This is a genomic window from Leifsonia sp. Y878, from assembly GCF_057669685.1.
On sequence record NZ_JBYHFS010000004.1, the window covers coordinates 57672 to 115342 of the forward strand.

At 62.6% G+C, this 57671-nt stretch carries 52 protein-coding genes and 3 tRNA genes (2 of these 55 cut by a window edge); 25 read left to right on the top strand and 30 right to left on the bottom strand.

Annotated features, from left to right (window positions below):
• Together AC25Y4_RS13565 and araB are read right to left on the bottom strand one after the other, a co-directional pair.
• Positions 1 to 301, bottom strand: partial view of an L-ribulose-5-phosphate 4-epimerase gene (locus tag AC25Y4_RS13565; protein ID WP_488120958.1) — the beginning only. 428 nt of this gene lie to the left of the window's left edge; 301 of the gene's 729 nt are visible here — the first part of the coding sequence; the start codon lies at positions 299 to 301; the stop codon falls past the left edge of the window.
• Positions 298 to 2055 (bottom strand): ribulokinase, encoded by a 1758-nt coding sequence (araB, locus tag AC25Y4_RS13570; protein ID WP_488120959.1) that lies wholly within the window; start codon positions 2053 to 2055, stop codon positions 298 to 300. Before araB ends, AC25Y4_RS13565 begins: the two co-directional genes overlap by 4 nt.
• Before the next feature lie 311 nt (positions 2056 to 2366).
• Here araB and AC25Y4_RS13575 point away from each other — a divergent pair, with 311 nt between their 5' ends.
• Complete coding sequence (locus AC25Y4_RS13575) at positions 2367 to 3494, top strand: LacI family DNA-binding transcriptional regulator (RefSeq protein ID WP_488120960.1); 1128 nt, start codon at positions 2367 to 2369, stop codon at positions 3492 to 3494.
• Here the strand turns inward: AC25Y4_RS13575 and AC25Y4_RS13580 are convergent.
• The gene (locus AC25Y4_RS13580; protein ID WP_488120961.1) at positions 3484 to 3894 is read right to left on the bottom strand and encodes an NUDIX hydrolase; all 411 of its coding nucleotides are present in this window, start codon (positions 3892 to 3894) and stop codon (positions 3484 to 3486) included. The two genes, AC25Y4_RS13575 and AC25Y4_RS13580, sit on opposite strands and share 11 nt — an antisense overlap.
• A 327-nt stretch (positions 3895 to 4221) precedes the next feature.
• Between AC25Y4_RS13580 and AC25Y4_RS13585 the strand changes: the two genes are divergently transcribed.
• Positions 4222 to 4866 carry a ScbR family autoregulator-binding transcription factor gene (locus AC25Y4_RS13585; RefSeq protein WP_488120962.1) on the top strand — a complete coding sequence of 215 codons (645 nt, stop codon included), beginning with the start codon at positions 4222 to 4224 and terminating at the stop codon, positions 4864 to 4866.
• 70 nt (positions 4867 to 4936) lie between these two features.
• Positions 4937 to 6466 carry a SulP family inorganic anion transporter gene (locus AC25Y4_RS13590; RefSeq protein ID WP_488120963.1) on the top strand — a complete coding sequence of 510 codons (1530 nt, stop codon included), beginning with the start codon at positions 4937 to 4939 and terminating at the stop codon, positions 6464 to 6466.
• A gap of 333 nt (positions 6467 to 6799) precedes the next feature.
• Here AC25Y4_RS13590 and AC25Y4_RS13595 read toward each other — a convergent pair whose 3' ends face one another.
• From AC25Y4_RS13595 to AC25Y4_RS13615, 5 genes are all read right to left on the bottom strand, one after another.
• The gene (locus tag AC25Y4_RS13595; protein ID WP_488120964.1) at positions 6800 to 7645 is read right to left on the bottom strand and encodes a hypothetical protein; all 846 of its coding nucleotides are present in this window, start codon (positions 7643 to 7645) and stop codon (positions 6800 to 6802) included.
• 364 nt (positions 7646 to 8009) lie between these two features.
• Positions 8010 to 9425, bottom strand: coding sequence for an NAD(P)(+) transhydrogenase (Re/Si-specific) subunit beta (locus AC25Y4_RS13600; RefSeq protein ID WP_488120965.1), 1416 nt, complete (start codon positions 9423 to 9425; stop codon positions 8010 to 8012).
• Positions 9426 to 9427: 2 nt separating this feature from the next.
• Positions 9428 to 9763, bottom strand: coding sequence for an NAD(P) transhydrogenase subunit alpha part 2 (locus AC25Y4_RS13605; protein ID WP_488120966.1), 336 nt, complete (start codon positions 9761 to 9763; stop codon positions 9428 to 9430).
• 2 nt (positions 9764 to 9765) lie between these two features.
• Positions 9766 to 10836, bottom strand: coding sequence for a Re/Si-specific NAD(P)(+) transhydrogenase subunit alpha (locus AC25Y4_RS13610; RefSeq protein ID WP_488120967.1), 1071 nt, complete (start codon positions 10834 to 10836; stop codon positions 9766 to 9768).
• 282 nt (positions 10837 to 11118) lie between these two features.
• A complete protein-coding gene (locus AC25Y4_RS13615; RefSeq protein ID WP_488120968.1) occupies positions 11119 to 13386 on the bottom strand; it encodes an ABC transporter permease in 2268 nt (755 codons plus the stop codon).
• Between the two features lie 282 nt (positions 13387 to 13668).
• Here AC25Y4_RS13615 and AC25Y4_RS13620 point away from each other — a divergent pair, with 282 nt between their 5' ends.
• Positions 13669 to 14301: a TetR/AcrR family transcriptional regulator gene (locus AC25Y4_RS13620; protein WP_488120969.1), complete on the top strand. Its 633-nt coding sequence runs from the start codon at positions 13669 to 13671 to the stop codon at positions 14299 to 14301.
• Between the two features lie 116 nt (positions 14302 to 14417).
• On the opposite strand, the gene AC25Y4_RS13625 is transcribed toward AC25Y4_RS13620, so the two are convergent.
• Positions 14418 to 14501: transfer RNA gene (locus AC25Y4_RS13625), tRNA-Leu, on the bottom strand.
• Between the two features lie 285 nt (positions 14502 to 14786).
• On the opposite strand from AC25Y4_RS13625, the gene AC25Y4_RS13630 reads away from it, so the two are divergent.
• From AC25Y4_RS13630 to pknB, 7 genes are all read left to right on the top strand, one after another.
• On the top strand, positions 14787 to 15536 hold the full coding sequence (locus AC25Y4_RS13630; protein WP_488120970.1) for an FHA domain-containing protein: 750 nt from the start codon (positions 14787 to 14789) through the stop codon (positions 15534 to 15536).
• A 2-nt stretch (positions 15537 to 15538) separates the two neighbouring features.
• Positions 15539 to 16135 (top strand): FHA domain-containing protein FhaB/FipA, encoded by a 597-nt coding sequence (locus AC25Y4_RS13635; RefSeq protein ID WP_488120971.1) that lies wholly within the window; start codon positions 15539 to 15541, stop codon positions 16133 to 16135.
• Positions 16136 to 16139: 4 nt separating this feature from the next.
• Positions 16140 to 17369 (top strand): PP2C family protein-serine/threonine phosphatase, encoded by a 1230-nt coding sequence (locus tag AC25Y4_RS13640; RefSeq protein ID WP_488120972.1) that lies wholly within the window; start codon positions 16140 to 16142, stop codon positions 17367 to 17369.
• The gene (locus AC25Y4_RS13645) at positions 17353 to 18762 is read left to right on the top strand and encodes an FtsW/RodA/SpoVE family cell cycle protein (protein ID WP_488120973.1); all 1410 of its coding nucleotides are present in this window, start codon (positions 17353 to 17355) and stop codon (positions 18760 to 18762) included. The genes AC25Y4_RS13640 and AC25Y4_RS13645 overlap by 17 nt, the downstream gene beginning before the upstream one ends.
• The gene (locus tag AC25Y4_RS13650) at positions 18762 to 20213 is read left to right on the top strand and encodes a peptidoglycan D,D-transpeptidase FtsI family protein (RefSeq protein WP_488121253.1); all 1452 of its coding nucleotides are present in this window, start codon (positions 18762 to 18764) and stop codon (positions 20211 to 20213) included. The genes AC25Y4_RS13645 and AC25Y4_RS13650 overlap by 1 nt, the downstream gene beginning before the upstream one ends.
• A complete protein-coding gene (locus AC25Y4_RS13655; protein ID WP_488120974.1) occupies positions 20210 to 21925 on the top strand; it encodes a protein kinase domain-containing protein in 1716 nt (571 codons plus the stop codon). The genes AC25Y4_RS13650 and AC25Y4_RS13655 overlap by 4 nt, the downstream gene beginning before the upstream one ends.
• A gap of 89 nt (positions 21926 to 22014) precedes the next feature.
• Entirely contained in the window at positions 22015 to 23712 is a 1698-nt protein-coding gene (gene pknB / locus AC25Y4_RS13660; protein WP_488120975.1) for a Stk1 family PASTA domain-containing Ser/Thr kinase, read from the top strand.
• Between the two features lie 114 nt (positions 23713 to 23826).
• Here pknB and AC25Y4_RS13665 read toward each other — a convergent pair whose 3' ends face one another.
• From AC25Y4_RS13665 to AC25Y4_RS13675, 3 genes are read right to left on the bottom strand one after another with little or no spacing between them, the layout of a single operon-like run.
• Positions 23827 to 24465, bottom strand: coding sequence for an anthranilate synthase component II (locus AC25Y4_RS13665; RefSeq protein ID WP_488120976.1), 639 nt, complete (start codon positions 24463 to 24465; stop codon positions 23827 to 23829).
• A complete protein-coding gene (locus AC25Y4_RS13670) occupies positions 24462 to 24623 on the bottom strand; it encodes a hypothetical protein (protein ID WP_488120977.1) in 162 nt (53 codons plus the stop codon). Before AC25Y4_RS13670 ends, AC25Y4_RS13665 begins: the two co-directional genes overlap by 4 nt.
• 10 nt (positions 24624 to 24633) lie before the next feature.
• Positions 24634 to 25440, bottom strand: coding sequence for a class E sortase (locus AC25Y4_RS13675; RefSeq protein WP_488120978.1), 807 nt, complete (start codon positions 25438 to 25440; stop codon positions 24634 to 24636).
• A 122-nt stretch (positions 25441 to 25562) separates the two neighbouring features.
• On the opposite strand from AC25Y4_RS13675, the gene AC25Y4_RS13680 reads away from it, so the two are divergent.
• Complete coding sequence (locus tag AC25Y4_RS13680) at positions 25563 to 25808, top strand: cell division protein CrgA (protein ID WP_488120979.1); 246 nt, start codon at positions 25563 to 25565, stop codon at positions 25806 to 25808.
• Positions 25809 to 25938: 130 nt separating this feature from the next.
• On the opposite strand, the gene AC25Y4_RS13685 is transcribed toward AC25Y4_RS13680, so the two are convergent.
• Together AC25Y4_RS13685 and AC25Y4_RS13690 are read right to left on the bottom strand one after the other, a co-directional pair.
• Positions 25939 to 26643, bottom strand: a complete 705-nt coding sequence (locus AC25Y4_RS13685) for a rhomboid family intramembrane serine protease (protein WP_488120980.1) — start codon at positions 26641 to 26643, stop codon at positions 25939 to 25941.
• Between the two features lie 155 nt (positions 26644 to 26798).
• Positions 26799 to 27338 carry a peptidylprolyl isomerase gene (locus AC25Y4_RS13690; protein WP_488120981.1) on the bottom strand — a complete coding sequence of 180 codons (540 nt, stop codon included), beginning with the start codon at positions 27336 to 27338 and terminating at the stop codon, positions 26799 to 26801.
• A 153-nt stretch (positions 27339 to 27491) separates the two neighbouring features.
• On the opposite strand from AC25Y4_RS13690, the gene AC25Y4_RS13695 reads away from it, so the two are divergent.
• Positions 27492 to 28034: a hypothetical protein gene (locus AC25Y4_RS13695; RefSeq protein WP_488120982.1), complete on the top strand. Its 543-nt coding sequence runs from the start codon at positions 27492 to 27494 to the stop codon at positions 28032 to 28034.
• A gap of 304 nt (positions 28035 to 28338) precedes the next feature.
• Here AC25Y4_RS13695 and AC25Y4_RS13700 read toward each other — a convergent pair.
• From AC25Y4_RS13700 to dnaA, 10 genes are all read right to left on the bottom strand, one after another.
• A tRNA-Ala gene (locus AC25Y4_RS13700) sits at positions 28339 to 28411 on the bottom strand.
• Positions 28412 to 28449: 38 nt separating this feature from the next.
• Positions 28450 to 28523: transfer RNA gene (locus AC25Y4_RS13705), tRNA-Ile, on the bottom strand.
• A gap of 66 nt (positions 28524 to 28589) precedes the next feature.
• Complete coding sequence (locus AC25Y4_RS13710) at positions 28590 to 28994, bottom strand: DUF3566 domain-containing protein (RefSeq protein ID WP_488120983.1); 405 nt, start codon at positions 28992 to 28994, stop codon at positions 28590 to 28592.
• A complete protein-coding gene (gene gyrA, locus AC25Y4_RS13715) occupies positions 28987 to 31479 on the bottom strand; it encodes a DNA gyrase subunit A (RefSeq protein ID WP_488121254.1) in 2493 nt (830 codons plus the stop codon). The genes AC25Y4_RS13710 and gyrA overlap by 8 nt, the downstream gene beginning before the upstream one ends.
• A 124-nt stretch (positions 31480 to 31603) precedes the next feature.
• Complete coding sequence (gene gyrB / locus AC25Y4_RS13720) at positions 31604 to 33583, bottom strand: DNA topoisomerase (ATP-hydrolyzing) subunit B (protein ID WP_488120984.1); 1980 nt, start codon at positions 33581 to 33583, stop codon at positions 31604 to 31606.
• A gap of 122 nt (positions 33584 to 33705) precedes the next feature.
• Positions 33706 to 34161 (bottom strand): DciA family protein, encoded by a 456-nt coding sequence (locus tag AC25Y4_RS13725; protein ID WP_488121255.1) that lies wholly within the window; start codon positions 34159 to 34161, stop codon positions 33706 to 33708.
• Positions 34162 to 34378: 217 nt separating this feature from the next.
• On the bottom strand, positions 34379 to 35539 hold the full coding sequence (recF, locus tag AC25Y4_RS13730) for a DNA replication/repair protein RecF (protein ID WP_488120985.1): 1161 nt from the start codon (positions 35537 to 35539) through the stop codon (positions 34379 to 34381).
• A gap of 22 nt (positions 35540 to 35561) precedes the next feature.
• Positions 35562 to 36449: a phosphogluconate dehydrogenase (NAD(+)-dependent, decarboxylating) gene (gnd, locus tag AC25Y4_RS13735; RefSeq protein WP_488120986.1), complete on the bottom strand. Its 888-nt coding sequence runs from the start codon at positions 36447 to 36449 to the stop codon at positions 35562 to 35564.
• 30 nt (positions 36450 to 36479) lie between these two features.
• Positions 36480 to 37628, bottom strand: coding sequence for a DNA polymerase III subunit beta (gene dnaN / locus AC25Y4_RS13740; protein WP_488120987.1), 1149 nt, complete (start codon positions 37626 to 37628; stop codon positions 36480 to 36482).
• 364 nt (positions 37629 to 37992) lie between these two features.
• Positions 37993 to 39411, bottom strand: coding sequence for a chromosomal replication initiator protein DnaA (gene dnaA, locus AC25Y4_RS13745; RefSeq protein WP_488120988.1), 1419 nt, complete (start codon positions 39409 to 39411; stop codon positions 37993 to 37995).
• Between the two features lie 332 nt (positions 39412 to 39743).
• On the opposite strand from dnaA, the gene rpmH reads away from it, so the two are divergent.
• The 10 genes from rpmH to AC25Y4_RS13795 all read left to right on the top strand — a co-directional run bounded on the left by rpmH (position 39744) and on the right by AC25Y4_RS13795 (position 47044).
• Entirely contained in the window at positions 39744 to 39881 is a 138-nt protein-coding gene (gene rpmH, locus AC25Y4_RS13750) for a 50S ribosomal protein L34 (protein ID WP_010204566.1), read from the top strand.
• An 8-nt stretch (positions 39882 to 39889) separates the two neighbouring features.
• Positions 39890 to 40246: a ribonuclease P protein component gene (gene rnpA / locus AC25Y4_RS13755; protein ID WP_488120989.1), complete on the top strand. Its 357-nt coding sequence runs from the start codon at positions 39890 to 39892 to the stop codon at positions 40244 to 40246.
• On the top strand, positions 40243 to 40554 hold the full coding sequence (gene yidD / locus AC25Y4_RS13760) for a membrane protein insertion efficiency factor YidD (protein ID WP_488120990.1): 312 nt from the start codon (positions 40243 to 40245) through the stop codon (positions 40552 to 40554). The genes rnpA and yidD overlap by 4 nt, the downstream gene beginning before the upstream one ends.
• A gap of 8 nt (positions 40555 to 40562) precedes the next feature.
• Positions 40563 to 41534 (top strand): membrane protein insertase YidC, encoded by a 972-nt coding sequence (gene yidC, locus AC25Y4_RS13765; protein WP_488120991.1) that lies wholly within the window; start codon positions 40563 to 40565, stop codon positions 41532 to 41534.
• A 117-nt stretch (positions 41535 to 41651) separates the two neighbouring features.
• Positions 41652 to 42137 carry a Jag family protein gene (locus AC25Y4_RS13770; protein WP_488121256.1) on the top strand — a complete coding sequence of 162 codons (486 nt, stop codon included), beginning with the start codon at positions 41652 to 41654 and terminating at the stop codon, positions 42135 to 42137.
• 14 nt (positions 42138 to 42151) lie between these two features.
• Positions 42152 to 42781: a 16S rRNA (guanine(527)-N(7))-methyltransferase RsmG gene (gene rsmG / locus AC25Y4_RS13775; RefSeq protein ID WP_488120992.1), complete on the top strand. Its 630-nt coding sequence runs from the start codon at positions 42152 to 42154 to the stop codon at positions 42779 to 42781.
• A 158-nt stretch (positions 42782 to 42939) separates the two neighbouring features.
• Positions 42940 to 43875 carry a ParA family protein gene (locus AC25Y4_RS13780; protein ID WP_488120993.1) on the top strand — a complete coding sequence of 312 codons (936 nt, stop codon included), beginning with the start codon at positions 42940 to 42942 and terminating at the stop codon, positions 43873 to 43875.
• Positions 43875 to 44927: a ParB/RepB/Spo0J family partition protein gene (locus AC25Y4_RS13785; protein ID WP_488120994.1), complete on the top strand. Its 1053-nt coding sequence runs from the start codon at positions 43875 to 43877 to the stop codon at positions 44925 to 44927. The genes AC25Y4_RS13780 and AC25Y4_RS13785 overlap by 1 nt, the downstream gene beginning before the upstream one ends.
• Positions 44928 to 45317: 390 nt before the next feature.
• The gene (locus AC25Y4_RS13790; RefSeq protein WP_488120995.1) at positions 45318 to 46793 is read left to right on the top strand and encodes a glycosyltransferase family 2 protein; all 1476 of its coding nucleotides are present in this window, start codon (positions 45318 to 45320) and stop codon (positions 46791 to 46793) included.
• Positions 46793 to 47044, top strand: a complete 252-nt coding sequence (locus tag AC25Y4_RS13795; RefSeq protein ID WP_488120996.1) for a hypothetical protein — start codon at positions 46793 to 46795, stop codon at positions 47042 to 47044. Before AC25Y4_RS13790 ends, AC25Y4_RS13795 begins: the two co-directional genes overlap by 1 nt.
• A gap of 334 nt (positions 47045 to 47378) precedes the next feature.
• Here the strand turns inward: AC25Y4_RS13795 and AC25Y4_RS13800 are convergent, their stop codons facing one another.
• The 6 genes from AC25Y4_RS13800 to AC25Y4_RS13825 form a co-directional block, all read right to left on the bottom strand.
• Complete coding sequence (locus AC25Y4_RS13800; protein WP_488120997.1) at positions 47379 to 48341, bottom strand: D-alanine--D-alanine ligase family protein; 963 nt, start codon at positions 48339 to 48341, stop codon at positions 47379 to 47381.
• 40 nt (positions 48342 to 48381) lie between these two features.
• Positions 48382 to 49701 carry an aminotransferase-like domain-containing protein gene (locus AC25Y4_RS13805; RefSeq protein ID WP_488120998.1) on the bottom strand — a complete coding sequence of 440 codons (1320 nt, stop codon included), beginning with the start codon at positions 49699 to 49701 and terminating at the stop codon, positions 48382 to 48384.
• Between the two features lie 134 nt (positions 49702 to 49835).
• Positions 49836 to 50159, bottom strand: a complete 324-nt coding sequence (trxA, locus tag AC25Y4_RS13810; RefSeq protein ID WP_488120999.1) for a thioredoxin — start codon at positions 50157 to 50159, stop codon at positions 49836 to 49838.
• 10 nt (positions 50160 to 50169) lie between these two features.
• Positions 50170 to 51144, bottom strand: coding sequence for a thioredoxin-disulfide reductase (trxB, locus tag AC25Y4_RS13815; protein WP_488121000.1), 975 nt, complete (start codon positions 51142 to 51144; stop codon positions 50170 to 50172).
• A 148-nt stretch (positions 51145 to 51292) separates the two neighbouring features.
• Positions 51293 to 52915 carry a murein biosynthesis integral membrane protein MurJ gene (gene murJ, locus AC25Y4_RS13820; RefSeq protein ID WP_488121001.1) on the bottom strand — a complete coding sequence of 541 codons (1623 nt, stop codon included), beginning with the start codon at positions 52913 to 52915 and terminating at the stop codon, positions 51293 to 51295.
• On the bottom strand, positions 52908 to 55331 hold the full coding sequence (locus tag AC25Y4_RS13825) for a DUF6049 family protein (RefSeq protein ID WP_488121002.1): 2424 nt from the start codon (positions 55329 to 55331) through the stop codon (positions 52908 to 52910). The genes murJ and AC25Y4_RS13825 overlap by 8 nt, the downstream gene beginning before the upstream one ends.
• A gap of 82 nt (positions 55332 to 55413) precedes the next feature.
• Between AC25Y4_RS13825 and AC25Y4_RS13830 the strand changes: the two genes are divergently transcribed.
• Entirely contained in the window at positions 55414 to 56868 is a 1455-nt protein-coding gene (locus AC25Y4_RS13830) for a CCA tRNA nucleotidyltransferase (RefSeq protein ID WP_488121003.1), read from the top strand.
• Between the two features lie 310 nt (positions 56869 to 57178).
• Positions 57179 to 57671: the 5' end (the start) of a hypothetical protein gene (locus tag AC25Y4_RS13835; protein ID WP_488121004.1), read on the top strand. The gene runs 509 nt beyond the window's last position; 493 of the gene's 1002 nt are visible here — the first part of the coding sequence; the start codon lies at positions 57179 to 57181; the stop codon falls past the right edge of the window.

Consider the following 57671-nt stretch of genomic DNA (forward strand, 5'->3'; position numbering starts at 1 on the left):
ACGCGTGCGCCGCTGTGTCGCTCGACGGCGACCGGTCAGCCCCGGGCGTACCGGCAATAACAGCACCGTCGAGGTCGCACAGGATCATGTTCTCCGGGGCGAGATCGTCGTAGCTCACGCCAGACGGCTTGATCACGAACAGATCGGCGCCCGGCACCCGGCCGGAGACATTGCCGCCGGTCCAGACGACGAGGCCGTTGCGGGTCAGCTCAGCATGCAGGGCTGCGACGTCGACGCGCACCGAGGCGATGGCGGCTGCCGTCTGCTGGTCGAATTCGCGGTGCTGGTTGACGTCGCTCATACGGTGACGGTCTCACCCTCGTGGGCAACCGAGCCTGCGATGGCGTCGCGCTTGAGGGCCTTGAGGCGGTGCATGACCTCATTGGCCCCGCGGCCGAAGTAGTCGTGCAGCAGCTGGTATTCGGCGTAGAGCTTGTCATAGGCATCCGCTGAATCTGGATTGGGCGTGTAGACGTTGCGGTTGACCTTGCCCATGACGACGCCGGCTTCTCGCACGTCGGCATACGCACCGGCAGCAACGGCCGCGTGAATAGCAGAGCCGAGCGCCGGGCCCTGCTCGCTGGCGATCGTGGAGATCGGCATCCGCAGCACGTCGGAGTAGGTCTGCATGAGCTGGGGGTTCTTGAGCAGGCCGCCGGCCACGATGAACTCGGTGACGGGAACGCCAGACTCGTTGAAGGTCTCCACAATCGTGCGGGTGCCGAAGGCTGTCGCCTCGAGCAGCGCCCGGTAGATCTCTTCAGCCCTGGTGGTGAGGGTGGTGCCGAGCACGACGCCGGAGAGTTCGTGGTCGACGAGCACGGAGCGGTTGCCGCTCTGCCAGTCGAGGGCGACCAGGCCGTGCGCGCCGACCGGCTGCTCGAAGGCCAGGTTGGTCAGGTACTGGTGGATGCTGAGCCCGGCGGCGTTCGCGGCGTCGACGTAGCGCGCCGGAACCTGGTTCTTGACGTACCAGGCGAAGATGTCGCCGACACCAGACTGGCCGGCCTCGTAGCCGTACAGTCCTGAGACGATGCCGCCGTCGACGACACCGCACATGCCGGGCACTTCAGCGAGGTGGTCTGAGTTCATCACGTGGCAGGTGCTGGTTCCCATGATCGCGACCATCTGGCCGGGCTCGACGGCCTGGGCGGCCGGCGCGGTCACGTGGGCGTCGACGTTGCCGACAGCCACGGCGATGCCTACTGGGAGGCCGGTCCACTCCGCAGCTTCGGCGCTGAGCGTCCCAGCCGCTGCACCGAGCTGGCCGATCTCGTGTTCAACCTTGTCGCTGACGAAGCCGGCGAAGTCGGGGTTCAGCGCCGCGAGGAAGTCGCTCGTCGGGTACTCCCCGTCCTGCCAGATGCCCTTGTAGCCGGCGGTGCAGGCGTTCCGAACGTAGCGGCCGGTCAGCTGCCAGATGATCCAGTCAGCGGCCTCGACCCAGTGGTCCATGGTGTTGTACAGCTCTGGGTCTTCCTCCAGCAGCTGCAGCCCCTTGGCGAACTCCCACTCGCTGGAGATGAGCCCGCCGTAGCGCGGCAGCCAGCTCTCCCCGCGTTCGAACGCGAGGTCGTTGATGCGGTCGGCGTGCGACTGGGCAGCGTGGTGCTTCCACAGCTTTACGTAGGCGTGCGGTCGGTCGGCGAATGCGGGCACCTCGCTGAGCGGAGTGCCGTCGGCGAGGGTTGGCACCATGGTGCAGGCCGTGAAGTCGGTTCCAATACCGATCACCTGGGCGGCGTCGATCCCGGCGTTCGCGATGGCAGCCGGCACGGCGTGCTTCAGCACGGCGACGTAGTCACCTGGAACCTGGAGCGCCCAGTCAGGGGCGAGGGAGACGGGGGCACCGGATGCCGCAGCAGGGCCGGCCGTCAACGTGGTGTCCATGACGGCGTGCGGGTATGCCAGCTCAGCGGAGCCGAGTTCGGCGCCGTCTGACACGCGGACCACAACGGCGCGCCCCGAGAGGGTTCCGTAGTCGACACCGATCACGTAGCTGTCTGCGGGTGCCGGGGATGCGGCATCCGCGAGTGAAGAGTTACCGAGGCTCACGGTGTGGACTCCTTTGTCTGGTTTGTCTGGTTTGTCTGGTTTGTCTGGTCTTCTGGCCAGTTCGGCCGCTCGGCCGTCTGGAACGAAATGTATGCTTCTACAACGTTGTAGAAATCTACCAGCCCCTCCCCCTGATTCCAAACATCTCGATACCAAACATCCCGATTCCAGCCATCGGGTTCAGGAGCGCGCAGCGAAGCGGATGCCGCCAGCTAGAGTCACTGAGTGGCTCGGAGCACCCAGCACGCAGCACGAGCACCATGCAGAGACACGCACCGAGCGAGATAGCACCGAGCAGGAGAAGAGGACCGATGGCCGCCACCCTGTCCGACGTCGCCGCACGCGCGGGGGTCTCGATCAAGACCGTCTCGAACGTGATCCACAGCTATCCGCACATTCGGCCAGAGACCAAACAGCGGGTGCTCGATGCCATCGCGCAGCTCGACTATCGCCCGAATCTCAATGCGCGCAACCTGCGTTCAGGGCGCACCGGCGTTATCGGACTCGTCGTTCCCTCGCTCCGCAACCCGTACTTCTCCGAGCTCGCAGCGGCCGTGATCGATGCCGCAGACCACACCGGCATTTCCGTTCTTATCGAGCAATCAAAGAGCACAGAGCCGTCAAAGAGCACAGAGCAGTCAAAGAACACAGAGCAGTCGAAGAACGCTGAACAGTCGAAGAACGCTGAACAGTCGAAGAACGCTGAACAGCCCGAGGGCGCCGCACAGTCCGCCCCCAGCGACCCTGGACACGCGACGAAGACCCAGCTCGTCGACGGCGTGCTGTTCAGTGTGCGCACGCCTGGCCATGATGACACCGGGCTCTACGCCCAGGTCACATCGGCCGCAACCGGCCACCGCGACGAGAACGCCCCAGTCGACCACGTGACCATGCGCAACACCGAAGCAATCAAAGCCGCGACAGAGCACCTGCTGGCGCTCGGCCGCACCCGGATCGCCGTGGTGGGTGCGCACCCTGGCGCAGAAGCCGGCACGGCAAATCTGCGGCTGCTCGGCTACCAGCAGGCGCTGGCATCCGCTGGAATCGAGGTCGACCCCTCGCTCGTACGCCGGGCCGATCACTGGACGCGCTTCGACGGCGCGCTGGCGACTCAGGCGCTCATCGACGATGGCGTCGCATTCGACGGGATCGTCGGCTTCAACGACTCACTGGCCCTCGGTGCCCTCAGAGTGCTGGGTGAGAACGGTATCCGCATTCCGGAGGACGTCTCGGTCATCGGCTTCGACGACCTCGATGAATCGCGCTACTCCTTGCCCGCGCTCACGACGATCAGTCCGGGGCGCGAGCAGATTGCCGCGTTGGCCGTCGAGATGCTCATGGAACGTCTTTCGGCACGCGATTCCGTGATCGAGCCCCGCGAAATCACCGTTCCATTCACGCTGGTCGAACGGGAATCGACGGCTCCGGTCAGTTCCTGACGGCGGTGAGCGCCGCAAAGACGTGCGTGCGCAGCAGCGGTGCAAAGAGTTCGTAGCCGGCCGGGTCGTCCAGATCCACCCAGTGCAGCTCCTCGATTTCGGCGGCAGCGACGGGAGCGGCGGGCACGCTGCTCAGGAAGACCGTCGCGTTGATGTCTGTGTTCGGCTCATTGGCCGCCGGAGCGCTCCAGGTTCCGAGCAGGGTGAGGTCCTCCGGCCGCAGCTCGACGAGAATCTCTTCCGCCACTTCGCGGAGGGCCGCAGCCAACGGAGTCTCTCCGGGGTCCAGCTTCCCGCCCGGCAACTGGAACATTGCCATTCCGCGCTTCCGCACCGTCAACAAGCGCGATGTCGCATCAAGAAAACACACGCCGGCAATGGTCAGAGTCTCGTTGGGCATGACTTCACGCTACCGGGGTGTGCTGGGTGATGCCTCATCACGGCGCACCGCCCCCGTGACCACCACCACGCTAACCGGGCGGCGTCGGAACAAAACGCTTCGTCATGTAGTGTTTACGTGAGGGTTGCAAGATGTTCAGGGCATTGCCAGTGTCGGGAAAAATACCTTCTGGTATGTTCTTAACCACGGGGACAAATTGGGGTGGACACCGCCGTATCCCGGGGGCGCGATCGGGGGATCACGCCCCCGATACGGCCACTTTCGGGTCGCGACCCGCCACCGTCGTTCTGCTTGACGAGTGTTCGACCCTCCAATCGGAGGAGGGGCATGCCAATCCAGGCCAGAGCCATTGAGACGCGCGCAGCCATTATGGGAGCCGCGGCGGCGATCTTCCAGGTGCGCGGCTACGGCGGCACATCCATGAATGACATCGCAGCCGCCGCCGGCGTGACCAAGGGCGCCCTGTACTTCCACTTCGAGTCCAAGGAAGCCCTGGCGCTGGCCCTCATTGCCGCCCAGCACGATGCGGGTATCGCGTTGGTCAGCGACCTGCAGCGACTGGAACTTGCCGGAGTCCCTGCCATCATCTGGCTGACGTTCCAGTTCTCCCGCCAACTCACCAGAGATCCCGTCGTTCGCGCCGGCATCCGGCTGACCCTTGAATCGTCCAACCTCGCGACACCCATCGTCTATCCCTATCAGGACTGGATCACGGCCGTCGAAGCGCAACTGCTGATCGATGACGCACGTGGCGAATTGCGTGCGGGCGTCGAGCCAGAGTCAATTGCCCACCTCATCGTCCCCGCCTTCACCGGCGTGCAGATGGTCTCGGAGATTCTGACCGGCCGCGCGGACCTCTACCAACGCATGGAGGAGATGTGGGCCATCTTCCTGCCCTCGATCGTGCCGCCTGGGCGCGCTGCCACGCTCGTCGAGCAGTCCCGCAGCATCCGCCAGTCACTCGAGCACTGACCACTCCGGCCGCTCTTCCACCCATGCGGTCATGCGCCAGAACGGCTGACGCGGTCTTAGAGTTGTGCGAGTGACTCTCGCTCCTTCCTCCCCCACCGTCTGGGCAACCCTCCGTAACCCCCGACTGCTCAGCGTCGAAGTGCTGGCCGGTGTCGTCACCACGCTGGCGCTCATCCCTGAGGTCATCTCGTTCTCCGTGATTGCCGGGGTCGATCCACGGGTCAGCCTGATGGCATCCGTTGTCCTGGCCATCACCATGTCGATTCTGGGCGGTAGGCCCGCCATGATCACGGCTGCCGCTGGCGCCGTCGCGCTCGTGATCGGGCCCCTGGTCAAGGAACACGGTGTCGAATACCTGCTCCCAACAGTGGTGCTGGCCGGAATCATCCAGATCGCGTTCGGCCTGGGCGGTTTCGCCAGGCTCATGCGCTTCATCCCGCGCTCGGTGATGATCGGCTTCGTCAATTCGCTCGGCATCCTTATCTTCGTCGCCCAGGTTCCGCACCTGCTCGGCGTGCCGTGGCTGGTGTATCCGCTGTTCGCGCTGACCGTGCTCATCGTCGTGCTGCTCCCCCGTTTGACGACGGCTGTGCCTGCTCCCCTCGTCGCCATCATCGTGGTGACCCTCATCTCGGTCATCGCGCACCTCCAGATTCCGAACGTCGGCGACCAGGGCGTGATCTCCGGCGGGCTGCCCGGCATCACTGAACTCCTCGTTCCACTCAACCTCGAGACGCTGGGGCTCATCTGGCCGACGGCACTCAGCGTGGCGTTCGTCGGCCTCATGGAGACGCTCCTCACCGCGAAGCTCGTCGACGACATCACAGAGACCCGCTCGTCGAAGGGGCGCGAGTCCTGGGCACTCGGCATCGCCAACATCGCCGCCGGCTTCTACGGCGGCATTGCCGGCTGCGCGATGATCGGCCAGACGGTCGTCAACGTGAAGCTCGGCCGGGCACGCACCCGCATCTCCACCTTCGTCGCCGGGATATTCCTGCTCATCCTGGTCACGGCTCTTAGCAGCGTGATGGAACTCATTCCCATGGTCGCCCTGGCCGCCGTCATGATGATCGTCGCCCTCAAGACCGTCAACTGGCACAGCGTGAGGCCGTCGACCCTCAAGCGGATGCCACTCTCAGAGACCTTCGTCATGGTCACCACTGTCGTGCTGGTTGTCGTCACCCACAACCTGGCCATCGGCGTTGTCGCCGGAACCGTGCTCGCGATGATCCTCTTCGCCAGGCGAGTCGCCCATGTGGCCAGCGTCGACCGCATCGTGACCGGCGAGGACATGGGTAACGCCCCCTCCGCCACCGCAGCCGCCGCAGCCGCAGCCGCAGCCGCCGTGACATACAGGGTGAACGGCCCGCTGTTCTTCGGCAGCAGCAACGACCTCGTCGAGCAGTTCTCGTATGGCGAGGATCCCGACGCCGTGACGATCGATTTCAGCCACGCGCAGATCTGGGATGCGTCAACGGTTGCAACGCTCGACTCCATTGCAGACAAGTACGCCGCCCACGGGGTTTCGGTGTCATTCGTCGGCCTCGATGAGCGCAGCGCGAACCTGCACGGCCGCCTCAGCGGCACGCTCGACCAGTAGTGTCCCGCGCCGTAACCGTCAAAGTCGGCGACTCGTAACCGTCAAAGTTGGCGACTCGTAACCGTCAAAGTCCCCCGGTTGTAACCACCAAAGTCCGTCGGTTGTAACCGGCACAGTCGGCGAAAAACAGCCGATCCGCGGCTAATTCTGTGAATAAGCGTGTGCACAAGCTGTGGTTATACCTGTGGATAAACCTGTTAATAGAAGCGTTTTCCCTGTTGAAACCCAGATTCTTATCCACACAGGCAAAAACAGAGTTATCCACAGCCTGTGCACAAATTGTGGATAACTACAGCAGTGTTATTCGAGGTTCCGCTCGGCGCCTCAGAATCGTTAATCGAACGTGTGTACCTGCGCCAGAGCGTCGGCGATCTCGTCATAGACAGACGGTTCGTCGATGTAGTTCGCATGCACAGCTGGGAGGTCACGCGGGGTCAGCACGACGGCGTCGGTCGGAGGCCTGTCTGCCCAGCTGAAGACCTCTGCCGCCCGGAATCCCAGCGGATCCCGCGGGTTGAAGATGTTCAGCCACGGACTGAACGGCTGCACCTCGAATCCGGGCCGGAGGGTGGTGAGCGCGTCCATGAGGTAGAGCAGCGGCGCCTGGCTGCCGATGGTGACCGCCAGGTCAACCCGCCTCTCGGTCCAGTCAGGGTCACTCAGCAGGTCGATGGCGATGACACCGCCGAGGCTGTGGCCGGCCACAACAACCGGGGCAGACTGGTCCACTCCCCCGATGACCTGCTGGGCAAGCCGACGGATGCCGCCCCCTCGCTTCAGATAGAAGATCACGTTCGCCACAAAGTCGGTGGCGGCCGTCGTGAGGGGTGCACGGTACTTTTCGATGGCATCCGTGAGAATGCGAAGCGAGGTCTCGCGAACGAGACCCTGGGGTGCAGCGGCCTGCGCATCCTGCGCCTCTGTATAGAGGTCGCGCGCGAAGCGGGAGATAGCCTCTTCTCCGCTCAGCGCCTCTGCTCCGTCGGCCAGGGCGCCATAGTGCGCGGGGAGGGCCGGAATGACATCAATGGGCCCGGCCGCAATGTCGGCCCATTCGACTCCCACGTAGTCAAAGTCGGCGAGCTCGGGAATCCGAGCCAGCTGCGCCCGCACCGACTTTTGGTTCGTCTGGTGGTCCTGACGCCCCGTGCCGTGGATGAAGACGAATGTTCCTGTCAATGGATGCCTCCCCGAACCCTGCTGACGACCGTGGCCGGAACCAGATCCGCGCGTTAGCGGAATCCGGGCCCTGCGCCCGAGCCTTGGCTTGCCTCATCGTAGATTGCGACCATGCGATCACGGAAGACCGCTGTCGTCGATATCCGAGCACGTGAACACCAGTTCCATACTGTCGCTTCTCAAATTTCTTGTCATTCGAATTACACTTTTGTAGTTTTCGAATTACAGCTGTGTAGTTATTAACAGGAGTTTCCACATGTGGATACTTTCTGCAGGCGCCCCTGAATGCCGAAAACCCCCGCTGCCTGTGGGCTCATGCTCACCGGCGGCGGAGGTCTTCGTAGGTATGAACCGCTGAATCGCTCTACAGCGACTTGAGCTCCTCCGTGATCGCAGCGACCGATTTCTTCGCGTCGCCAAAGAGCATCGACGTGGTGGGGGCATAGAAGAGTGGGTTCTCGATGCCCGCGAATCCTGAACCCATCGAGCGCTTGAGCACGATCACCGACTTCGATTGGTCGACGTTCAGGATCGGCATCCCGTGAATCGGCGAATTCGGGTCGTTGCGGGCAGCCGGGTTGGTGACGTCGTTGGCGCCGATGACGATGGAGACGTCCGTGCGAGCGAACTCATCGTTGATGTCGTCCATCTCTTTCATGGCGTCGTAGGAGACATCCGCTTCGGCCAGGAGAACGTTCATGTGCCCGGGCATGCGACCGGCCACCGGGTGAATGGCGTACTTGACCTCGACGCCCTTGGCTTCGAGCAACTTGGCCATGTCTTTCACGGCGTGCTGTGCCTGCGCGACCGCGAGACCATAGCCGGGCACGACGATGACCTGGTTGGCGTATGCCAGCTGAATGGCGGCGTCGGCTGCTGTCGTCGACTTCACCGTGTGTTCGCCGGTGGCAGCTGCCGCGCCTCCGCGGGTGCCACCGAACCCTCCAGCGACAATGGCCGGGATCGAACGATTCATCGCCTTGGCCATGAGGTTGGTCAGGATCGACCCCGACGCACCAACGATCATGCCTGCGACGATCATGGCCACGTTGTTCAGTGCCAGGCCCGCGGCCGCGGCTGAGAGCCCGGTCAATGCGTTCAGCATTGAGATCACGACAGGCATGTCTGCCCCACCAATGGGCAGAACCACCATCAAACCGAGTGCCGCAGCAATCACCAGAGTCACGACGAACCACCAGCCGGCTGCCCCAGTGCCTGCCGCACCAATACCCACCATGACGGCAGCTCCGATGGCAGCGACCAGAATGACAAGGTTCAGCGGTTGCTGCAGCCGCCCGAGCGTGATGGGTCGGCCAGGGAGCACTTCCTGCAGTTTCAAAAACGCGACAATCGAGCCCCAGAACGAGAGTGAGCCAATGATCGCAGCGAAGAGGGATGCGACGACGATCGGGATCACCGGTCCTGTGCCATCGTCAAAGTGGATGAAGCCGTCACTCTCCATGAACTCGGCCCACGCGATCAACGCGACTGTTCCACCGCCAACACCGTTGAACAGGGCAACCAGCTGCGGCATCGCCGTCATCTTGACCCTGCGCGCCGGCGGTATGCCGAATGCGATTCCCACCACGAGGCCGGCGATGATGAGCACCCAGTTGCCGGTGTCACGGATGTGGATGAGGGTGGCGATGACGGCGATGGCCATGCCAGCCGCTGCGACGCGGTTACCGCGCACGGCGGTTTGGGGGCCGGTGAGGCCCATCAGACCGTAGATGAACATCGCGAAGGCGATGATGTAGAGCCCGTAGACGAGATTGTCCATCGTTACTTGTCTCCTTCGGGACGCACGGCTTCGGTGCGCACGGCCCGCTTGGGCTTGAACATGGCGAGCATCCGATCGGTCACGACGAATCCACCGACCACATTGACGGTTCCGAACACCAGGGCGATGAAGCAGATGACCTGCATCAGGATGCTTGGCTCTTCCACCGTGCCGAGCACCGTGAGCGCGCCGAGCACGACGATTCCGTGGATGGCGTTGGTCCCCGACATCAGCGGGGTGTGCAGGGTGTTGGGCACCTTGGAGATGACGGCGAAGCCGACAAATCCAGACAGCACGAGAATGGCGATATTCGCCAGGAATCCGGTGTAGTCGTCCATGGTCAGCTTTCCTCTCGGGGTTCGATGCGGGTGACGCACGACTTGGCGATGACCTCGTCGGTGAAGTCGGGTGCCAGTTGCCCGTCATGCACGAGAAGGGAGACGAGTGCCGTCAGGTTCTTCGAGTACAGCTCGCTCGCGTGTTCTGGCATGGTCGCCGGTAGGTTCAATGGCGACGCGATCGTGACGCCGTGCCGAACCACCGTCTCCCCCGGTTCGGTCAGCTCGCAGTTGCCGCCGGTCTCGCCGGCCAGGTCGATCACGACGCTGCCCGGCTTCATGCCCTCGACCGCAGCCGCCGTCACGAGGCGGGGCGCCGGCCGCCCGGGTACCAGCGCCGTGGTGATCACAACGTCGAAGCCTTTAATGGCTTCCTCGAGGGCCCGCTGCTGCTGTGCGCGTTCCTCTTCTGTCAGCTCCCTGGCATAGCCGCCTTCGCCTGCCGCCTCGATGGCCAAGTCGAGCCACTGCGCGCCCACTGACCGAACCTGGTCGGCCACCTCTGGCCGCACGTCGTACCCTGTCACGCGCCCGCCGAGCCGCTTCGCGGTTGCCAGGGCCTGCAGGCCGGCCACTCCGACACCGAGCACGAGCACGCTCGCCGGCTTCACCGTGCCGGCCGCGGTGGTCAGCATGGGGAAGAAGCGCGTCGACAGTGACGCCGCAAGGATCACCGACTTGTAGCCGGCCACATTGGCCTGGGACGACAACGCATCCATCACCTGGGCTCGCGAGATTCGAGGGATCGCCTCAACGGCGTATCCGTTGATCCTCGCGGCCCGCAGCGCGTCGATCTGGTTCTCGGTGTTCCGGGGGTTGAGGAAGCCGATGAGGGTCGCCCCAGGCACCAGCTTCGCAATCTCAGCCGATGTCGGAGGAGCGACTTTCAAGACCACCTCGGCTGACCATGCGTCGCCGATCTCGGCACCCGCCTCGACATAGAGGGCGTCTGGCATGAGTGCTGCCTGCCCGGCTCCGGACTCCACTATTACCCGAAGTCCCTGGGACACCAGGGTGGCGGCGGCCTTCGGAACCAGGGCCACCCGGCGTTCCCCAGCTTGGGTCTCGGTCACGACTCCTACTCGGAGTCCTTCTTTCTCGCTGACCATGCTTCATCCCTCTTCACTTCGATGTGACGCGCGGAGCTTCAGACAAGGCAGATGTCGGTCCCAACCCAGAACGGACACACGCTATCGACAAGCTATACGCAGATGACGCACGATTTGGTGGACAGTTCTGCATGTCGCAACTCCGATGTGCCTGAGCGGCCTCCACTGGACGGCGAGAAACGACGAACGGCCCCCGAGCAATCGGGGGCCGTTCGTGTGGAACTACGTGTCGCTACTTCACTGTCGCTACTTCACCAAGTTGAGCTCATCCAACTGTGTGAGTTCATCATCCAGCGTGACCGTCGGCTCACCGACAGCTCCACCGGCTGCGCCAGGCGCCGGGCCGCTGCCAATCGCGTGCTTCGACGTGCGGGCAGTCTTCGCGTTCTGGATCAGCGAGATGATGATGTTCACCACCAGTCCGGCAGCTCCCCAGATCGCGATCGTCAGCAGGAACGCGCCGAGTCCGAACCCATCGAAGTACGTGACCGAACGAACCGACATCAGCACTGCTGGCAGGGGCAGCACGTGCTGGAGCGTCTGGAACAGGCCCGGTTGCATATAGGTGGACAATCCACCACCGGATGCCGGTACGCCGACGAACATGAAGATCGTCACCACGGGGATGACCGCGAGGATTCCCATAAGGCGTGCAAACGCCGCCGTGACCAGCCCCAGGCTGAAGATCGTCAGGATTCCGATACCCAGGAACGCGAAGGCCGGCCCCTGGTAGGCCCCGACGAGGGGGCCGGCGATCGTCCACACGACCGTCGACATGACGACCGCCCACGCCGCGAGAATCGGCACCAGCTTGCGCAGGCGAAGCGCCCAGATTGCACCGCCGGCGAGCACGGTGACTCCGAGGAATCCTGCCATGACCAGGCCCATCGTCATGTACAGCATCGTCGAGCCACTCGTGTCAGTGTCGGCGACCGGCGCAACGTCGACCATCTCAACGTCGAAGCCGCCCTGCAGGGCAACCTGCTGGAAGACCCGCTGCACGACCTGCTGCTGTGCCGTTCCGGCGGCACCCGCCGTGTATAGCGTTGCACTGGGATTCGTGGCATCCGGCATGACAACGGCGCCGACCAGGTCACCCTCGAATACCTGGTCGCTGGCCTCCTCGGCCGACGAGAGAACCGAGATGTTGAGCATGTCGCCCATGTTCTCTTCAAGACCCTCCGCCATCTGGGCCGCCACGCCCTCGGTGGAGCTCACCACGGCAACGGGAACCCCGACAGGGCTGGGGCTGTGCATCGCGGCCAGCATGATGCCCACCATCAGGCTGACCATCAGGAACGGGAACAGGGCAAGTGTGAGGTATCGCACGGGAGTGGAGCGGGGCTTGCCGTTGGGCGTTGCGGGGATCCGAACCGGTCCGACGGCGGCAGGGACCACGACGGGCTCCACAGTAGGCGTTCCCGCTTCATCTGCAGCGTTCGCTGCCGCTAGGTCTTTTGCTGCCTTCTTCTTGCGGCGCATGAGATCGAATCCGGCCGTCGCCAGAATCGCGAGAACCGCAGCGATCACGAACCGGAGCAGGTATCCGCCGACCCCGTCACCGCCGAAGTAGACCACGGAGCGAAGTGCTTCGCCGGCGCCAGCCAACGGGAGGATGCCATGGAGGAATCCGAAGAATCCAGGCATGGTGTGCACAGACATCGCCATATTCGACGCTGGCATGCCCATCACAATGATCAGCAGCATTCCGATCAGGACAGCGGCGGGGCCGAGGAGCCTCGACAGGAACAGCTGCATGACTCCGACGCTGAAGATCGCGAGCCAGCCGATGCCAAGCAGCGCGGCGGTGTGGCCTTCAACGGCACCGATGAGTGGTTCGGCGATGAACCAGACGAGTGTGCTCATCAGCGCTGCCCAGCCGGCCCAGATCGGTACGAACTTGCGCAGGCGCAGCAACTCTGGGGCGCCGGTGAGCATCAGGCTGATCGGCATGTACCCGGCAAGCATGAAGCCCATGGCCATGAACATCACGGAGATACCCGCGCTGTCTCCGGCCGGCAGTGGCGTGAGTTCATTCACGTCGACGCTCAGCCCGGCCTCAAGGGCGATCGGGGTGAGCATCTGCTGCACAACGGATGCCTGCGAGGCTCCCGCCGCCGACGCGGTGTAGATCGTGGCAGCAGTTTCGCTCGAGCCATCGGCCGGCAGCTCAATCGCACCGGAAATCTCGCGGTCGTGCAGCAGCTGCTTGGCCTCGGCCACAGAATCGACGATCTGGATGGAGGCGGGGGAATCCTCCGCCTTTTCCAGCGCGAACACGACGTCTTCGGCCAGGGCGCCGCTGCCGACAACGGCGATGGGCATGTCGTGCGGTGACGGTGCGTGCATCGTGCCGATGTAGACGCTCATCATCATGCCGACCATGAGGAAGGCGAACACGAGCGCGCCGATCACGGTGGCAATTGCTGTTTTGCGGGCCTTCGCGGCGTCGGTGGCACCGGACTCTGGATCGGGTGGGGTGTCAATGGTGACGGGTGGGGATATGAGTGACATGTGACTTCCTTGCCGCCTTGCGGCAACAGCTGACACCGCGTACGTGAAACACGACGTACGCGCAGGGACGGGCCCGAGCGCCTGGAATCGACACAGACTCGGTCCCGCGCCAGTGCGTGTGCCGAAATCGGCTACAACTCTGGGAGGCCCGGTAGAGAGAATATACGCCACTTGACTTAGTATCCAAAATCGGCCCGTAGACTGGGCATGAGGCCATGCAGATGCTGGCGCCCACAGTGAAAATCGCACACCAGCGACGACGAATAAGAATCGGTGAAGAACGTGGCCAGACCGAGCGGCCCTGCCAGAGAGGCGCTGATGCGCGCGGCAGAACAACTCATCGCGCAGCATGGAGTAGCGCAGGTATCCAGTCGAAGGATCGCCGAGGCCGCAGGCAACTCAAATCACTCTGCCGTCGCCTACCATTTCGGCGGGCGCGACGAGCTGCTCCAGACCATGGTCCAGCGGCAGATTTCAGAGCTCGAACCGCGCCGCTCAGCCCTGATTGATGAAGTGGGAGAAGACGGCGACGTCCTTACCTACGTACGCTGCATCGTTCTCCCCATGACGGACCTGCTTGCTGGGCTTCCACAGCCGAGCTGGCGAGCCCGATTTCTGCGCCAGACGCTGACCGATCCCGCAGTGGCAGCGCAGTTTGAGAGTGACCCATTGCTCGGTCCGAGCATCCGTCGCGTGGCACGCCTCGTCGCTGACCGACTGTCGCACGTTCCCGCCGACGTGATCAATGGGCGTTTCCGGCTCATTGCGCACATGATCTCCGAGGTATGCGCAGAGGTCGAGGAACGCAACAGCGTAAACCCAGACCAGGCCGACTGGGTCACCACCGGCCGCTTCATAACGGATGCCGCCGCCGGCATGCTCGTCGCGCCAGACACCTCGCGCTCCCCTCTATAAGAGGGGTCGCAACTCGATCCGCCGGTCGACGGACGGGAACGCTTAAACACGAAAGGCCCCCGATTTCTCGGGGGCCTTTCGTGTTGAGCTGGTTGGCCCCAGCTCATTCATTCGCGTGCGCGAGGGGGGACTTGAACCCCCACGCCCTTTCGAGCACTGGCACCTGAAGCCAGCGCGTCTGCCAATTCCGCCACTCGCGCGAACTTGGAAATGCTAACACCTTCCGGATGCACTTCGCGAACTGAGCCAGACTCGAAAACGCCCGCGGCCACGCTCGATAGCCCTCCAGCGGCGTGAATGACAAGAAAGACCCTCGCTTTCACCGCCGAACCGGCAGAGTGACAAGCAGGCAGACAATGGGTGCCACAGCAAGCCACGACGATCACCCCATATGATGACAATTCACACTTTGAGGGACCCTCAGGCGAGTTAACACCAGAGGCAAGTAACATGCTCATAGCCAAACGGACCGGATCGGGAGACCTGTGGGCATACTGGATAACTTTGAAAAGGGCTTGGAGCGCGCCGTCAACGGCGCTTTCGCCAAGACCTTTAAGTCGGGCCTGCAGCCGGTGGAGATCACATCCGCGCTGCGTAGGGAGCTCGACACCAAAGCCGCGGTCGTTTCCCGCGACCGTATCCTCGCGCCCAATCGCTTTGCCGTGCGCATGGCACCGGCCGACTACAGGCGGATGACCGGTATCGGTCCGACCCTCGTCGACGAACTGACCCAGCTCGTGCAGCGGCATGCGGCGACGCAGCGCTATCAGTTCGCCGGCGCTGTATCCATTGCCATTGTCGAAGACCCAAGCCTCAGTGAGGGCATGGTCCAGATTGACTCCAGCAGTGTCTCAGGCACCATCGCCTGGACCCCCGTCGTCGATATCAACGGAACGCGGTATCCGCTGACCAAGTCACGCACCGTCATCGGTCGTGGCAGCGACGCCGACATCACCGTCAGCGACACCGGCACATCGCGCCGACACGTTGAGATCATCTGGGATGGTTCCCACGCCCAGGTACGCGACCTTGGTTCCACCAACGGCTCCCAGCTGAACGGATCTCCCGTGAAGCAGGCAGTCCTCGAACCGGAGTCCGTCATCAGCATTGGTCGAACCCAGATAACGTTCCGGGTGGTCGCGCAAGCGGCATCCGCCAACCCCACCCCGCCAGCCCGCAACAGCGGTTCGGCCGAGCGCCACGACATGGGTGGATTCTGGGGGCCTGCGTCGTGAACGTGAGTGAACTCACCCTCCTGGTTCTCCGCCTTGGCTTCCTCCTGGTGCTCTGGCTCTTCATCTTCGGCATTGTTTACGCCCTCCGCAGCGACCTCTTCGGGCAGCGGGTTCGCAAGCTGCAACCGGATGTCGCTGCCGCACCGGTTCCCTCCCCCGCAGCCGCGTTCCCCAGCAGCCCGCCGCCCGCTGCCGCACCGCCAGCCCCCGCTTTTGCGTACGCCCCGGCGGCAGACCTCCCCACTGAGGCCATCACCTCACCGGGATCTACCGGCTCACCGGCCGCGCCAGGCAGGGCCACCAGCCAGAACGCCACGCGCCTGGTCATCACCTCAGGCCCGAAGGCCGGAACCGAGTTCCCGCTCGGATCCGATCCCGTCACCATCGGCCGCTCCAGCGACTCGAGTCTTGTCATTCGCGACGACTACACGTCGACACACCACGCCAGGCTCATGCTCTGGAATGGCGAGTGGATGATCCAGGACCTCGACTCAACAAACGGCACATTCCTCGCCGGTGCCCGAGTAGCCGTTCCAACGCCGGTGCCCCTCAATACGCCCGTCAAGATCGGCGCAACGAGCTTCGAGCTGCGGCGGTAGGTGCATGGCGACAGTTAGTCAGAGCGCAGCCGTCTCCAACGTTGGCAGGATTCGATCCAACAACCAGGACTCCGGGTACGCGGGACATTCCCTGTTCGTAGTGGCCGACGGCATGGGCGGGCACGCGGGCGGCGACGTGGCCTCTGCGATCACGACGAAACGCATCATCGAAGCCGACCGCCCATACGAGTCGGCTGCAGAAGCCGAATTCGCCCTCCAGGCCGCTCTTATCGCCGCCAATTCCCAACTCGCCGACACCGTGTTCGAGCACTCAGAGCTCACCGGTATGGGCACAACCGTCAGTGCACTCGTCGTCCAGGGCGACCAGGTCGCCATCGCCCACATCGGCGACTCGCGCATTTACCTGTACCGCGACGGCGAACTGTCGCAGATCACCACAGACCACACCTTCGTCCAGCGCCTCGTCGACAGCGGGCGCATCACCGAACAAGAAGCCATGGTGCATCCCCGGCGATCGGTGCTCATGCGCGTCCTCGGCGACGTCGAGTCCTCCCCGGAGATCGACACGTCGATTCTCGCCACACACGACGGTGACCGCTGGCTGATCTGCTCCGACGGGTTGAGCGGTGTGGTGTCGAATGCAGCCATCGCGAACGCCCTGGGCAGTGGCGCGTCAGCCAAGCACGTGGCAGAACGCCTGGTCAAGGAGAGCCTGGATGCCGGCGCCCCTGACAACGTCACCATCGTCGTTGTGGACATCGGTCCGGCCTCAGGCCGTCAGGAGACACCGACAATTGTCGGATCGGCCGCCGCTCCGCTGGCATTCGGCGAAGAGCCCGTGCGCAAGAGCCCGCTCCGCCTCCCTGCCCTCCGACTGCACCCGGTGCGCGAGTCGCACTTCGAGCCGGACTCGCAGGATTACCTCTCAGAACTCATCGAAGAGGATGCCCGCCGCGTCAAGCGCCGCAAGGCCACCTGGCTGGTAGCGATCATCGTCCTCGTACTCGCCCTCGTCGGCGGCAGCATCCTCGGTTATCAGTGGACGCAGACCCGCTACTTCGTCGGCGTTGAGGGAAACTCGGTCGCGATCTTCCGCGGCGTGCAGCAGGACCTCGGTCCGATCAAGCTGTCCAGTGTCTACGAGACCACCGACGTGTCCGTAGACGACCTCCGGGTGTACGACCGCCAACAGGTCGAGAACACCATCAATGCGCCGTCTCTCGACGGTGCCAAAGTCATTGTCGAACGGCTTCGTGATGCCCAAACCGACTAACAACTCCGCACCGGACACCATGCCACGGGCTGCATCACCGGCCACGGGCAAGATCCGCCGCATCCGCCTGCCGCAGAAGCTGCGCAACCTCGAGCTCGTTCTGCTGATCGTGGCATGCCTCATCAACGCCAGCGCGGTCATCCTGGTGCAGCTCGGCGCACTGGGCCGCATCGACACCCAGCTCGTGCTGCTCGGGGCCGGCCTCTCGGTCCTGGTGATCGGGCTGCACATCGCCATGCGCTTCGTCGCCCCGAACGCCGATCCGTTCATCCTGCCGATTGCGACGGTGCTGAACGGCATCGGCATCGCCATGATCTATCGCATCGACATTGCCAACAACGAGTCCGGCTGGGCGAGCGCATCCGTTCGCCAGATCGTCTGGAGTTCGATCGCGATCATCTGCGCGATCGCCGTGATGGTGGTCATTCGCAATCACAGGGTGCTGTTCCGCTACACGTATATCTTCGGCCTGATCGCCGTGATCCTGCTTCTCCTTCCCCTCGTTCCTGGCCTCGGCCGCGAGGTCAGCGGGGCCCGCGTCTGGGTCGGTATCGGCGACTTCGCCACATTCCAGCCCGGTGAGATCGCGAAGATCGCGTTGGCGATCTTCTTCGCCGGCTACCTCGTGCGCAACCGCGACAGCCTGTCGATGGTGGGCAAGAAATTCCTCGGGATGCGCTTCCCCCGCTTGCGTGACCTCGGCCCCATCCTGGTGATCTGGGCGCTCTCCATGTCGGTCATCATCTTCCAGCGCGACCTCGGTACAGCGCTGCTCTACTTCGGCCTGTTCCTGGTCATGCTCTACCTCGCCACCGGCCGCGTCAGCTGGGTCGTGCTCGGCATGGCTCTGTTCATCGGCGGAGCTTTGATCGCCAGCCAGACCCTCGACTACGTCCATGGCCGCTTCGCGAACTGGCTCGACGCCTTCAATCCGGACGTCTATGGAGCGGATGGCGGCAGCTACCAGCTCGTGCAGGGCATCTTCGGCCTCGCCAAGGGCGGCCTTCTCGGCACGGGTCTCGGCCAGGGGCGCCCAGACATCACACCGGTGCCCCAGAGCGACTACATCATCGCGAGCCTCGGTGAAGAGCTTGGCCTGGCCGGAATCTTCGCGATCCTGGCGCTCTATATCTTGTTCGTCGCACGCGGATTCCGCATCGGCTTCGCCGGCCAGGACGACTTCGGCAAGCTACTCGGCGTCGGCCTCTCCTTCGTTGTCGCCCTCCAGTGCTTCATCGTCATCGGCGGTGTCACCAGGGTCATCCCGCTCACCGGCCTCACGACCCCGTTCCTGGCCGCCGGCGGATCGTCCCTCGTGGCGAACTGGATCATCGCGGCCCTCCTTCTGCGCCTGTCAGACACGGTGCGCAACCAACCAAGGCTGGTGGTGTGATGAATCGCGAACTCAAGCGGATCAGCATCTTTGTCCTGATCATGTTCCTGGCCCTGCTGTCGTCGACCACGATCATCCAGGTCTTCCAGGCCGACAACCTGTCAGCGGATGCCCGCAACCAGCGCACCCTGCTCGACAGCTACTCGGTTGAACGTGGACCCATCCTGGTCGCAGGCCAGCCGGTCGCCCAGTCCGTTCCCGTCGATGACGATTACAAGTTCCAGCGCGTCTACAGCAACGGGCCGCTCTACGCACCCGTCACGGGCTTCATCCCTGTCAATGGCGCGCCCACCGGGCTGGAGCAGGCGCTGAACAGCGAACTGAGCGGAACCTCGAACTCGCAGTTCTTCGACCAGCTGACCGCCATCGTCACCGGTGAAAAGCCGGCCGGTGCCGCGGTGGAGACCACCATCGATCCCGTCGCCCAGCAGGCAGCGTGGGACGCCCTCGGCGACAAGACCGGCGCTGTAATCGTGACCGAACCGAAGACCGGGCGCGTGCTGGCCATGGTGTCGAAGCCGAGCTACGACCCGAACCTGCTCGCCGTGCACAACACCGAAGAGGTCAACAACACCTACGAGGCCCTGGTTGACGATCCGACGAGCCCGCTCATCAACCGTGCGATCAACGAGCTGAACCCTCCCGGATCCGTCTTCAAGCTTGTTGTCGTGGCTGCTGCGCTCGATTCGGGCCAGTACACGCCGGAATCGACATTCCCGAACCCCCTCACCTTCCAGCTCCCCGGTACAGAGACCTTCGTCCGCAACACAGAGGGCGGAAATTGCGGTGGCGGCGATACAGTCACGATCGCCACGGCACTCAAGCTGTCGTGCAACATCCCAATGGCCGAGCTGGGACTCGCACTCGGCCAGGATGCGATTCGCGAGATGGCTGAGAAGTTCGGCTTCAACACCGACTACTCGATTCCCCTCGACGTCTCACAGAGCGTCTTCCCCAGCGGACTCAGCGAAGCTGAGACGGCCCTGTCCTCCTTCGGCCAGTTCGAGGTCACGGCGACTCCCATCCAGATGGCCATGGTGTCGGCCGCGATCGCCAATGGTGGGAAGCTCATGCAGCCGAATCTCGTCGATGCGATCACTGCTCCGAATCTGACCCCTCTCCAGACCTTCGAAGCGAAGGAATTCCAGCAGGTGATCAGCCCAGAAACCGCCGCAACCATGACCCAAATGATGATCAATGGAGTCAATAGCGGGGCTGCGACCAATGCAAGAATAGACGGGGTCGAGGTTGCTGGAAAAACGGGTACCGCGGAGAACGGATCTACGGATCCGTACACTCTGTGGTTCACAGGATTTGCCCCGGCAAATGATCCGCAATACGCGATCACAGTTCTCGTGGAAAATGGCGGGGGCCTTGGTCAAACGGGGTACGGCAACCTTCTTGCCGCACCAATCGCAAAGCAGGTACTAGAGGCGGTGCTGAATAAATGAGACCCACAACAGGGCTCACCTTCGGGGGACGATACGAGCTCAAGTCCCGAATAGCCATCGGCGGGATGGGCGAGGTGTGGCAAGCCACTGACCTCGTCATCGGTCGTACGGTCGCTATCAAGATCTTGAAGGACGAGTATCTCGGCGACCCCGGGTTCCTTGAGCGCTTCCGCGCCGAAGCACGCCACGCGGCACTCGTGAACCACGAGGGCATCGCGAACGTCTTCGACTACGGCGAAGAAGACGGCAGCGCCTTCCTCGTCATGGAACTCGTACCTGGCGAAGCCCTGTCGACGATCCTCGAGCGCGAACACGTGCTGCCGACCGACAAGGTCCTCGACATCGTCGCCCAGACGGCTGCGGCACTGCACGCCGCTCACGCTGCCGGGCTCGTTCACCGTGACATCAAGCCGGGCAACCTGCTCATCACTCCTGACGGCCGCGTCAAGATCACCGACTTCGGTATCGCGCGCATTGCCGACCAGGTTCCGCTGACGGCTACCGGCCAGGTGATGGGCACCGTCCAGTACCTGTCTCCTGAGCAGGCCAGCGGTCACCCGGCATCGCCGACCACCGACATTTACTCCCTCGGCATCGTGGCGTACGAAGCCCTCGCCGGTCGTCGCCCGTTCACGGGTGAGTCCCAGGTCGCCATCGCCATGGCCCAGATCAACGAGACGGCGCCCGACCTTCCGGTCACCGTCTCTGAACCGGTGCGCAACCTGGTCTTCGCGTGCATCGCGAAGAACCCGGCCGATCGTCCAGCTTCTGCAGCACACCTGGCACGCGCGGCCACCGCCCTGCGTCGCGGCGATGTCGCAGCAGCAGCTGCGGCCGTACCTGCCGTGCTCGCGGGTATCTCGGCGACGGCAGCGACAACCATGCTGATGCCGCGTGCCGGAGATGACCAGACCACCTCCCTCATGCCGACGAGCGCTCCAATGACCCGTGCAGAGGCTGCAGCGGCCGAAGACGCCAAGAAGAAGAAGCGCAGCCCGTGGACGTGGCCGTTGATCGGTCTGATCGCGCTGCTGGCCATCGTGCTGATCGGAACGCTGATCGCACTGTTCTCCCAGCAGTCAGACAACAAGGCGCCCATCGAAACGACGTCGAGCTCTGCTCCGCCAGAGCCGAGCAAGACCGCGACGCAGACGCCAAAGCCAACGCAGACCACGCCACCGGCAGCGGAACGCGTCACCGTGACGGAGAGTGACTTCATCGGACTCTCCAGCGGCGACGCCAGGGCAAAGCTCCAGGAGCTCGGCCTGGTCGCCAACGTCGTCACCGGCAACGCGGCAACCACTCCAGACGATGTTGACAAGGTCTACGCGGTCAACCCGACCGGCCCTGTCAAGATCGGCGAGACGATCACCGTGACTGTCTACGGCGATCTGGTTGCGCCGACTGCTCCATCGACTGCGCCGACGCTGGTCACCGCCGGCCCCATCGGCGCTGGCAACCCTGTCAGCATCAGCTGGCCTGCGCAGTCGTGTCCGAGCGGCCAGACCTTGTCTGGGTACGAGGTCTCCGCCGACAATGGCGCTGCTGTCCAGGCACCCAATCCCACGTCGGCCGACGTGACGACTGCAACCGTAACCGCCGGATCAAGCAACTTCACCGTGAAGTACCAGTACTTCTGTGGCCAGATCCCCTCTGGGTTCTCGCCGGCGCTTCCCGTGACAGTCGTCGTCACGTCAACAACAACGCCGTAACGCCGCAACGTGCACCGAAGCCTCCCGCGGCAGCGCTGGAGGCTTCGGGTTACGATTGGCCGGGTAGTTCGTAAGAGTGGAGTGTCGCATTGACTGAAGATGGCCGCCTGATCGCGGGTCGATACCGTGTAGGCGCGCTGATCGGTCGCGGGGGGATGTCCGACGTACACGTCGGCACTGACTCGCGCCTCGGCCGCACAGTCGCGATCAAGCTCCTCAAGTCCACGCTGGCGATGGACCCCGCATTCCGCACCCGGTTCCGCCAGGAGGCGCAGGCCGCCGCCCGGATGGCGCACCCCACCATCGTGCGCGTTTTCGATGCCGGCGAAGAGACCATCACCGACGCGAACGGGCACGAGTCCCAGTTGCCGTTCATCGTGATGGAGTTCGTCGACGGTCGCCTGCTGAAAGACATCATCAAGGAAGGCCCGCTCGAGTCGGCAGAGGCCGTGCGCATCATCGATGGCGTGCTGACCGCCCTGGAGTACTCGCACCGTGCAGGTGTCGTGCACCGCGACATCAAGCCGGGCAACATCATGATCACCAAGGCCGGCCAGGTCAAGGTGATGGACTTCGGCATCGCCCGCGCCATCTCAGACTCGTCGACCACCGTTGCCCAGACCACAGCCATCCTCGGCACAGCCTCGTACTTCTCTCCTGAGCAGGCCAAGGGCGAATCAGTGGATGCCCGCACCGACCTGTATTCGACCGGCGTCGTGCTGTTCGAGATGCTCGCCGGTCGACCGCCGTTCAGAGGCGACACCCCCATTGCCGTCGCGTACCAGCACGTGAGCGAGCAGCCGGTCAAGCCAAGCTCCATCAATCCGAAGGTGTCCCCTGCGCTCGACGCTGTCGTCGGTCACGCACTGGCGAAGGACAGGTTCCAGCGCTACCAGAGTGCTGCCGAGTTCCGTACGGATGTCGAGATCGCCGGCGCCGGCCAGATTCCGGTGCACCGCACGGCCGAGGACGGCGCAGGAGGACTGTTCGGCGCCCCTCCCACCGTCGTGTCGAGTTCTGAGCTCGCGCTGAAGCAGCTCTCAGAAGACCAGACGATGGTGCGCACCCAACGCCGCCCACCGGTCATTTGGATTTGGGCCGGAATCGTCAGCGTGATCGTCATCGTCATCGCCGTGATGTTCTGGGTCTTCAGCCTGACCCCATCGAGCGAGCTGCCAGACAACTCCCGCAAGATCCCCTCGCTGGCCGGCGAGACCTACGACGACGCGCAGAACACCCTGCTCGACCTCGACCTCGCCGCCACCAAAGCGGAGGAACCGAGTGAATCCGTGCCATCCGGCCAGGTCATTCGCACCGATCCGTCTGCCGGCACGATCGTGCAGCCCGCCGAGGTCATCAAGGTCTTCGTCTCAACGGGTGCTGTGCCCGTCGAGGTTCCCGATGTCACGAACCAGACCATCACGGATGCCCAGACAGCGATCACGGACGCCGGCCTGGTTCCCGGGTCCGTCACCAGGGAGAACTCGGCCACGGTGCCAGAGGATGTCGTGATCCGCACCGATCCTGAGGCCGCTGCGAAGGAGTTCGCCGGCGTCACGGTGAACTTCTTCACCTCCAGCGGGCTCGTCAAGCTCAGCGATCTGCGCGGGCAGTCGCTGAGTGCCGCGACCGACCTTCTCAACTCACCGTCGCTGAAGCTGACCGCCATTCCGAAGCCGGATTACAGCTGCGAGTCGACGGCGGGGTCGCCGGTCGTCAACCAGTCCCTCGCCCCCGGAGATGTGCCCCAGCGCTCAGAGGTCACCCTCACCTACTGCGCCGGCTAAAAGCCGCCCGACGCCCGACGCCCGACAAGAGTGTCTGGGTTGCTGAGGCGACTCAGGGTGAGGCTAGCTCAGGGTCAGTACTAGCTCAGGGTCAGTACTAGCTCAGGGTCAGTACTAGCTCAGTTTGAGCATGGGGCTCAGGCGCGCGGCCTTCTGCTGCGCATCCGCCAGTCCGGCAACGGCCAGCCAGTTGCCCAGCATCCGGTATCCGCCCTCTGTGAGCACGGACTCCGGGTGGAACTGCACCCCGAAGATCGGCGAGGTCTCGTGCCGCAGACCCATGATGATTCCGCCCTGGGTGCGCGACGTGATGATCAGTTCACTCGGAACAGTTCCGTCAACGACGGCCAGCGAGTGATACCTGGTTGCCGTGAACGGCTGCGGCACACCCTCGTAGAACGAGCTGTCGTCGTGGGTGATCACGGACGTCTTGCCGTGCATGAGCTCTTCGGCGTTGGTCACCGTGGCACCGAAGGCCTCAGCAATGGCCTGGTGGCCAAGGCAGACGCCGAACAATGGCACACCGTTGGCATGTGCCGCTTCAACCACGGCGATCGACACACCGGCCTCTGACGGCTTGCCAGGTCCAGGCGACACCAGAACGCCGTCGAACCCTGAGAGCCGTTCTGCTGCCTCCGCAGGGGCGAATGCGTCGTTGCGGAGCACCTCGGTCTCCGCGCCCAGCTCGAGCAGGTATCCGTTCAAGGTGTAGACAAAGCTGTCGTAGTTGTCGATGACAAGGATGCGAGTCATTGACCGCCCACCGTCGCTTCCTGATTGTTGATGAATGCATCGACCACCGGGAACACCCAGACGTCGAGTACAAAGAGAACTGCTGCCACCAGAATAAGCACGATAAGGATTCGAACCCATATCGGCCCCGGAAGCGCACGCCAGAGTGCTGCATACATGAGTGCGTTCCTATTCCTTGGCCTGGGCGGTGATGATCGGGGCCAGTCCGGCTGGCGGCCCAGCTGAGAGCGGCTGCCAGGAGTCGAATACCCCGTAGGCGATGATCCGCTCAGCAGTGGACAAGAGCGGATTGCAGCTCGTCAGCGTGATGATGCGGTCAATCGCCGACGCTGACGGCTGATTGGGTACCGCGGCAATGACCTCGATCTGGCTCGGCTGCACGTACTCGAGGTCCCTGAAGGTGTACGTGTAATAACCGTCGGCCGTCTGCACATAGATGGCGTCACCGATCTGCAATTCGTTGATCAAGTGGAGTCCGCCGCCGTACGCACTGCGGTGCGCGGCTACCGCGAAATTGCCCACCTCGCCCGGCATCTGTGACACCGGATAGTGACCGATTCCCAGCCGAGTGCTGTTCAGCACATTGGTTCCCGTTCCACCGGCGATGGTCCGGTGGTAGTCAGCGCCGAACCGCGGCACGTAGAGCACGGCGAACGCTTCGCCATCTTCTGGCGGGGCCGCAACGATGGGAGCACCATAGTCGACCGGTTCCGCCGGGTCTGTGGGCACGGGAGCCGGCGGGGCATCCGCTATCCACTGCTGGCTGATGTCTGTGGCCGCACTGGACTGCGCCTGGGCAGTGACCAGGTCGTTCCACCACAGCTGCCACACGAGGAACAGCATCACCAGCACACCTGCCGTGATCAGCAGCTCACCCACAACACCGATGACAGTGACCGGTCGTCGATTTATCGCTCGGTGACCATACCGGGTCGTTGGCTCGTGAGCCGGGGAATCCGGGAGGGTCGCGGTCATCCTCCGAGTCTAATCAGGGATTGTCTGCCGAAATCTGGCAATTGGTGCTGCGATTGGCCTCAACACGACGAGCGGATGCCGGCAACCCTGGTCCACAGGGTGATGACGGTAGAATCTCACGCATGGCACGTACGAAACCCCGCACCAAGCCCGCACGCGACGAGGCTGCCCGCTCGAACGAGGACGCCCCGAACCCTGTGTGGTTCAAGCCAGTGATGTTTGGCTTCATGCTGCTTGGCCTCATCTGGATCATCGTCTTCTACGTGAGCCAGGGCACCCTGCCGATTCCGGCACTGGGTTCGTGGAACATCCTCGTCGGTTTCGGAATCGCATTCGTGGGATTCCTCATGACAACGCGCTGGCGCTAATCGTCGCCTCTGATCAGGGGTTAAATCCCTATCGGGTGACAATTACACACGTGTAATTATCCCCAGTGTGGAAACACCTGTGGATAACTTTCGACCCTCGCCCTTAATGGAACGATGCTGTTTAGCGCGCTCAGATGAAGAGGCGCGCGCAGCTGAGGGCAACCAGCACGAGGGCGAACAGGCTGAGCAGGCCTATCTGCAGGTTCTTCTGCTCGCGTTTGCGGGTGCTGACGAAGATGAGTCCGATGATCGCGCCGCCGATGAGGCCGCCGACGTGCGCCTGCCAGGCCACGTTGAGCCCGGGGAGGAAGCCGATCACGAGGTTGATGGCGACCAGGACGATGAGTTGGGTGGCGCTGGCGCCGAGGTGACGCTGGATCACCAGGAACGCACCCATCAGCCCGAAGATGGCACCTGACGCGCCAACCACGGGCGTGAGCGGGCTCGACAGGAACATGACACCGAGGGAGCCGGCGAGTCCGCTGAGCACATAGAGCGTCAGGAACCGGCCGCGGCCGAGCATGCTCTCGAGTATTCGCCCGAAGATCCACAGCGTGTACATGTTGAGTCCCACGTGGAAGATGAAGCCCGTTGAATGCACCAGCATGGCGGTCAGCATCCGCCACGGCTCGAACTGGCCGGGGTATGAGTACACGCCGGCGTACCAGAGCGCCTGCGTGACGCCGAGGCCAGGGATCAGCTGCAGGACGAAGACGACGAGCGTGATGGCGATGATCGAATAGGTGACGACAGGAGAGCCGTCTTTTCCCATTCGGGTGATTCTGGTCAGTGCGGCCGGCGTGGTGCGCGGCGCTGACTGACGTTGTTCTTTCATGCACTCAGGGCAGATCACGCCGACGGCAGCCTGAGTTTGGCACTCTGGACAGATGGTGCGTCCGCAGCGCTGGCAGAGAATATAGCTCTGCCTACCCGGATGCCGGTAGCAATAGTTCGCCGCTTGGTCCGGCACCCGGGTCATAGAAGTGTTACCTAGACCTGCTCGACGGTGATGCTTTCGATGACAACGTCTTCGCGGGGACGGTCACGGCCATCGGTCGGCACAACTGCAAGCTGGTCGACGATCGCACGTGATGCCTCGTCTTCGACAGCACCGAAGATCGAGTGCTTGCCCTGGAGCCAGGTGGTCGGAACAACGGTGATGAAGAACTGTGAACCGTTGGTTCCGCGGCCGCCCTGGATGCCGGCGTTAGCCATGGCGAGGACATACGGCTGCGTGAAGTCGAGCTCAGGGTTGATCTCGTCGTCGAACTGGTAGCCGGGGCCGCCAATTCCCTGGCCCAGCGGGTCGCCGGCCTGGATCATGAAGTCCTTGATGATGCGGTGGAAGATCGTTCCGTCGTACAGCGGCGCGTGTGAAACCTCGCCGGTGCCGGGGTGCTTCCATTCAATTTCACCGGTAGCCAGACCGACGAAGTTCTTCACAGTCTTCGGGGCGTGGTTGCCGTAGAGGTTGACCTTGATCGGTCCGAGGCTCGTGTTGAGCGTTGCGACAGCGGTGTGCTTTGACATAGCAATAATTCTTGCACAGCCACTCAGGAGCATCCTGAATAGTCATGATTACCGGTGTATTCGCCGTGTTCATGCTCGACTCGCTTGGATTGATCAGGCGATTCAGTGGCAAGATGGACGTTATTCGCTACACGACATCGATGGAGGGTCCAGATGAGCCTGTCACGAAAGCGCCGTAAGGAACTCACTCGCCTGCGCAAGAGCGCCGACGAATTGTGGAGTAACCAGCAAGCGGTCCTGGATCACGCCAATGAGGTAGCCAGGGAGGCCGGCCGTCAGGCTGGAGTCCTGACTCGCGAGGAAGTGGTCCCCCGCGTGCGTGAAGGATACGAGCAGTATGTCCTTCCCGGCGTTCAGGCCACGCAGAGCTTTGCGGGAGACACCAAGCGCCGCATTGTCCACGATGTCATTCCGGGCATCGGCACCGGGCTTGGAACTGCTCTCGGAACCGTCTTATCGGTCGGCGACATCGCCAAGGACACCAGGGTGCGTGCCGCACTCCACCGCCTGCACCTGCAGCAGCCCGTCGTTCCGGCCAAGAAGAGCGCGGGAGCCGGCACCTACATTGCCGTCGGTCTTGGTGTTGTTGCAGCCGTTGGCGTCGCGTACGCCGTCTGGCAGACGTTTAAGGCCGACGACGAGTTGTGGGTCGCCGACGACGAGAACGACGCACTGACGGGCAACCCTGAGGCTTAGGGACTGTCGCGAGAGCGAGAACAAGAACGTCTGAAGAGCCCGTGTCCTCGACACGGGCTCTTTTGCGTTCCCAGGCGCGGCTGCTCCCAGACAGGACGAGAGCGGATGCGCGAGCGGCGCTGTGTGGCCAAGACAGGCCATTGCGGCACTCCGGTGGGCACACGCCTCGATCGTCGCTCCTGGAACGCTGAGCGAGGGCACAGCCCCGAGTCGGGCGCCCTCGCGGTTCATGCTCCCCGCACAAGACCCGGTTAACGAAAAAGATCCTCACCCATCTCTGGGTGAGGATCTTTTTGTTGTGCTGTGGAGCCTAGGAGAATCGAACTCCTGACCTCCTGCTTGCAAAGCAGGCGCTCTACCAATTGAGCTAAGGCCCCGAATGATCGAACACAACTGTGTTGTAAACAACCATACGTGGGGATACCAGGACTTGAACCTGGGACCTCTTCGTTATCAGCGAAGCGCTCTAACCGCCTGAGCTATATCCCCGATTCAGCAGATTACAGCGTATCTGAATCTGCCGAAATCTCCCAATCGAGCCGGGAGAAAGTTTATTCAGTTATTGGTGAAGCCGACGAGAAGCCCGCCGGTGACCTTCACGCTGAGGTTGTACAGCAGCGCAAAGACTGCGCCGAGCGCTGTGACAACCACAGTGTTCAGGATAGCGACAACGACAGCGAAGCCCATCACATTGCCCATCGACAGGATCGTATTGAGGTTCGAGGTCTCGCCCGCAATCGACGTGTACAGCTCGTTGACGCTGTTGAAGACACCGGTCTGGTTGAGAACGGTGAAAATGAGGAACGTAGCGACGATCGTGACGACCGCCAGGCAGATGGCTACCAGGAAGGACAACTTCACAGCCGACCAGAAGTCGATGTACACCAGTTTGAGGCGCACCTGCTTCGTGGTGGTCTTGCGGGTAGATTTCTTGGCGAGCTTTTCTGCAACGCTACTCATCTAATGACTCTTCTTTCCCCGATTCGCCCTCTGCGTGGTCTTCAGGCTCTTCGACCTCGAGATTGCGTTCGGTGTTCTTCGCGATGGCGATGATCCGGTCTTCGTCGGCAAACTTTGCGAAAACTACGCCCATGGTGTCCCTGCCCTTGGCTGGAACTTCGGCGACGTCAGAGCGTACCACCTTGCCGCTGGCAAGGACCACAAGTACTTCATCCTGCTCGTCGACGATGAGTGACCCCACCAGGTCGCCGCGATCATCGCTCAGCTTGGCCACCTTGATGCCCAGGCCACCGCGGTTCTGCAGGCGGTACTGGTCGGCCGCTGTGCGCTTGGCATAGCCGCCCTCCGTCACCACGAACACGAATCCGTCATCGGAGACCACTGACGCGTCCAGGAGCTTGTCCTCGCCACGGAAGTGCATGCCGATGACGCCTGAGGTGCTGCGTCCCATGGGTCGGAGCGCCTCATCCGTTGCAGTGAAGCGGATGGACATGCCCTTGCGGGAGACGAGCAGCAGGTCGGAGTCCTCATCGACGAGCAGGGCGGAGACGAGTTCGTCGCCCTCGCGCAGCTTGATCGCGATGATTCCACCGGTGCGGTTCGTGTCGTACTCGCTGAGCGCTGTCTTCTTGATCAGGCCGTCGCGGGTCGCCAGGGTGAGGTACTGGGCAACTTCGTAGTCACGGATGTCGAGGATCTGTGCGATCTCTTCGCCCGGCTGCAGTGCGAGCAGGTTGGCAACGTGCTGGCCCTTCGCGTCGCGGCCGGCTTCCTGCACCTCGTACGCCTTGGCGCGGTAGACCCGACCGGTGTTCGTGAAGAACAACAGCCAGTGGTGGGTGGTGGTGACGAAGAAGTGCTCCACCACGTCGTCAGCGCGCAGCTGGGCGCCCTTAACGCCCTTGCCACCGCGGTGCTGGTTGCGGTAGTTGTCGCTGCGGGTGCGCTTGATGTAGCCGCCGCGCGTGACGGTGACAACCATTTCCTCTTCAGGAATCAGGTCTTCGATCGACATGTCGCCGTCGTAGCCGAACATGATCTCCGTGCGACGGTCATCGCCGTACTTGTCGGTGATCTCGGTGAGCTCTTCGCTGACGATCGTGCGCTGACGCTCAGGGCTGGCCAGAATCGCCTTGTACTCGGCAATCTCCAGTTCGAGGGCGGCAGCCTGGTCGATGATCTTCTGGCGCTCGAGAGCGGCCAGACGACGCAGCTGCATCGTGAGGATGGCATCGGCCTGGAGCTTGTCGACATCGAGCAGCGCCATGAGGCCCTCGCGAGCGTCATCGACGGTGGGCGAACGGCGGATGAGTGCGATGACCTCGTCGAGCGCGTCGAGCGCCTTGAGGTACCCGCGCAGGATGTGCGCGTCGGCTTCAGCCTTGTTCAGGCGGAACTGGGTGCGGCGCACGATGACGTCGATCTGGTGCGTGACCCAGGCGGAGATGAATCCGTCGAGGGGCAGTGTCCGCGGAATGCCGTCGACGATCGCCAGCATGTTGGCGCCGAAGTTCTCCTGCAGAGGCGTGTGCTTGTACAGGTTATTCAGCACGACCTTGGCGACGGCGTCACGCTTCAGCACGATGACGAGGCGCTGGCCGGTACGGCCCGACGTCTCATCGCGGATGTCGGCGATGCCGGCGACCTTGCCATCCTTAACAAGGTCGGCGATCTTGATCGCCAGGTTGTCAGGGTTGACCTGGTACGGCAGCTCGGTGATGACGAGGCACGTACGCCCCATCAGCTCTTCGATGCTGACGACAGCGCGCATCGTGATCGACCCGCGGCCGGTGCGGTAGGCGTCCTGGATGCCCTTGGTGCCCAGGATCTGCGCGCCGGTCGGGAAGTCGGGTCCCTTGATGCGCTGGATGAGCGCTTCGAGCAGCTCTTCCCGGTTCGCGTCGGGGTTTTCGAGGTACCAGAGCGCTCCAGCGGCCACCTCACGGAGGTTGTGCGGCGGGATGTTGGTGGCCATACCGACAGCGATACCGACCGAGCCATTGACCAGCAGGTTGGGGAATCGTGCGGGAAGCACCGTCGGCTCGAGCGTGCGGCCGTCGTAGTTGTCCTGGAAGTCGACGGTGTCTTCGTCGATGTCGCGCACCATTTCAAGGGCGAGTGGCGCCATCTTGGTCTCGGTGTATCGCGGTGCTGCTGCGCCGTCGTTTCCCGGGGAACCGAAGTTTCCCTGGCCGAGGGCGAGCGGGTAACGCAGGCTCCAGGGCTGGACGAGGCGCACGAGTGCATCGTAGATCGACGAGTCACCGTGTGGGTGGAACTGTCCCATCACGTCACCGACGACACGGGCACACTTGGAGAAGGCCTTGTCTGGGCGGTAGCCGCCGTCGAACATGGCGTAAATCACGCGGCGGTGCACCGGCTTGAGGCCGTCGCGCACGTCGGGCAGCGCACGCCCGACGATGACGCTCATCGCGTAGTCGAGGTACGAGCGCTGCATCTCCAGCTGAAGGTCGACCTGGTCGATCTTGCCGTGGGTGACGAGGTGTGCCGCCGCTGCAGCGTCAGCCGCTTCAGCGGTGGTTGTCGCATCTGCTGCCGAAGCTGAGGCGCCGGTGTTCTCGGCGCCAGAGTTGTCGGTGGGGGTGTCGTTAGATGTCAAGGAAACGCACGTCCTTCGCGTTCTTTTGGATGAAGTTTCGGCGGGACTCAACGTCCTCGCCCATCAGGGTAGAGAAGATTTCGTCTGCAGCTGCAGCGTCGTCAAGGGTGACCTGCAGCAGAGTGCGGCTTTCGGGAGCCATCGTGGTTTCCCACAGCTCCTTGTAGTCCATCTCGCCGAGACCCTTGTAGCGCTGGATGCCGTTGTCCTTGGGGATGCGCTTGCCTGCAGCTGCACCGTCGGCCAGCAGCGCGTCGCGCTCCCGGTCTGAGTACACGTACTGGTGAGGCGCGTTCGACCACTTGAGTCGGAACAGCGGCGGCTGCGCGAGGTACACGTAGCCCATGTCGATCAGCGGACGCATGTAGCGGAAGAGCAGGGTGAGCAGCAGGGTCGTGATGTGCTGGCCGTCGACATCAGCATCGGCCATCAGCACGATCTTGTGATATCTCACCTTCTCAGGGTTGAAGTCCTCGCCAAGACCGGCACCGAATGCAGTGATCATGGCCTGCACTTCGGCGTTCGCGAGTGCGCGGTCGAGGCGCGCCTTCTCCACGTTCAGGATCTTGCCGCGGAGAGGCAGGATGGCCTGGGTTTCCGGGTTTCGGCCCTGCACGGCAGAGCCGCCGGCCGAGTCACCCTCAACGATGAAGATTTCGGAGAGCGCTGGATCCTTGCTCTGGCAGTCCTTGAGCTTCCCAGGCATTCCGCCGCCCTCGAGGAGGCCCTTGCGCCTGGCGGTTTCACGGGCCTTGCGGGCTGCCATCCGCGCGGTCGCTGCCTGCAGCGCCTTGCGGATGATTTCCCTGGCCTGGATCGGGTTGCGATCGAACCAGTCGGCCAGCTGCTCGCCGGCGACGCGCTGCACGAATGCCTTGGCCTCCGTGTTGCCGAGCTTGGTCTTGGTCTGGCCTTCGAACTGCGGCTCAGCGAGCTTGATCGAGATGACGGCCGTCAGGCCCTCACGCACGTCATCGCCGGAGAGGTTGTCATCCTTTTCTTTCAGGATGCCCTTTTCCCTGGCGTACTTGTTCACCAACGTGGTGAGGGCAGCGCGGAAGCCCTCTTCGTGCGTACCACCCTCGTGGGTGTTGATGGTGTTCGCGTAGGTGTGCACGCTCTCGGTGTATGCGGTGGTCCACTGCATAGCGACTTCGAGTGCGATCTTGCGTTCGGTGTCTTCAGTCTCGAACGAAATGATCTCGTCGTTCACCAGCTCCGCCTTGCGGGCGCGGTTCAGGTATTCGACGTAGTCGACTAGTCCCTGCTCGTACATGAACGAGTTGGAGACGGGATTGCCTTCTTCATCGGCCTGTTCAGGACGCTCGTCGGTGAGCGTCAGACGCAGTCCCTTGTTCAGGAACGCCATCTGCTGGAAACGGGCGCGCAGGGTCTCGTAGTCGAAATCGACCGTTTCAAACGTGTCGGGGCTCGGCCAGAACGTGATCGTGGTGCCGGTGGCGTCGGATTCCTCGCCCTTTTCAAGGGGAGCATTCGGAACACCGTGGGTGAAGCTCTGGCGCCATACGTGTCCCTGGCGGCGAACCTCGACCTCGAGGCGCGACGAGAGCGCGTTGACGACGGAGCTACCAACACCGTGCAGGCCACCGGAAACCGCGTAACCGCCGCCGCCGAACTTTCCACCGGCGTGCAGCACGGTCAGAACGACCTCGACCGTCGAGCGGCCCTCTGCCTTGTGGATGTCAACGGGGATACCGCGCCCATTGTCTTCTACGCGTACTGCACCATCGGCCAGGATGCGGATGTCGATGGTGTCGCAATACCCGGCAAGCGCCTCATCGACGGAGTTGTCGACAATTTCATACACCAGGTGATGCAGACCTCGCGGTCCGGTGGAACCGATGTACATTCCCGGTCGCTTGCGAACGGCTTCGAGACCCTCGAGAACTTGGATTTCGTCCGCACCATATTCGTGCTCGGACTCGGGATTCTTCGGCTCTACTGTCATATGAAATTGGGCTCCCTCTGTCGCTGAAGCGACCTCATAAGTCTACCAAACCTAGAGGGTCGGCCCGTCCATAAACGCCGATCTAACGCGTTTTCGTGACGACGGTGACCGATTTTGCCCGGTTACCCGTAGGTATCGCGCGGGCCCCGCCCTGGGATTGACCTGGGGCCCTTTTTCCATGAAGGGGCGTTGGGTCCCTGAAAACGGATTGACTGGATGCCGGCATCCGGATAGCGGGTCGAGATGCTCGTCATGATGTCAACGCGCATCATCCTCAGCTGGGTCGCCCATGCCGTCGATTCGCACTGCACAGTGAGCACACCGTCTTCAATTCCGACCGGTGTTGAGTGCTTGGCCGTCTCCGCTCCGGCGATCTCCGTCCATGAGTCGAGCAGCGATGATTGCGCGAGCGGAGAGTTCCAACCCAGCTGAAGCGTGAGCGAATTGATGGTGTCGCCCAGTCCCCGTGGATCCCGACCCTTGCCAAAGGGGACGCTGGAGGCCGGGTCGATTTTCGGGCGCTTCCTGGCGCGCGAACGCCGGGCATTCGGGTCACCGAAGATGTCCTTGAACCGCATATACACGCGGGCCGCCTCTGTCCCTGCGATTTCTATGGTCTCGATGTCATCTGAATCATCGGGGACACCCGTTGAAGGGTCGGCAGCGTCGGCAGCGTCGGCCGCCGCATCGGTCGCCGGGGCGGCCTGAGGCGACTGCGATGTCGCGGGCGTTCCGTCTGGCTGGGGCGCCGCGGCATCCGCTTCGTTGTCTCCGATTGGAGAATTCTTACCCTGATCAGCCACGATGGTCGTCCACTACCTGCCCGGCGTGAATGTGAATGGTGTGCGCAGCGAGGGCCTCTGGCACGTCGTCGTACACAGCGGCGGTGATAAGTACCTGCTCGAATCCACCGACGGCAGCCGCGAGCCTGGCCCGCCGGCTCTGGTCGAGTTCCGCGAAAACGTCGTCGAGGATGAGCACGGGGTCGCCGCTCATGGAATCGCGGCGCAGCAGTTCAGCGGATGCCAGTTTCAGCGCAAGTGCGAACGACCAGGATTCCCCGTGGCTGGCATATCCCTTCGCGGGGAGCGAGTTCAGCATGAAGACGAGGTCGTCGCGGTGCGGGCCGGCCAGGGTCATGCCCCTGTCAAGCTCCTTGTTCCGCACGCCGGCCAATGCGGCCCTGAACGAGTCGGCGGTGGAGGATGCGTTTGGTTCGACCGAGCGTGTCAACGTCGACTCATCGTCTTCGTCTGCACCGAGGATACTGAGCGACGATACGAGCCGCGGCCCGTGGTCTTCGCCGGCGACTGACTCGTAAGCGTCCCGCAGCGGGTCACTCAGCAAGCGCACGAGTTCGGCGCGTTCATCGATGATCTGGGATCCAAGATCAACCAGGCGCTCATCCCAAATATCCAGCGTGGTCAGGGAATTACCTCGGACCCCTGATGCTCTGGCCGATTTCAGCAGGGTATTGCGCTGCTTCAGAACGCGGTCGTAGTCGGCCAGGATGCCCGCAATGCGCGGAGTCCTCAGCACCAGGAGTTGGTCGAGGAACCGGCGGCGCCCCGAGGGATCTCCCCTGATCAGGGAGAGATCCTCCGGAGCGAACAGCACGCTGGAGAAGTAGCGAGGCAATTCGCGGGTCTTGATTGCGGACCGATTGATCTGGGCCCGGTTCAACCCCGTGCGGTTGATCTGGACTTCAGCCAGGATCTCGCGGCTGTTGTATGCCAGCCGTGCCCGGATCACTGCTGATTCCTGGCCGGCCCTGATCATTGCCTTGTCGCTGGAGACCCGGTGGGAACCCAGGGTGCTCAAGAAGCCAAGGGCTTCGACCAGATTGGTTTTTCCCTGCCCGTTGCGGCCGACGACCAAATTGGGGCCGGCCGCAAACGGTACCTCGGCGGTCGTGTAATTACGAAAATCCGCCAGGGAGAGGTGACTAACTTGCACGGTTCATCAGAGACACGGTGTGTCAGTCTGCCTTCTTGACCGCGTGCCCGCCGAACTGGTTGCGAAGAGCAGCAACAGCCTTCATGGCAGGAGAGTCGTCCTGGCGCGAAACGAATCGCGCGAAGATCGACGCAGCGATCGTGGGAACGGGAACAGCGTTGTCGATGGCTTCTTCGATCGTCCAGCGGCCTTCACCTGAGTCTTCGACGTAGCCTTCGATGTTGGCCAGCGTCGGGTCTTCCTTGAGGGCAATGACCATGAGCTCGAGCAGCCACGAACGCACGACGGTTCCACGCTGCCAGGCAGAGAAGATTCCGGGGACGTCCTTGACGAGGTCTGTACGCTTCGCGAGCAGTTCATAGCCCTCGGCGTATGCCTGCATCATGGCGTATTCGATGCCGTTGTGCACCATCTTGGCGTAGTGGCCTGCACCGACTTCACCAGCGTGCACGAAGCCTTCTTCGCGGGGGCCCTCAGGGCGCAGCGCGTCGAATACGGGCATAGCGCGCTCGACCTGCTCCTGGGTGCCGCCCACCATCAGGCCGTAACCGTTGGTGACTCCCCACACGCCACCGGAAACGCCGGCGTCGATGTAGTCGATGCCCTTGAGGGCAAGGAGCTCTGCGTGCTTGAAGTCCTCGGTGAAGCGTGAGTTGCCACCCTCAATGACGAGGTCGCCTTCGTCGAGCTTCTCAGCGAGTTCGTTGACAACCGAATCGGTGATGGCGCCAGAGGGAACCATGACCCAGACGATGCGGGGAGTCGGCAGCGCTGCAATCATCTCGTCGACGGATGCGACATCTGCGACGTCCTGGTTGTGGTCAAAGCCGGTGACCGTCAGTCCCGCATTGCGCAGGCGTGTGCGCATGTTCGCGCCCATTTTTCCGAGGCCGATAATACCGATGTGCATGAAGCTCCTTAGTGCCGATGAAATGACGCGTTAGCGCAGCAGGAGATTGGGTTGCAGCAAATACTTGTAGCTGTCGGCGCCCGCACTCTCGCGAGAGGTCTGGCTCGTGATGAGCACTGGTCCTGGCTTGTTCGGATTCTCGGTCTTGGTGAACGAGATGCGCACGAATTCGGAGTGAACCGCGCCCAATCCGTCGAGCAGGAACTGTGGCTTCAGAGAGACGACAGTGTCTGTTCCGGTAAGAATGGCGTCGATCGTCTCTGAGGCCTGCGCCTGTTCAGATCCGATCGCTTCGAGCGTGAGCCCTTCGGCGGTGAACGAGAACCTCAGGGCTGCCTCACGCTCGAGTACGAGCTGCACTCGGCGTGTTGCCTCGATGAGTTCCGCGGTGTTCATCACGGCGTAGTTGTCGACCGTTTCGGGGAACAAGCGGCGCACTGGCGGGAAGTTTCCCTTGATGAGCAGCGAGGTAACCGTCTTCTTGTCGGCGGTGAAGGCAATGAGTTCGCGGTCATCAGAGTTTGTGATCGCAACCGAGATAGTTCCGCTGTGGCCGAAGGTCTTGCCGACTTCCTGCAAGGTACGGGCCGGCACAAGCGCTGTCATGGTTTCAGTGCTCTCGTTGCTGCCTGAATCCCAATTGATCTCCCGAACGGCAACCCGATAGCGGTCGGTAGCAACCAGGCCAAGGCTGTTCTCAGAGACTTCGAGCTGCACGCCTGTGATGACGGGCGTGACATCGTCACGCGATGCCGCAACGGCCACCTGGGCGACAGCATTGGCGAAATCTTCAGCTGGGACGAGGCCCGACTGCGTGCTCACCTGCGGGATGCTCGGGTATTCCTCGACAGGCATGGACAGCAGCGTGAAGGTTGCCGAGCCGCAGCTGACGGTGATGCGTGACTCGTCGGTGACGAATCGCACAGGTGCGTTGGGCATCCGGCTGGCAATGTCTGCGAGCAGACGGCCTGAGACCAGGACCTTTCCGGTCTCTTCAACATCGGCAGCGATGGTTGTCTGCGCTGAGACTTCGTAGTCGAATGACGACAGGATCAAGCCAGTTTCTGTTGCCTCCAGCAGCACTCCGCTCAAAATAGGCAGGGTGGTGCGCTGGGGAAGCAGCTTGACAGCAAACGAGACGGCTTCACTGAAGACGTCTCTGTTGGCCTGAAATCTCACGGATTCGCTCCTGTCGATTGAGGCAAGGGATGTGGCCTCAATGCTAGTCGTCTTTGTCAACCGGCCCAGGTCGGGCAACAGCCCGGCCGTGAAGGTTGTCGGGTGATGGCTAACAAGAATTAATAGTTAATGGTCTTAACCGGTGTGGAAACTGTGGATAACTTCCTCGCCCGCACTAAATCATTGTCATTCAGCGGGGTTCGGGATGTTGACAGCCTGTGGGCGTTAATCGGTCTGTGTCTGACGCTCAGATTTTTGTAATTCACGTTGTACACAGGCAGATCGCTGTTTCAACAGGCAATGGCAAGTTATTCAACGAGTTTCCACAGAGTTATCCACAGTGTGAATATCCAAATTTTTTTAACTACTTATACCGGTGGTTCTGCTTGATCCTGTTGGTAAGTTCCGTCACCTGGTTGTAGATCGAGCGACGTTCCTTCATCAGTTCACTGATTTTCTTGTTCGCGTACATGACTGTGGTGTGGTCACGGTTGCCGAACAACTGCCCGATCTTGGGGAGCGACAGGTTGGTCAGTTCCCGGCAGAGGTACATGGCGATCTGCCTGGCCGTTGCCACGGCTTGCGACCTGGAGGATCCGTAGAGGTCGTCGACCGTCAGCTTGAAGTAGTCAGCGGTGTTGGTGATGATGTCGACCGGCGCGATGACATTGTCCTCGTCGAGCGTGATGAGGTCCTTGAGTACCGTCTGCACCAGGTTCATGTCGACGGGCGTCCGGTTCAGGCTCGCGAATGCCGTGACGCGGATCAACGTGCCTTCCAGCTCCCGAATGTTCGAGGAGACCTTGGTCGCCATGAACTCGAGGATGTCGTCGGGGACCTGGAGTTTTTCGCTCTGCGCCTTCTTGCGCAGGATGGCAATTCGTGTTTCGAGGTCCGGCGCCTGAACATCCGTGATGAGGCCCCACTCGAACCGTGAACGCATCCGGTCTTCGAACCCGGTGAGCGCCTTAGGGGGCAGGTCGCTGGTGATGACCACCTGCTTGTTGTGGTCGTGCAGGGTGTTGAAGGTGTGGAAGAACGCTTCCTGCGTCTCCGCCTTCCCCTGCAGGAACTGGATATCGTCGATCATCAGGATGTCGACATTGCGGTACCGCTGCTGGAACAGCGAACCGCGGTTGTTGGCGATCGAGTTGATGAAGTCGTTCGTGAACTCCTCAGAGCTCACATAACGCACCCGGATTCCCGGATACAGGCTCATCGCGTAGTGACCGGTCGCGTGGAGGAGGTGGGTCTTGCCCAGTCCGGACGAACCGTAGACGAAGAGTGGGTTGTATGCCTTTGCCGGCGCTTCCGCGACGGCGACAGCGGCCGCGTGGGCGAAGCGGTTTGACTGCCCGATGACGAAATTGTCAAAGTTGTACTTGGGATTCAGCCGGGTGTCGTGCGGCCGATCCGTCTGCGTCGTTTCGAAGACTGACTGGTGCGCAGCAGGAGTTTCAACGTCGGGAATGACGGTCTCGTCCTGAACGGGTCGCTGCGCGTCCGGTTCAAGTTCCGGATTGACCACCACGTAGAAGCTGGAGACCTCTCTGGCCTCGTCCAGCTGTGTCATTGCTGTGAGTAGTGGCACCCGCATCCGCTGATTCAGCATGCTGGCAGTGAATTCGTTGGGCACTTCCAGGTAGAAAGTGCCGGCAGCAATCCCCTTGGGTTCGACCAAATTCAAGAATCCATACAGCATCGGGGTGATGCTGTCGTCCGATTCGAGGGTGGTCAGTACTGCCTGCCACGTCTCGCTGATCGGAATTTCGCCGTCTGACATGCTGACCTGCACCTTCTTATTCACAGAGTTATCCACCGCCTGTGGGGAAAAGAAGCCCTATTCTCAGGGTTTTTTACACCTACCTGTGGATAACTAGGTCATCACGGTAGCTAATGAGTCCCAGTCACTCCAAATTCAGCGGAATTTTTTTCCGCGTGTCATCCGAGTGATAGCGCCATTATTGTGGAGAATCGGTCGTTTGGCTTCTGTGAGTTTGACCAACTGATCTCAAAGCCGTAGTTTTAATCAGTTGACCTGAGCCCACGGGCTCCCCTTAATTCTTCCGGCCGCCCGTTTTGGCCTGCAGAGATCAAACACGTGGAGATAGAACTATGAGCAAGAGAACCTTCCAGCCGAACAACCGCCGTCGCGCCAAGGTGCACGGTTTCCGTCTGCGCATGCGCACCCGCGCCGGCCGCGCAATCCTCGGTGCACGTCGTCGTAAGGGACGCACCGAACTCTCCGCTTAAGCGCGCTGGTGCTCGCTAAATCAAATCGCGTAACGAGCGGCGATGACTATAAATCAGTCGTCCGGCGGGGATACCGAGTTGTCGGTCCCCATACCGTTACGTACCTCAAGAAGAACCCGGAAGGGTCTTCTGCGCGATTTGGCTTCATCGTGGCGAAGAACGTGGGTGGCGCCGTTGTGCGCAACCTCGTTCGACGCCGGATGAAAGCAGCGAGCTTTGAACTCCTGCCATCTGTTCCGCCGGGAACTGACATCGTCATCAGGGCGCTGCCAGGTTCCGAGCGGGTGCCGTGGGCTACCCTGCATTCAGAGATATCAGATGCTTTGAATGCAGGGAGCATCGGATTGAGCAGGAAAAGATCATGAACAGGGTTGTGGCGACGATAATTCTGTTGCCGCGCAATGTCGGGATCCTGCTACTTCGCGCATATCGCGCGGTGATATCTCCTCTTTATGGAGATGTCTGTCGGTATTACCCCTCCTGTTCGGCCTATGCTCTGGGGGCCGTTCAAGAACATGGCCTGGTTGTCGGGTCGGCTTTGGCCGCTCGACGTCTGGCCCGGTGCCATCCGTGGGCCGAGGGCGGGATCGATGATGTTCCCCAGAAGCGCAAGCGTCGCTACGTCGTGACGCGATTTGGTTTTGTTGTTGCACCAGGCCACGGAAAGGGCTGAACCCACGCATGGACATCATCGGTACAATCCTCTGGCCGCTGAAGTGGGTTGTAGAGCTACTGCTCGTTGCATTCCACTCGCTCTTCTCAGCGATCGGCCTTGACCCTGCCGCTGGTCTCACTTGGGTGCTGTCCATCGTCGGACTCACGATCGTCGTCCGGGCCGCTCTTATCCCGATCTTCGTCAAGCAGATCAAGAGCCAGCGCAAGATGCTCGAGGTTGCGCCTCAGCTGAAGAAGATCCAGGACAAGTACAAGGGCAAGAAAGATCAGTTCTCTCGTGAGGCAATGTCCCGCGAGACTATGGAGCTGTACAAGCGCACAGGCACCAACCCGCTGAGCTCCTGCCTCCCGCTGCTCATCCAGATGCCGATCTTCTTCTCACTGTTCTCGGTGCTGAACGATGCCCAGCACGGGAAGTCCGGCGTCGGTCCTCTCAACGATGTCCTCGCCAAGAGCTTCGGCTCATCAGAATTCCTCGGCGCTCCGCTGCACAGTTCGTTCGCTTCGCAGTGGACGCTGATGACGGCGGGCGATCCATACAGCCTCTCGGTCATGATCATCGCCGCCACAATGGTTGTGCTGATGACGGCGTCACAGTTCATCACGCAGCTGCAGATCGTCTCCAAGAACATGTCGCCTGAGACCAAGGCGAGCCCCATGTTCAAGCAGCAGAAGATCATGCTGTACCTGCTCCCCCTCGTCTTCGCCTTCTCCGGTGTTGCCTTCCCGCTCGGCGTCATGTTCTACTGGCTCACCTCGAACGTCTGGACCATGGGCCAGCAGTTCCTCGTCATCCGAAACATGCCGACGCCTGGCAGTGAAGCGGCAAAGGCTCGCGAAGAGCGTCTTGCTCGTAAGGGCAAGCTCATCGCCACTGACGGCGACATCATCGTCGTTGACGAAGCTCCGAAGACCACTCAGCGCCAGCAGCCGGTCAGCAAGAACCGCGCAAAGAAGCAATCCGGCCCGAAAAAGTAGAGACGGAAGACCATCGTGACTGACACCACCGGTACTGACACCGCGACCCCGGCCGACATCGTCGTTGCCCCGGCGTTCACCGCGTCGCTCCCCGCATCGGGAGAGGCCGACACTGCCGTGGCGTCAGGCAACGACTCCCCCACGCTCGATCAGCTCGAGCAGGAGGGGGACATCGCCGCGGACTACATCGAAGAGTTCCTCGACATCTGCGACCTCGACGGTGACATTGACATCGACGCCCGCAACGGCCGCGCGTACCTTTCAGTGAATGCGTCCGATGGTGCGAACCTCCGTGTTCTGTCGAAGCCGGACACCGTGAATGCCCTGCAGGAGCTCACGCGCCTCGCCGTGCAGAACAAGACCGGCGGATTTTCCCGCCTGATCCTCGACATCGGTGGTTCGCGCGATGCGCGCCAGGCAGAACTGGCGTCTCTCGTGAGTCACGCGGCCGAGCGCATCCAGGCTGGTGCTACAGAAGCTTCCCTCCCCCCGATGTCGTCGTACGAGCGCAAACTCGTCCACGATCTGGTGTCGGAGCGCGGCTTCGTGTCAGAGTCTCGTGGCGAGGGCCGCGATCGTCACACCGTCATCACCGCGTCATAGTTTCACGTGAAACGTTGAACGAATTGTTAGAGGCAGAGCCGGCCGAAGCGGCTGAAATCTTTGGTGCGCAGATTGATGTTGCGCGCGCATTCACGGCCAACCTGGCCGCGCAGGGTGAAGAACTCGGGCTTATTGGCCCACTGGAACTCCCCCGCCTGTGGTCGCGTCACATCCTGAACTGCGCGATCGTTGCGCCGTTGCTGCGCCCAGGCCTCGTCGGAGACGTCGGCTCGGGGGCAGGACTTCCCGGTCTCGTGTTGGCCATTGCCCGCCCTGACGTGTCGTTCGTGCTGATCGAGCCCATGGAGCGTCGCGTTGCCTGGCTCACCGACCAGGTGAAAGCGCTCGGACTGGACAACGTCGTCGTGAACCGTGCCCGCGCCGAAGAGGTCAAGCTGGATCAGCGTCTCGACCAGGTGACTGCTCGCGCCGTGAGCGCTTTCCGCACTCTGATTCCCCTGACGGCACCGCTGCTTCGTCCAGGAGGTGAGCTGATCCTCATGAAGGGTGCAGGCGCACCGGCCGAGATTGAGGCCGCAGCCAAGGCCATCCGTAAGTACCGTCTGACCAATGTTGAAGTTCTCACCCTCGGTGAGGGCGTGCTGCAGGATGTCACGCGGGTCATTAGGGCTACAGTGGATTAGTCTCTCGATTTTCGTACTGTCCGTTGACGGCATCCGCTGTGGATCCGGTGTGGGCGGCACCTCGATCAGAGCGACCCAGTAGTACGGCGATCTCCCCCGAAGCATGAGTATGCCCGGGAATTTGTCACCACATCCGCATCCAGACGCAAAGGTTTCACGTGAAGCATCCTGGTGAAGACCAGCACCTCCAGTCAGATTCTGGATTCGACGGATCCACTCCCCTCGCACGGGAGATCGCTGAATTAACGCGCCGGCGCCAGGCCATTGCGTCAGAGCAGCTTCCGAAGCCTGCCACCACACGCGTCATGACCGTCTCGAACCAGAAGGGCGGCGTTGGCAAGACCACCACAGCCGTCAACCTGGCCGCAGCACTCGCCCGCCAGGGCGCCAAGGTGCTCGTGATCGACCTTGACCCGCAGGGCAACGCCTCGACAGCGCTCGGTGTCGAGCACCGCGCTGACACGGCGAGCGTGTACGACGTGATCGTCAACGATGTTGCGTTGGCGGATGTCGTACAGAAGAGCCCGGAATTCGGCGCGCTGTACTGCGTTCCGGCCACCATCCACCTCGCCGGTGCCGAGATCGAGCTTGTCTCCCTCGTTGCTCGCGAACAGCGTCTCCGCCGTGCGCTCGACCTGCACCTTCGCGAGATGACCGACCCCTACCACTACGTTTTCATTGACTGCCCGCCGTCACTCGGCTTGCTGACGATCAATGCGTTCGTGGCGGCCCGTGAGGTTCTTATTCCTATCCAGTGCGAGTACTACGCGCTTGAAGGCCTCAGCCAGCTGCTCAAGAACATTGAGCTCATTGAGAAGCATCTCAACCCGGAGTTGCGCGTCTCGACTATCCTGCTGACCATGTACGACGGCAGAACGAACCTCGCGAACCAGGTTGCCCAGGACGTGCGCGATCACTTCCCCAACCAGGTGCTCAAGACCCTGATTCCGCGCTCTGTGCGCGTTTCTGAGGCACCCAGCTATGGCCAGAGCGTCATCAGCTACGACCTCAACTCCGCAGGATCGCTCTCCTACCTCGAAGCCGCAGCAGAGATTGCCCGGCGTGGCGCACCACAGACTGGAGTACAGCTCTAATGGCAAAGCGGACTGGCCTCGGGCGCGGAATTGGCGCGCTCATTCCGATGCAGGACGAGGCCAAGCCGGCGCGTCCCGTCGATGTGTTCTTTCCGCATTCAGACACGAGCGCCGCGGTGGCTGCTTCCCGCCCCACTCCCCCGACAGTTTCACCTGCCCTGAGCGTGCCGCAGGCGGCCCCAGCTCAGGCACCGGTGTTGGCGCCGGTCGAGCCCCTGGGCTCCACGGACGACCTGCTTGACGTACCAGGGGCCTGGCTCGCGTACCTCGACCCCCACGACATCATCCCGAATGCCCAGCAGCCCCGCATGGTGTTCGACGAGTCCGACCTCGCCGAACTGGTGCACAGCATCCGCGAAATTGGCGTTCTCCAGCCCATCGTGGTGCGTCCGCACCCCGAATTGCATGGCAAGTTCGAGCTCGTCATGGGTGAGCGTCGATTGCGCGCCACGCGTGAGGTGGGGCTCGCGACGATCCCCGCTGTCGTCCGGGACACAGCGGATGTCGACATGCTGCGGGATGCTCTCCTCGAGAACCTGCACCGCGCCCAGCTCAACCCGCTTGAAGAGGCGTCGGCCTACCAGCAGTTGCTGTCGGACTTTGGCATCACCCAGGACGAACTCGCTCAGAAGATTGGACGCTCGCGTCCGCAGATCACCAACACCATCCGCCTGCTCAAGCTGCCGTCAGCCGTTCAGCTGCGGGTCGCCGCCGGCGTTTTGAGCGCCGGTCACGCGCGGGCCATTCTATCCGTCGGTGACACAGAGGGCATGTTGCGCCTCGCCGACAAGATTGTGAACGAAGACCTGTCGGTTCGCGCTGCGGAAGCAGCCGCCAGCGCTACTCCCAAGGCGCCAGTGGCCAAGCCGGCCCCTGGAAAACGCCAGGGACACCTCAACGAGCTCGCGGATAGCCTCGGCGATCGGCTGGATACCCGGGTCAAGATCAAGCTCGGCGCACGAAAAGGCCAGATCACAGTAGATTTCGCGACTATTGGCGACCTCAACAGAATCCTCGCGGAGCTCGGACAGTCTGGCTACAGCGCTAGCTAGTTTCGGCCTCGTTGGTTGCTTGGCTCTCATTTCGATCGCTGACGCCCACCGCTGGACTCCAGCGGTGGGCGTCAGTCACTCCCTCCCTCCCTGCCACTCCCCCGCATCGCTCGTCCTTGACGACTGATCGTTCGTGATTTCACTGCCGGCGATACCGATAGTCACGCGTGTTCGAGGCGGGCCCCTCGAATGGCGGAAGTTTGCCGTCGATATGCCGCGAAATCCGAAATTTTTTAACGACGATGGTGAGCTTAGGATGGCTCTCAGCGAAGCGAAATTGCCCACTTTTGGAGTGTTTCACGTGAAACTACTGACTGAAATCTGCCGCGCGTGTTGCGCCGATCGCTATCGTGCCCGAGTTGAGAGACAGGGAGCTGCTACGGTTCGGCTATGCGAGCGAACCGGTTGCGGAGATTTGTCGGTGTAGTTATAGCGTCATCGGCTGCTGGTGCCGCCGTCGCCCTCTGGATCGTGGTTGGATTCAGTGCGCCGCAGGTCGGGGAGGTACCGAGCGTTGGCACCCTGTTCGGGGTGTGGCAGGTGTTCTACGACCCGGCGGCCCCCGCACCGTTGCTGATTCTCGCCGCGATTGCCTTGGCCGCACTGTTCGCCATCGGCATCGCGGTATTGGAGCGGAGAGCAGCGAGCAAGTCTCGCCGCTCCTCAAACAGGCACGCCACCCCGTTGGCACCCAAGGTCATCATGGCGTCCACTCGAGGTGTCTTCGCGGGCAAGGTCACTGTCACTGTGCTGATTCCGGCCTACAACGAGGCGGCGTCGCTGCCCATGACCTTGTCGTCGCTACACGCCCAATCCCATCGGCCGGAGCGCGTGATCGTCGTCGCCGACAACTGTACAGACACCACCGTTGCCCTCGCACTCCAGCATGGGGTTGAGGTTATTGAATCAGTCGGGAACACCGACAAGAAGGCGGGCGCCCTGAACCAGGCTCTTGCTCGGCTTCTCCCTGGGCAGGGAGACAATGACATTGTCATGGTGATGGACGCCGACACCACTCTCGACGATGGTTTCCTGGAAGAAGGGGTGAATCGGTTCACGTATGACCGCGCCCTGATGGCTGTCGGCGGGCTTTTCTACGGCGAAGATGGTTTCGGCCTACTTGGCCAGCTGCAGCGCAATGAGTACGTGCGGTACTCTCGCGAGATTGCACGGCGCCGCGGCCGTGTCTTTGTACTGACCGGCACCGCGTCCATGTTCCGGCCCGCCGCATTGCGTGCAGTGGCCGAGAGTCGTGGCGATATCATTCCGGGACGGCCCGGAGACGTGTACGACACCGCCGTGCTCACCGAAGACAATGAGCTCACGATCGCCCTCAAGTCGCTGGGCGCTCTGATGACCTCACCAAAGAAGTGCTCGGTGGTTACCGAGCTGATGCCAACGCCGGCGGCACTGTGGAAGCAGCGCTTGCGTTGGCAGCGTGGGGCTCTTGAGAACATCGGGTCCTACGGCATGACACTGGCGACCATGCGCTATTGGGCGCAGCAGCTCGGTATCGGTTATAGCGTGATCGCGCTGACGTCATTTCTGCTGCTCCTGCTAATTACCGTACTCGCGGTGGACGCCTGGGTATGGTTCCCGTTCTGGCTGGGCGTCGGCACCATCTTCCTTGTGGAACGCCTCGCGACCGTATGGAAGGGTGGCTGGCGGGCGCGACTGCTCGCGTTACTGCTGCTGCCAGAGCTGCTTTTCGATATGTTACTCAACCTGGTCTACGTCAAGGGAATCATCGACATCACCCTCGGCAGGAAGGCTGCGTGGGATCACGTGCCGCACACGTCGTCGCCAGACGAGCCACCTCGGATTGACCCCCTGAGTACATCGTTGCCAGAGGGAGGAAGAGCGTGATGCCACTCGTGTTCCCCGCTGGCATTCTGCTTCCGACATCCACTCTGACCTCCCCACTGTTCGCCCACTTCGCTACCTTCGTTGCAGTCAACACGGTGATCTACGTCGCACTGTCGCTCGCTAAGATCCTGCCCAAGGTGTACTTCACCGACTGGATATCGGGGAGCAATCGTCGCCGAGCGACCCGCAGCATCTATCCGGATGCGCCGGTATCCACCAAGCCGGCCGCGCGGAGATTCTGGCATCGATAACAGTCGAATGTTTCACGTGAAACAGCACGGACTGAAGGTCCGCCGTGTTTCACGTGAAACGGTCCCGCCGCACCGCGTGGCATGATTCAGCCTTGATGTTTCACGTGAAACCATGCCGGACCCCGGAATCGCCACCTGGCACCGCTGCGCCACCCGGCCCCACTCCCCCACTCCCCCACTCCCCCCCCGCCTCCCGGCGCCGAGTACAACAGTGCGATGTTTCACGTGAAACGAGACCGTGCGCCCCTAACGAAATCGCTCCCCGCCGCCAGGCTAGAACCTGGGCGAGCGGGGAGCGTTCAGTGGATGCGGTACAGACGAGGCGGGAGCTGGTCTAGTTGCTGCTTTCATTGATGGCGGCGAAAGCCAGTGCGGAATAGACATCGCCGAGCGTCTGGCTTGAGGCCTCGATGCACAGCGGAACCAGCGACGTTTCCGTGAGGCCGGGGAGCACGTTCGCCTCCAGGAACCAGGGAGTGCCGTCTTCGTCGACAATCATGTCGATGCGTGAGATGTGTCGCAGCCCCAGCAGGGAATGAATCGCGACGGCGGACTCTCCGACGAGCTCTGCGAGCTCGGGCGAGATGCGTGCTGGTGCATAGAATTGCGTCTCCCCGGCGTTGTAGCGCGCCTCGAAGCTGTAGACGCCACTGAGAGGCACGATCTCGACAGCAGGCAGGGCGATGGGCCCCTCCCCCGTGTCTATGACGGCTATGGCCAGCTCAGTGCCCACTACGCGGCGCTCAATGAGCGCATTGTCGGAGTAGGTGAAGGCATCCACCATCGCGCGGGGCAGACCGGCAACACCTTCGACGATCGTCACACCCTGGGCTGATCCACCCTCAGCGGGCTTGACCACGAGTTCTGTGCCGAGTGCGGCGATGACGTTCTCGAGCACGTTCGCCGCACCGAGGTCGCGGAAGGTCTCCTTCGACAGGGCGATCGACTGTGGCGTGGCAAAACCGGCGCGGCGAACGAGTTCCTTCGCCGTTGGCTTCGACCAGGCAAGACGTGCAGCGTGGCCCTCAGAACCCACGAACGGAATTCCGGTGGTGGCGAGGAGGGAACGCAACGCGCCATCTTCGCCGCTGGCCCCGTGCAGGGCCGGCCAAATGACATCCGGCCTCGCCGTTTTGAGGAAGCCCAGCAGGGACGCGTCTGGGTCGACGATCGTGACGCGATGGCCGAGCCCGGTGAGGGAATCGGAAACGCGGCGACCCGAGCGCAATGACACATCACGCTCGTGGGAAATGCCACCGGCCAGTACGACGATGTTGAGAGCCGTGAATTCGCTCATATTCAGGGTTATTCCTTGCTCTGAAAGGGGTCGGAACCGATTAGGAGATGTTGGGCGGCGGGGCACTGAATCGACGTCGGTCGTCGACGGCGCTGAGCGTTCCGGTACCGGCAAACGTGTCGAGGAGGTCGAGCTCACTGCGAATGACCGTGGCAAGGCGACGGATGCCGAGGCGAATGCTTTCGGGAGTCGGGTAACAGAACGACAATCGCATGTTCTGTCGCCCGTCGCCATCGGCGAAGAACGCCGTACCGGGGGTATAGGCAACGAGTTCCTTGACAGCACGCGGGAGCATGGCCTTCGAATCCAGCTGCTCCGGCATGGTCACCCAGACGTAGAAGCCACCGTTCGGGTTGGTCCAGCTGAGCTCCGGCAGGTACTCGTCGAGTGCGGAGAGCATGGCGTTCTTGCGCTCGTGGTAGACGCTGCGGAAGGTGTTGATCTGTCCCTTCCAGTCGGCGGTGGACAGGTACTCCGAGATCACCAGCTGGCTGAAGGAACTGGGCGAGAGCACGGCGGCCTCGTTGGCGAGGACGAGCTTCTCCCTGATGGCATGCGGGGCCAGCGCCCATCCCACCCGGAACCCGGGAGCGAGTGTCTTGGAGAAGGTGCCTAGGTAAACGACGCCGTCCTGTTCGAGCGAGCGCATGGCATCCGGTGCCGGCTGGTCGAAATAGAGCAGGCCATACGGGTTGTCCTCGAGCACCAGGATATTGTTCGACTTGGCGATCTCGAGGATCTCAACGCGTCGTTCCCAGCTGAGGGTCACCCCGGCCGGGTTGTGGAAGCTGGGGATCGTGTAGAGGAACTTCATGTTCTTGCCTGCGGCCTTGAGGCTGGCGATGCGCTCACGAAGAGCCTCTGGAATGAGGCCGTGCTCGTCCATGGGAACGTGCTCGACCTCGGCCTGGTACGACTTGAAGATCACCATTGCGGTGACGTAACTCGGACCCTCGGAGAGCACGACGTCTCCCGGGTCGAGGAAGAGCTTGCTGACGAGTTCCAGTGCGTGCTGGGACCCGGTGGTGACCACGACATCGTCAGCGTGCGCTCGAATGCCTTCCAGGGCCATGACCTCGAGAATCTGCTCACGAAGCTCGGGAACTCCCTGACCAGAGCCATATTGCAGCGCAACGGCGCCCTGCTCGACCATGACGCGATCCATGGCGTTGATCACCAGGTCCTGCGGCAGCGCGGCAACGTATGGCATGCCGCCGGCGAGCGAGACCACCTCAGGGCGGGAGGCGACGGCGAAGAGCGCGCGCACCTCTGAGGCACGGAGGCCGGCGGCTCGTTCGGCGTAGTGGTGATACCACGGGTCGAGGTTGGTTCCGGCCTGGGGGGCGCCCTGATCTGTCACTTCACTTCCGTCCTGGTGAGGGTTCAATGCTATTCCTAGTCGGCGACGCGCTTGGCCGCGTGGCCGGTGTGGTCTGCCTGGGTACAAAAAACCCCGCCCGGCTTGCGCCGGACGGGGTTTCTGAAACCGGTCGGCTACGCGAGGTAGGCGGCCAGGTCGGCTTCGAGGGCAGGCTTCGGCTTGGCGCCGATGACGGTCTTGACGACCTCGCCCTTCTGGAACACCTTCATCGCGGGGATGGAGGTGATCTGGTACTTCGCTGCCAGGGCAGGGTTGTCGTCAACATTGAGCTTGACGATGTCGATCTTGTCGGCGTGCTCAGAAGCGATCTGGTCAAGGATCGGGCTGACGGCGCGGCAGGGGCCACACCACTCTGCCCAGAAGTCGACCAGAACGGTCTTCTCGTTGTTGATGACTTCCTGGTCGAAGGTTGCGTCGGTGACAGCGCGAGCAGTCATGTAATTCTCCTTAGTTGGTAAGTGTTGCGAGTTCAGTTTCGCCAGCCGAGGCCAGCAGGTCTTTGGGGAGGGATGCCAGGTACTGCTCGGCGTCGAGAGCTGCGACGGTCCCAGAGGCCGCGGCCGTGACAGCCTGGCGGTAGTGCGGGTCGATGACGTCTCCGGCAGCGAAGACACCGGCCTGGCTGGTGCGTGAGGATCGCCCCTCAACGGCGATGGTGCCATCGTCGGTGAGGTCGAGCTTGCCATGCACCAGGTGGGTGCGCGGGTCGTTGCCGATTGCGACGAAGAGCCCGCCAATTTCGAGGGGCTTCTCCTCACCGGACACCGTGTCGCGGAGCACGAGGCCATCGACGGCCTCTTCGCCGGTGATGCCGGCCACTTCCGCGTTCCAGACGAACTCGATCTTCTCGTTCGCAAACGCACGGTCCTGCATGATCTTGGAGGCGCGCAGGGTGTCCTTGCGGTGAATGACGTTCACCTTGCTGGCGAAGCGCGTCAGGAAGGTAGCCTCCTCCATCGCGGAGTCTCCCCCGCCGACGACGGCGATGACCTTGTCCTTGAAGAAGAACCCGTCGCAGGTCGCACACCACGAGACGCCGCGGCCGGACAGGCGCTCTTCGTCGTCCAGTCCGAGCTTGCGGTACGCAGACCCTGTGGCGAAGATCACGGCAAGGGCTTCGTGCTTCTCGCCGGAGCCCAGCGTGATCGTCTTGATGTCGCCGTCGAGGTCGACGTGCGTGACGTCGTCGTAGACAACCTCAGTGCCGAACCGCTCAGCCTGCTCCTGCATCTTGGTCATGAGTTCGGGGCCCTGAATGCCCTCGGGGAATCCGGGGAAGTTTTCCACTTCCGTCGTATTCATCAACTCGCCGCCGGCTTCCACCGAACTGGCGATGAGGAGCGGGTTGAGGTTGGCACGCGCAGCGTAGATGGCCGCCGTGTATCCCGCAGGACCGGAGCCGATGATGATGATTTGGCGCACGCGCACTCTCCTTGAAATCGTGGGCGGGATGACCTCATGCTCATCCCACTGCCCGGTACAACACATCCTAATCGGATGGTATTCCGCACTTGCTGGGCATCTGATGGCCCGCACAGGCTGTGGGGAGGCGCGACCAGTGGGGATTGGCTTAGTGGCGGAAACGGGCCAACAGCGGGTCGGTGAAGGCTTTGAGCTCGCTCGTACGCATCAACATGAGAATCCCGAAGTACGACAACGCCATGACCAGGCCAATCGCAACCATCGAGACGATGGCGGTAAAGACACCCGAAACGGCAAAACCGCCCTCGCGAGTGCCACCCAGCAGCACCAGCACCCATACGCCGAGGGCAACCGGGATGATTGCGGCAACGAAGTATTTGGTCAGGCTCTGCAGGATGCGTCTGCCGTCGATGCCGCCGATCTTCTTGCGCAGCAGGAAGGCCGCAAGAATTGCCTGGGCAATACCGGAGACCGTGACCACCAGCGCAATACCGGCTGCGATCCACTCCACCGGCAGCAGCTGGCAGGCGAGCACGCCGATGACGATGAGCACGCTCTGGAAGAGCGTGAAGAAGAACGGGGTGCGGGTGTCGCTGAGGGCGTAGAAGGTGCGCTGAAGCACGAACAATACGCAGAAGGCGACGAGTCCGAGCACGTAGGCGATGATCACGTTTCCCGTGGCCTGGACCTGCACGAACTCCCCGTGCACGAAGACTGCGGCGAACGGATAGGCGCAGACAATGATCACGGCCGACGCGATCATGATGATCAGCGAGGTGCCCCGGATGGCAGACGATGCGTCGGCGCGAACCAAATCAAGCTTGTGGATCGCCGCGTGCTCACTCATCCGGGTGAAGTAGGCGGTGGCCACCGACACGGTGATGACCGAGTGCGGGAGCATGAAGATGAGCCAGGCGGTGTTGAGCACCTGCACGGATGCTGTGCTGTCGGTCGAGGCGATCGTCGCGACCTGAGTCTCGACGATTCCGGCGATGGTGGTCAGGATGAGCATGCCGAAGGTCCAGCCGGCCATCTTTCCGGCAGTTCCGAGACCGACGCCACGCCAGTGGAAGTCCGGGCGATAGCGCAGCCCGATGCGACGCCAGAAGTAGTAGAGCACGACGGCCTGCACCAGCACGCCGAGCGTTGCGCTGCCTGCGAGCACGGCGATCATCAATGGCGAGAAGTCGGTTGCGAGCCGCGCACCGGTCGGGTCTGCACCGAACATGAGGGCGAAGACGCCGAGGCCGGCGATGGCCACCACATTGTTGAGCACGGGAACCCAGGTGTACGGGCCGAACGACTTGCGCGCATTCAGGACCTCCCCCAGCACCGTGTAGAGCCCGTAGAAGAAGATCTGCGGAAGGCACCAGTAGGCAAAGGCAATCGCCAGCGACAGGGTCTCTGGCGGAAGATTCGAGCCCCAAATCGGCGTGAGCACCGGGGCGAGCAGGGTTGCCACGATTGTCGTTGCGCCGAGAATGACGAGAGCGACGGTGAGCAGCTTGTTGATGTATGCCGTGCCACCGTCGGCGTGCAGGGCTGCCCTCACGATTTGCGGAACCAAGACGGCGGTCAGCACACCGCCGGCCACGATCACATAGACGGTATTCGGAAGCTGGTTGGCGACCGCGAAGGCGTTGGTGCTCTGGCCAAAGAGACCGATCACCTGGGCGAGAACCCAGAGCTTCACGAAGCCCAGGATGCGCGACACGATCGTTCCTGAGGCCAGGAAGACGCTGGCGCGACCGATGCTGCCTGTCTTACTCACGGGTGTCGTCTGCCTTACCGTTCGTGACACGGGGGTCCTCATCCTTCGTGGGGGCTGCGAACAGCGATGCAGGAACGTCTGTAACCGGGTTATCAGGTGTCGGAGTGGAGTCGACGGTGTCGGCATCCGCTTTGTGCTTGCGGCGGCCGGTGATGTTGCGCCACACGCCGTAGCCGAAGAACAGCACGACAGCGATGCCGAAGATCAGGGCGCCAACGCCTTCCCATTCGGCCTGCACGTTGACGTCGATCAGCACTGGTTCGCCGAGCTGCACGCCGGTCGGCGAGTAGACGATGGCGCGCAGGGTGACATCGCCGTTTCCGACCTTGGCACTCACGGGGATCTTGATCGTGCGGCCTGAGTTGGCGTCAATGGTCTCTTCGACCTCGTCGCCGACCACGAGCCGGGCATTCGAGGGAACCAGTGCCAGCCGCACCGAGACCGCCTGGTCGAAGTCGTTGGTCAGGGTGATGGGAATGTCGACCTGTGACGCGAGCACATTGATGGGGCCCTTGGTGGTCACCACGACGGAATCGAGCACGCTGCGCGCATCGGTCAGGTTGGTGCCGACGGCGGCTGTCCATGCGTCCTGGTCGCTGGTCCATGACGTGGCGAACAGGGCGAGGTGCGCGAGGCGTTCTGGTGCGGTCAGGGCAAGCGGGTCTGCGATGGCCGTGGAGAACTGGGTGAGCGCGCTTTCGCTGTCGACCAGGCGCTTGCCGAGCTCGACCCTGGTCGCGTCTTCCGACTCACCCTGGAAGGTGGCACTGGTGTCAGCGGGCGACGCGATCGCCTGTTCAAGAGTGGCGGATGCCTGCCACGGAATAGACGACAGTGTTGCGATGGTCTGGGTGAGCCGCGTGGCGGTCTGTGGCCATCCCCGGTCGAGGGCCGCCAGAACTGTTTGTGTGGTTCCGTACTGGTTTGCGGCTGCGACAGCGAGCTCTGAGAATGCCTCTGCGATGTGTGCGTGCCACTCCTCGTCGGTCGAGGCCATCACGGCTCCGCTGATCGCGGATGACAGGGTGTCAGAGGCGACCAGGCCGACACCGCCATCGACGGTTACCGTCGCGGATGGCGTGACCGATGTGTCGGAACGTGCCACCTGCGACGAGGACAGGAGCGTCGTCGTGAGGCCGCTTGCCGCGAAAACATCGAGGTCAGCCGCGGAAACGCTTGCGGATGCCGGCCAGCCGACAGTGGTGCTCGTGTAGTTCCAGGCCAGGAGATCCTGGGCCGTTGGCAGCGCCGGTCCGGCGTTCGGGTCATCCGATGGCACCGGGGTTGGCGTGGGGGTGGCAGTGGGAGTGGTGACTGTCTCTGTCGCGCTGTGGCCCTGAGGGGACAGTCCGCGGATACCAAGGCCCTGCGGCAGTGAACTCTGCTCTTCGGATTCGATTTCGGCGGCAGGGGCGGCAGGAACCGGTGTCTCGAAGGCGGCGGGATCCAGCGCGAAGTCAAAGGAGAGGGGGCCCTGGAGGAGGCCGCTCGTCTGTGCCTCGAGTGCGATGTCTGCATCCGCATACTGCAAGGGGAATGTCTCATTCGTGGCGTGAGCCAGGCGGTCGAGCCAGCCGAGAGCCGACACCGGCGCTTCGCTGCCGAGAATGCGGATCGACGCAATGATCATGGGATCGATGCCGAGCGCGACGGGCGTATTGATCACGCCATCGAGCTGCCGTGTGAGTAGCCCTGTCGGGCTCGTGTACGTCTCCAGAGCGGTCGCCGGAATGATCCCCACGCTCCCGGCCGGTGTCGTGATGGGCATGACGACGCTGAAGTTCACCGGTGTAACCGACTGAGCCGGGTACCAGACGAAGGTGCTGCGGCCCTCGGCGGTCGTTTCACCGTCGACGGTGAGCCTGGCTGCGATGCCGCGGGCCCCCCATCCGTTTTCATCTGTCAGGCCGAGCGCGGCGGAGGGAACAGTGACCGTCACAACCGACGAGTTACCGGGGAGGATCTCGACGGCCGTAGACGAGGTGACCAGCAGGTCGCCATTCGCCTCTGTCTCCGGGTCGAGCCAGGCGTCGAGCGCTGTCTGGGTGGTCAGCGCGCGGCCGGCCAAATAAATACCGAGATCTCCGGAGTTGACCGCATCCGTGCCGCCGTTGGTGATGGTGGCCGTCACAGCCAAATCCTGGCCGGGCTGAACGACGGGCGAACCGGCAGGGGCAAGTTCGACGGTAACGAGGTCATCGCCGGCAGTCGTCGCCAGGGGGGCCTGGGCCTCTGTCGCAACGACAGGGCTGGCCGCAACGGCAGACGCCGGAACGAATCCGAGTCCTGGGGCGGCAAGCGCGAGTGAAAGCACGGCGATCAGCTTCACGGCAAAGCGGGGCGACAAACGCCGGGTGCCGGGCAGTGCAAACAGGGAGAGTGCAGGCTGACGCGCAGGAATTGACTCGTCCACCATGCAGGCGATTCTATGGTGTGTAGCCAGTGAGAAGCCTGCGCGCGGCCGTCAGTCGTTCCGTGCAGCAACTAACATGGGGGTCATGCAGAGCGTCGCGGCAGCCCTCGCGCGACTGGGCGACCTGGCTGCCACCCCCACCGTTTCCCGTTTAGCGAACGCATTTTCGGATGCAGGTCACGAGCTTGCGCTCGTCGGCGGACCGGTCAGGGACGCGTTCCTCGACAGGCCGATCAATGACCTCGATTTCACAACGGATGCCACGCCAGACGAAATCCTAGCCATCGTCAAGCCCATCGCCGAAGGGCACTGGGACATCGGTCGCGCATTCGGCACCATCGGCGCCAAGGTCGCCGGCGAAACCGTTGAGATCACCACGTATCGCGCAGACAGCTACGACGGTGAGACGCGGAAGCCCGACGTTGTCTTCGGCAAGAGTCTCGAAGACGACCTGGTGCGCCGCGACTTCACGGTGAACGCCCTCGCGCTGCGCCTGCCCGAAATGACACTCGTTGATCCGTCTGGCGGAATCGACGACCTCATCTCCCAGATCCTTCGCACTCCGACGACGCCGGAGGTCTCCTTCGGCGACGATCCCCTGCGCATGATGCGGGCCGCACGGTTCACCTCGCAGCTTGGCTTCACGCTGGAAATCGACACCGCAATTGCGATGGAGGCCATGGCCGATCGCATCCGCAATATCTCTGTCGAGCGCGTTGCAGAAGAGATCTCGAAGCTGCTGAAGTCCGACTCCCCTCGTGCGGGCATTGAGCTGCTCGTCGACTCTGGGTTGGCCGACATCGTGCTGCCTGAGATTCCCGCGCTGCGTCTCGAAGTGGACGAGCACCACCACCACAAGGACGTCTACCAGCACAGCCTGACCGTGCTCGAGCAGGCGATCGGGTACGAGAAGTCCCGCGGCAACCTCGACAGCCCCGACCTCATCCTGCGCCTGGCCGCGCTGTTCCACGACATCGGAAAGCCGGCTACGCGGAAGCTCGAGCCGGGCGGAGTCGTCAGTTTCTACCACCACGACGTTGTCGGCGCCAAGCTCGCGAAGCGTCGCCTCAAGGCGTTGCGCTTCGACAACGAGACCATTAACTCTGTGTCGCGCCTGATCGACCTGCATCTGCGCTTCTTCGGCTACACCGAGGGTGCCTGGACCGATTCGGCCGTGCGCCGCTACGTGCGGGATGCCGGTGACCAGCTTGAGCGGTTACACATTCTGACGCGAGCGGATGTCACCACGCGCAACAGGCGCAAGGCCGACCGACTGGGCTTCGCCTACGACGATCTTGAGCAGCGGATCGCCGAACTCGCGGAACAAGAGGAGATGGCGGCCGTTCGCCCCGACCTCGACGGCGAGCAGATCATGAAGATCCTGGGCGTGAAGCCAGGACCGGAGGTTGGCGAGGCCTACCGCTATCTGCTGGAGCAGCGGCTCGACGATGGCCCGCTCGGTGACGAGGAAGCCACGAAGCGCCTGCTGGCCTGGTGGGCCGACCGCAACGCGGGGGCGACCGAGACCAGAGACGCCTGATCCGTCGCGCCTGGTCTGTCGTGTCTGAGCCTGGCCATCGCCTCCGCTCCCACTTAGGCGCACCGTGTGTGCGCCGCATCCGCTGCGTTGATGGACACCCTCGAACGTAACCTTGCTACCCAGTTACTCAGTTACGCCGAGTGTCGCCGTTAGTGCCGAGAGTCGCCGTTGCAACGGCGACTCTCGGTCGTAACGGCGATTGTCGGCGAAGGCAGAAGGCCACTCCCCTACCGGGCCGGCTTGCGTTCGATTCTGCACAGGATGTGCACAAGCGTCGCCCGCGCATGCGAACTCCGCGGAGCATTGCGTGATGAGTAAAGAGAGCCCTGGTTGGCGTCCGCTCCATTTCACGCGCGACGTGGCCGAGGCTGGCGGCAGCGGTCGCCAGCTCTATCGAGGTGTAGCGTCCGATCAGCTCGTCAAGCTCCGCCGTGGCGTCTTTGTCGGTGCAAGCGGATGGGATGACGTGAATGAGCGCGACAGGTACCTTCTGCGTATGCGCGCAGTCGCAGCAACGCGCGGTACCGTACCGATCTTCTCCCACCAATCAGCCGCGGTCATGTGGGGGCTGCCCATCATCGGACGGTGGCCGCAGGTCGCGCATGTGATGGCTGCCGGTCGCCTTGGGCTGCACTCGAAGAACGGCGTCACGGTGCACCACGACGCCATCGCCGACGGTGACATCGTGGTGATCGGCGGTCTGCACGTCACCTCGCTCGCCCGCACCCTTATCGACCTCGCACGCACGACGTCGTTTCTATCCGCGGTCGCCTCGCTCGACGTGGGAACGAAATCGTCAATCG

Coding starts and splice junctions, on each gene's coding strand:
- AC25Y4_RS13690 (WP_488120981.1), bottom strand. CDS start 27,338: ATGTCAAAGCACACCGCTGTCGCAACGCTCAACACGAGCCTCGGACCG.
- AC25Y4_RS13645 (WP_488120973.1), top strand. CDS start 17,353: ATGCCCAAACCGACTAACAACTCCGCACCGGACACCATGCCACGGGCT.
- AC25Y4_RS13785 (WP_488120994.1), top strand. CDS start 43,875: ATGGCAAAGCGGACTGGCCTCGGGCGCGGAATTGGCGCGCTCATTCCG.
- yidD (WP_488120990.1), top strand. CDS start 40,243: ATGAACAGGGTTGTGGCGACGATAATTCTGTTGCCGCGCAATGTCGGG.
- AC25Y4_RS13795 (WP_488120996.1), top strand. CDS start 46,793: ATGCCACTCGTGTTCCCCGCTGGCATTCTGCTTCCGACATCCACTCTG.
- AC25Y4_RS13650 (WP_488121253.1), top strand. CDS start 18,762: ATGAATCGCGAACTCAAGCGGATCAGCATCTTTGTCCTGATCATGTTC.
- AC25Y4_RS13600 (WP_488120965.1), bottom strand. CDS start 9,425: ATGGACAATCTCGTCTACGGGCTCTACATCATCGCCTTCGCGATGTTC.
- AC25Y4_RS13790 (WP_488120995.1), top strand. CDS start 45,318: ATGCGAGCGAACCGGTTGCGGAGATTTGTCGGTGTAGTTATAGCGTCA.
- AC25Y4_RS13655 (WP_488120974.1), top strand. CDS start 20,210: ATGAGACCCACAACAGGGCTCACCTTCGGGGGACGATACGAGCTCAAG.
- AC25Y4_RS13575 (WP_488120960.1), top strand. CDS start 2,367: ATGGCCGCCACCCTGTCCGACGTCGCCGCACGCGCGGGGGTCTCGATC.
- AC25Y4_RS13670 (WP_488120977.1), bottom strand. CDS start 24,623: ATGTATGCAGCACTCTGGCGTGCGCTTCCGGGGCCGATATGGGTTCGA.
- AC25Y4_RS13580 (WP_488120961.1), bottom strand. CDS start 3,894: ATGCCCAACGAGACTCTGACCATTGCCGGCGTGTGTTTTCTTGATGCG.
- AC25Y4_RS13725 (WP_488121255.1), bottom strand. CDS start 34,161: ATGCGGTTCAAGGACATCTTCGGTGACCCGAATGCCCGGCGTTCGCGC.
- AC25Y4_RS13680 (WP_488120979.1), top strand. CDS start 25,563: ATGGCACGTACGAAACCCCGCACCAAGCCCGCACGCGACGAGGCTGCC.
- yidC (WP_488120991.1), top strand. CDS start 40,563: ATGGACATCATCGGTACAATCCTCTGGCCGCTGAAGTGGGTTGTAGAG.
- AC25Y4_RS13825 (WP_488121002.1), bottom strand. CDS start 55,331: ATGGTGGACGAGTCAATTCCTGCGCGTCAGCCTGCACTCTCCCTGTTT.
- AC25Y4_RS13685 (WP_488120980.1), bottom strand. CDS start 26,643: ATGAAAGAACAACGTCAGTCAGCGCCGCGCACCACGCCGGCCGCACTG.
- AC25Y4_RS13710 (WP_488120983.1), bottom strand. CDS start 28,994: ATGAGTAGCGTTGCAGAAAAGCTCGCCAAGAAATCTACCCGCAAGACC.
- AC25Y4_RS13695 (WP_488120982.1), top strand. CDS start 27,492: ATGAGCCTGTCACGAAAGCGCCGTAAGGAACTCACTCGCCTGCGCAAG.
- trxA (WP_488120999.1), bottom strand. CDS start 50,159: ATGACTGCTCGCGCTGTCACCGACGCAACCTTCGACCAGGAAGTCATC.
- gyrB (WP_488120984.1), bottom strand. CDS start 33,583: ATGACAGTAGAGCCGAAGAATCCCGAGTCCGAGCACGAATATGGTGCG.
- gnd (WP_488120986.1), bottom strand. CDS start 36,449: ATGCACATCGGTATTATCGGCCTCGGAAAAATGGGCGCGAACATGCGC.
- rpmH (WP_010204566.1), top strand. CDS start 39,744: ATGAGCAAGAGAACCTTCCAGCCGAACAACCGCCGTCGCGCCAAGGTG.
- AC25Y4_RS13640 (WP_488120972.1), top strand. CDS start 16,140: ATGGCGACAGTTAGTCAGAGCGCAGCCGTCTCCAACGTTGGCAGGATT.
- AC25Y4_RS13615 (WP_488120968.1), bottom strand. CDS start 13,386: ATGTCACTCATATCCCCACCCGTCACCATTGACACCCCACCCGATCCA.
- AC25Y4_RS13800 (WP_488120997.1), bottom strand. CDS start 48,341: ATGAGCGAATTCACGGCTCTCAACATCGTCGTACTGGCCGGTGGCATT.
- AC25Y4_RS13665 (WP_488120976.1), bottom strand. CDS start 24,465: ATGACTCGCATCCTTGTCATCGACAACTACGACAGCTTTGTCTACACC.
- dnaA (WP_488120988.1), bottom strand. CDS start 39,411: ATGTCAGACGGCGAAATTCCGATCAGCGAGACGTGGCAGGCAGTACTG.
- AC25Y4_RS13830 (WP_488121003.1), top strand. CDS start 55,414: ATGCAGAGCGTCGCGGCAGCCCTCGCGCGACTGGGCGACCTGGCTGCC.
- AC25Y4_RS13605 (WP_488120966.1), bottom strand. CDS start 9,763: ATGGACGACTACACCGGATTCCTGGCGAATATCGCCATTCTCGTGCTG.
- AC25Y4_RS13585 (WP_488120962.1), top strand. CDS start 4,222: ATGCCAATCCAGGCCAGAGCCATTGAGACGCGCGCAGCCATTATGGGA.
- AC25Y4_RS13675 (WP_488120978.1), bottom strand. CDS start 25,440: ATGACCGCGACCCTCCCGGATTCCCCGGCTCACGAGCCAACGACCCGG.